Origin of the sequence: Microcoleus sp. D3_18_C2 (assembly GCF_036702395.1) — a bacterium.
Lineage (GTDB): Bacteria > Cyanobacteriota > Cyanobacteriia > Cyanobacteriales > Microcoleaceae > Microcoleus.
Window position 1 is genome coordinate 1 of record NZ_JAUBTG010000037.1, and the last position, 57,671, is coordinate 57,671.

Below are 57,671 nucleotides of genomic sequence, written 5' to 3' on the forward strand. Positions count from 1 at the left end.
TGCAAGTGCTCGTCAACCGCGCATCAATCTTCCTTAGTTACTCACGATTGCAGACTTCCACTTCCTTGTCAACACAGAAAGTGTAAAGTTTTATATCCCAAAAGTTGCCCCTAGAATCAACATCCTAACAGCATCAAAGCGGGCGTAAATGCTCCAAAATCTTGCCGTCTAAATACACAGCATTAATTACCCTTTCCGACGTATCACACCATTTAGCAACAACCGCACTCGGTACACCCTTGCCAACCTGTTCGCTAATAAAAGTATCCCGGCAAGAGTAGGGGGTAGTTGTCTTAGAACCCTGTTCATGTTGCCTGGTTTTTTCAGTAATCGGGTCAACCAATTTATGCCATACCTGTTTACTGAAATTGTTGTAATTAATCGCCCCGCCCTTAATAGGTGATGGAAATACCAACCTATCCTTGTCAGTCAGATTTTGTGGCTTGATACCTTTCAACAACCGAACCAGTTCTTGATTGCAAGGAAATTTACGTCGCTTATTGTTTTTACTGCCGTCAACCCTTGTCTCCTTACCGCTTGGGTGCTGTATACTCCCATTGAACACAATGTGAGAAAAGTCAGTAGCAATGTCAGACCACCTCAACCCAACAGCTTCAGATGGACGGCATCCAGTCAGCAGCCAGAACTGCACCATCGGGTAGTAAAAACAAAACTTTTGCCCCGTTTCTCCCCTCCCATTCCAAGTCCCTCTGTGATTCTTAAAAGCCTCCAATACCAGCTCTTTTTCTTCTGCCGTAAATGCGTTCGGTTCCGGGTCGCTTTCCCAGTTATGTTTAGGCAATTCTGCTGCTAGCCCCTCGAACGGGGATACAGTCAAGCTCTTGACAATCTTGAACTTAATTCCCTATTTAACCGCTGCATTTAGGTGAGTCAAAATCCTTTTGGTCATGCTGTTGGTCGTATCCTCCAATAGCCAAGCGCGTACCTGCAAAGCGCAGTCCTCTGATAGAGGCTGGTAGGGGCAACGGTCAACATAGCTTTGAATGCCTGTTACCAAGTAGTTAAAAGTTGTGGCCTTGAGTGCTGGTTTCTTGAATTCCAAGTATTTAGCAAACAGCTTAGTCAGTGTCAGTTCAGGCTTAGGCTTGACCGTCTCAATAACAGTCAGGTGAGTCTGTGACTTGTACTTTTTGAGTGTGGGGTCAAACCGCTCAAACTTGATATCAGATTCAATCAACTGTGCCTTAGCTTCTGCTAGTTCCCAGTTTTCAGGGGTATCTGCCAGATTTAGGTAAAAGTGTTTGCGTTCGCCGCCATAAAGATGTCTGGGTAGTTGCAACCTTAGTCTGCCACTGCGAGTCTGGATAACAACCGATCCTTTTTTTGCCCGATCGGGAGAGTCAACCATAATTTTGTCTCCAACTTCAATGCAACCAAGATACTACTTTTGGAGACAAATTGGAGACAAAATTAGAGACAAAGTATTTGTTAAACACACAACGCCTTACTACATAAGGGGCTTAGCGCTTACCCCCTAGCGCCTTCCAAGCTAACTATGCGGGTTCGATTCCCGCTGCCCGCTTGCGTCCATAAGAACCTCAAACCAACGATAAATCAACGGTTTGAGGTTTTTTATTGCTCAGAATACGGCTAAGTCAGGGGTCTAATTGACTAGAAATTGACTACGATTTGACTACAATCTGCCTCGTTTGAATACAAATTGAATACAATCCATACCTAGACCAGGTTTGAGCCGTACTCTTCCGCCAGAAGCCCCAGAATAGCGTCGATATCAGCCAAGTCCGCCCTCGACTTTTTGCGCTGCGCTTTCAACTGATTGAGCAAGTCGGCCTGCTTTGGAAATAGGGATGAGCGTGCACAAAGAGGTAAGAAAATTGCAAAATGGGCGTTAGAGTTGCTGGAGAGTTCCTGGTTTGTAGTAAAAGTAGTAACTGAGATATTGCACTATTTTTATGAACAGGCAAGATGCCTGTTCCACAAAGAGTGAATTTTCTTGTGGGGAGTAGGGGTTGGGCCGGAGAACCCGCCCCTGAAAGGCTTATTGAAAATGGTGCAATATAGAAGTTACTACCAATTTTTTTACCACCTAAAATTTCAATCCTCAAAAATATCTAACTGTTGGCCATCAGACTCTTTTTTACCATCTTTTTTAACACCTTTCCGCAGCCCGATCGCAATTTTGCTATGTTTCTCAATCTGCTTCATCACCTGTCTCGCCCTGTCAATCACCGACGGCGGTAAACCAGCTAATCGGCCCGCTTCAATTCCGTAAGATTTGTCAGCACCTCCCGGCTGGACTTGGTGCAAAAACACGATTTGATCCGGCAATTCTTTCACTGTCACTTGATAATTTGCGACATTATCTAAAATAGAAGCTAACTCATTTAACTCGTGATAGTGAGTCGCAAAAATTGTCCGCGCCCGAATCTCAGTTGCTAAATATTCTGCCACAGACCAAGCAATCGAAAGTCCGTCAAAGGTTGCCGTTCCTCTGCCAATTTCATCTAACAAAACCAATGATTGCGGCGTCGCGTGATTGAGAATATTTGCAGTTTCGTTCATTTCCACCATAAACGTAGATTGACCGGTTGCCAAATCATCGACTGCGCCGACGCGGGTAAAAATCCGATCGCAAATTCCCAAACTCGCAGCTTTCGCCGGCACAAAACTGCCCATCTGCGCCATTAACTGGATCAAACCCACCTGCCGCAAGTAGCAGCTTTTCCCGCTAGCATTCGGCCCGGTTAAAATAATTAAATCTGGGCGCTTTAGCGATTCTTCCCGACCCAAAAAAGCCGAATTAGGTACAAAAAATCCCGGCGGCAAAGACTTTTCCACCACAGGATGACAACCTTCAATAATTTTAATTTCCCGACTTTCTGTCATAGTCGGGCGGCAGTAATTCTGGTAAACTGCTACTTCTGCTAAACCGCACAAAACATCGGCCGCCGCCACGGCGCGGGAAACGTTGCGAATAATTTCGGCGTGTTCTCCTACCTCCGATCGCACTTTAGCAAAAATATCGTATTCCAATTGATTTAAATCTTCCCGCGCTGTCAGAATTCGCACTTCCCTTTCTTTTAATTCTTCAGTGCTATAGCGTTCTTCATTGGTGAGAGTTTGCTTGCGGGTGTAGTCCTTCGGCACTTGGTCTACTTTCGATTTGGTAATGCTGATGTAATAGCCGAAAGCTTTATTGTAGCCTACTTTTAGATTAGAAATTCCGGTGCGTTTTCTCTCAGTTGCTTCTAAATTGGCAATCCATTCTTGGTCGGCTGATGCAGTGTGGCGCATTTCATCTAGCATGGGATTGATTCCCGATCTAATCAAACCTCCTTCTTTTAAATGAATCGGCGGTTCATCAACTAAATGAGCGTGAATTTTACTTGCTAATTCTTCTAAAAGTGGCGGTACATTTTGCAGCGCTTTCAAATAGGGCGATCGCCCTTGGGCTGCGATCGAGGCTAATTGCGGCAGTTTCGAGAGAGAATCAGCTAAAGCGACCAAATCCCGCGCGCTAGCTGTTCCAGAACCCGCGCGGCCTGTCAGTCTTTCGATGTCGTAAATTTGGCGCAGCAACTGCTGCAAATCTTGGCGCAGGGCGTTATTTTCTACTAATTCTTGAATCGTGTCATGTCGGGCGCTAATGCCTTTAATGTTGAGCAAAGGTTGCAGCACCCAGCGGCGCAAAGCGCGGCCTCCCATTGCGGTGCTGGTTTTGTCTATAGCCCACAGCAGCGAACCATGAAAAACCCCATCTCTCACTGTTTGAGTAATTTCGAGATTGCGGCGGGTTTGGTAGTCGAGTATGAGAAAATCGGTGAGAGTGTAAGTGTGCAATCTTTGCAAAGAAACTGCTTTTTCCTTTTGAGTTTCTTCGATATATTGCAGCAAACCGCCGGCGGCGCGAACTGCGAGGGAAAGGTGGCCGCATCCCATGCCTTCGAGCGATCGCACTTTGAACTTTTGTAGGATTCTCTGTTTTGCTTCGGACAAAGTAAACGGAATTTGCGATCGCAAAGAATAGCAAAACGAATTCGGCAAACAATCGGGCAAATGCTCGGATTTCTCTCCGGGCCTCAACATAGTCACCAAATCCGGCGCATTAGTCGGCACCAAGACTTCCGAAGGCTGCAAGCGCAGCAATTCGAGGGTTAATTGTTCTAAAGTGTCGGCTTGGGTAGTGACGAATTCTCCCGTAGAAATATCAGTATAAGCCAATCCCCAATGTTCCCCCGCTATCACAATTGCGGCTAAAAAATTATTTTGTCTGGGTTTGAGCATTCCGTCATCAGTCAAAGTTCCGGGAGTGAGAATGCGGGTAATTTCTCGCTTGACTTGACGACCTTCTTTAGCAGCAATCGAGGCATCTTCTACTTGGTCGCAAACTACTACAGCATAGCCTTTTTCTACTAACATTGAGGTGTAGCGGTCGAGGGCGTGGTGCGGCACTCCTGTCATCGGCACTCTGCCAATTTCCTTGCCGCTTTCTTTACTCGTACAAACAAGTTCTAATTCCCGCGAAATTGTAACTGCATCTTGGAAAAAACACTCAAAAAAATCTCCGACTCGAAACAATAAAAGTGCGTGGGGATACTGTTCTTTCACTTCCACATACCGCTGCATCATCGGCGTCAGCTTGGTGAATTCTAGTAAGCGGTGGTCGGCATTGCGGATGTTGGGTTGATGGGGGTCTGTTGGGGTAGATGCAGTGTAAGGCATAAAAGGCGATCGATAAATTTTAATCTTTAACAACTTTAGCGCAAGCTCGGCTTTTAGCTATAACTAATATACAATATTTGACGATTATTCCTCCTTAAGCAGGGTGCGTGATTGTCAATATTGGTGAAGAGTGTTGAGCTATACAAAAGTCACGCACCCTACTTAATAATCGATAAACTTGCTTTTAGTTGAGAATTTTTATGTCGCTACTTATCTAATGTGAGTCCAAGCAGCCGCTACAGTGAGACTTAGGGCGGATATTTTATCTATTGTGAGAGGATAGGGATCGGCGAGTCACAAAAACAACCTCATCCATCTCGTTATTAACTGTTATAGCAGATGTTGAAAGCCTTTCAAGTTCGCTCAGGGTAAAAAGAAAGAAGAAGCAATCTTCCGCAATGATTTCAGCAATTAGGAACGTCTTAACCGTCGAGCGTGCTTGCTATAAAGGTTGGGCGTTAACACAATAAAGTCAAAATTTCCGCATTTTTGGGGCATAAACTTTACATTTTTGTTATTTAAAACAGCCGAAAGATAGATTTTTAAATTATACCTCGGATAGAGAGATAAAATATTTTATATGCTTACAATTAAAAACATCGAAGCGAGTAATTTATCGGCTTAGTAAAGGTAAGATTTAGAATCAAAAATCTGCTAGCTAGTAGTTAAATAGAGGAAAAAAAATAATGAAAGCTCTTTGCTGGCACGGAGCAAATGATGTGCGAGTTGATAATGTACCAGACCCAACAATTATCAATCCGCGCGATGCGATAGTTAAAATCACGTCTACAGCAATCTGCGGCTCGGATTTGCACCTCTACAATGGCTTCATCCCGACAATGCAATCGGGCGATATCATGGGGCACGAATTCATGGGGGAAGTAGTCGAACTCGGCAGCCAAGTCAAGAACTTAAAAAAGGGCGATCGCGTCGTCATTCCTTTTACTATTTCTTGCGGCAGTTGCTTCTTTTGCAACCGCGATTTGTGGTCGCTGTGCGACAACTCCAACCCCAATGCAGGGCTGGCTGAAAAAATGTTCGGTCATTCGCCGGCGGGACTGTTTGGCTACTCGCATTTAACGGGCGGCTATGCAGGAGGTCAAGCAGAATACGCGCGGGTTCCGTTTGCAGATGTCGGCCCTTTAAAAATTCCCGACGGACTTTCGGACGAACAAGTATTGTTCCTCACGGATATCTTTCCGACGGGTTACATGGCGGCAGAAAACTGCGACATTCAGCCGGGGGATACGGTAGCAGTTTGGGGATGCGGGCCGGTCGGACAATTTGCGATCAGAAGCGCGTTTATGCTGGGGGCCGATCGAGTAATTGCGATCGACCGCGTACCGGAACGCTTGCAAATGGCGGCCGCAGCTAAAGCAGAAATCATCAACTACGAAGAAATGGACGCCGGGGAAGCCGTCACCGAAATGACGGGCGGACGCGGGCCCGACTCTTGCATCGACGCGGTGGGAATGGAAGCCCACGGCACCGGTCTCGACGCTTTGTACGACAAAGCCAAGCAAGCCGTGCGGTTGGAAAGCGATCGACCTACAGCCCTGCGACAAGTTATCCTCGCCTGTCGCAAGGGAGGTACAGTGTCAATTCCCGGCGTTTACGGCGGCTTCGTTGACAAAGTGCCCCTAGGTGCAGCTTTCAACAAAGGCTTGACCATGAAAATGGGACAGACGCACGTTCACCGCTATTTGCGGCCTTTGCTCGATCGCGTTCAAAAAGGCGAAATTGACCCGTCATTCGTAATTACGCACCGAATGAAATTGGATGAAGCGCCCCACGCCTACGAGATTTTCAAACAAAAAAAAGACAACTGCATCAAAGTTGTCCTCAAACCCTAACTCGCATTTACCCTTCAAGGAGAAACTATGCTTTTACAAGAAAAAGAATCAGGCGACTTGATTGAAATCCTCGATGTAGATGCTTTAATCAGCCCTACAAAACAAGAAGTGTCGGGAAAAAATCAAGCTGGTCAAGAAGAGCAAGAGAAAGCAACTTTTCCAAAAAGTAATTTAGTCTTTCCTTCCGGTGAAAATCTGCCGCGCTGCTGGACTGAGGAAAATTATCAAACTCATTGATATCAAGGGAAACCCCAAACCTAATATCCAGAACCCCGACTTCTTAAAGAAGTCGGGGTTCTAACAGTTTGAGGTAAAAAGGGAGATTAATTGTTAACGATCCACTCGACTTGATGGGCTTCTGTGATGTCTGGAATATCCAGCCGCGCAGCTAATTTGCGAATGACTGCTTGCGGTAGTGTTGCTGTGCGCGATCGATTCCGCTGCAATATTTCTTCTAGAGGTACTTCTAGATAAACAATCCGAATGCGCGCTTGATAATCGGCAAAAAAATTAATTAATTGCTGGCGCATTTGTTTAGTTGTATTCGTGGCGTTCCACACAAAAGAGCGCCCGTCATTCATGTATTCGCGGGCTCTTTTTTTCGCGGCTGTGACCACATTTCCAGGGGTTTCGTCGGGAGGGACATTCATCTCTTTTCGCAGTGCATCCAGCGAGATTACTGGCAAATCTGGGAGATTTTTACGAATCCAATAATCTTTACCGCTTCCTGGCAATCCCGACATCAAAATTACTTCGCATTTAGTGTCGTCAAATGCTTCGTAATCCGGGTGGCCGTTCTCTTTGCGGAAATAGATAAATCGGCTGTGTGCTGAGGGGAATTGTCGGGGAGAATCCAAACAATTATTTTCTTGACAAAACTCCCGAAATAGTTCTATTTTATCGAGCAATTCTTGTCTGTCGCTACACTGTCGGCCGCGCACGTCTGCTTCGGCTAAAAGTGCGAGGAAATCGCAGCGGACAACTTGACTAACTTTAATTACCGACTGCTGCGGGTTGGGTTTGTCGATTAGCCAGATGGGTAAACTGCCGAATTGGACGATCGCCACCACGGTTTCCCGAATCTCAAACTGCACAGGCGGCTCGAATTGAGATAAAATTTGTCTAACCATTCTCGCACCTTGGCGGGCGTGACCTTTTGAGCTAATTCTGCCATCGGCTTCGATTTTTGTAAAGGTTGGTTTGGCGACATCGTGCAGCAAAGCGGCCGCAAAAAGTATCGATCGTTCTTGCACGGGTAATTGACGCCAATTTGGGGAAGATATTAATGCTTCGCAGACCATTCTGGTATGAATTAAAACGTCTCCTTCGGCGTGATAAATCGGGTCTTGCTGACATCCTTTTAAGTTTTGAATCCAATCGAAATGATTTTGAATGCTGTCCCAGTCCAGAAACCAATCGGGCGGTTGGGGACAAAAGGGAAAAGTCCAAGTGACCGAGGGCGATAACAGTCCATTCATAAATTCACCTGCGGGTTAACTAAAATTAAATAAATTCACATCGGGACGCAGAATATTCGGTATAATTGGGCGATTTAGCCAATGTCCTTCTGCATTTTTTATAGCAGTCAAAAAGCTGGCACGCACGTATTTGTAACGCGCCTTGACTATGCCATCTTCTTCAACTTTAATGTACAGCCCCTCCATGCGATCGCTCTTGTCAGTCTCTTTAAAACATCGTTCTTCATCTAATCCCAATTCCCGACAGGACAAACGCAACCGATCCAAATGTCCCGGTTGAATAAAATTAGATTTTTCCACAAACTGCATCATTTGCTTGGGAGATTTTACAACTCCAGAAAACAGCACGGGAACGGAGGCTAACGGCAGTCCGCTTAACAACTTGCGGCGGGATTCTGTACTCAGAAATTGACTGGTTTCTAAGTCCAGCACATCGTATTCCATAAAATAGTGCGGCAAAAAATCATAAAAAACAGTGTGTTTCGCATACAGCCATTCGCCGTAAAGAATGTAGCGATTTCCCAGCACTTCTCCCAGGGTTCCGCTGAGACTGAAAGCCCACTGCTTGAATAAGTTAAAATGTTTTTCCCTCGGCCCGCCGGTGAGATAGTGGCCGCGACTTTGCAGCAGCATTTGTCCGTCTGGTGCGAAGCTGATGCCTGTATTTGCGCCGTCTACCTTTTCTTCTATAATTAGAGGGCGATCGAGCAAAGCGCTAAATGGCACGCTGTCGAGGTCTTCATCACCCGGTTGGAAACGCGAACCTTCGATGTGATAAGTTCTAGGATATTTAACAATTTTGAGCATCAGCCAATCCATTTTAGATTTGAGAGGCGACCCATCCATTTTAGATTTGAGATTTGAGACTTGAGAGGCGACCGAATCTATTTAACCATTATAATGGAATAATCACAAAGGAGCGTGTAAGTTGAAAAGTCAAAGTTTCCAGAGCATATCATCAGCATTCGCTGGGATTCTATTAGTAGGCGCGCTACTCCTGGGATTAAACTCTTTTGTCGTCATCAATCCAGGTGAAGCAGGGGTGGTTAGCGTTTTAGGAAAAGCCACAGATGGAGCATTGTTAGAGGGGTTTCACCTCAGACCCCCGCTGATCTCCAAGGTAGATGTGTACGATGTAACAGTGCAAAAATTTGAAGTTCCCGCCCAGAGTGCTACTAAAGACCTTCAGGATTTAAATGCTAGTTTTGCAATAAACTTTCGCCTCGATCCTGCGAGAATAGTTGATGTCCGAAGGACTCAAGGAACCTTGGAGAATATAGTCTCAAAAATAATTGCTCCTCAGACGCAAGAAGCCTTTAAAACAGCGGCTGCACTGAGAACCGCCGAACAATCGATTACTCAAAGAAGTGAACTGAAGCGAGACTTTGATACTGCGCTGAAGGAAAGGCTATCCAAGTATGATGTAATCGTACTCGATACGAGCGTTGTTAATATTCGATTCTCCACAGATTTTGCGAAAGCGGTTGAGGAGAAACAGGTTGCTGAACAGCGGGCGCAAAGGGCTGTTTATGTGGCTCAGGAAGCAGAGCAGCAGGCTCAAGCTGACATTAACCGCGCTCAAGGTAGGGCGGAAGCTCAAAGACTTTTGGCGGAAACTTTGAAGGCTCAGGGCGGCGATTTAGTGCTGCAAAAAGAGGCGATCGAAGCTTGGAGAAGCGGCGGCGCTCAGATGCCAAAAGTGCTGGTTATGGGCGCAGGTTCGAGTCGGGTTCCTTTCATTTTTAATATGAACGATATTCAGGAAGAACCCGATCGCCCGCCAGTGACCAACAATTAAAATATGGCTGAGGGTAACAAGCCCGGTGTCTCCGAAAATATTGGCTTTGCTAACCACAAATCTCGGAATAAACCGGGTTTCCTCAGAAAGCGCACATAAGTCTTATGAGAGTTGCCGGAATATGCTACACTTCTGAAAGCCACAATATAACGACAGTTTGAAACCTGTCGTTATAAAAGCGAAGTCCGCAATTAACACGCAGGCAACACACTCATTTTAGGAAGCAAGGAAAAATCATGACCCGCGCTATTATGGAAACCGACAAAGGCACAATCAATTTGGAATTGTTCGATGCGGATGCGCCTAACACAGTGAAGAATTTTGTTGACTTGGCGGAAAAAGGTTTTTACGATGGATTGGCTTTTCACCGAGTCATTCCTAACTTTATGATTCAAGGTGGCTGTCCAAAAGGCAATGGAACGGGCGGCCCCGGCTACAAAATCAAGTGCGAAATCAACTCGAACAAACATGAGGCAGGAACTTTATCGATGGCTCACGCAGGTAAAGATACGGGTGGTAGCCAATTCTTTATTTGCCATTCTCCCCAGTCTCATCTAGATGGAGTGCACACAACTTTTGGCAAAACTGAGGATATGTCAGTCGTCAATGCTATCCGCCAAGGTGACAAGATTATTTCGCTCAAAATTGAGCATTAATTTCCTCTAATTAGTGGCGTTTGTAGTAAGGACTTTAGTCCTTATTGCAAACAAAACGTGTGAAAGTTAAGAGTTTTAAAATCTACAATTTATGACCAATAATTTCTTGATGGTACCCGCCACGTGATTTATCCGTGGAATCAATCCAAAATCCAAAATCATTGCATCCTCAAGCCCCCAGATTTATCCGTGGTGTCAATCTAAAATCTAAAATCTAAAATCTAAAATCGAATGACTGTTATCAATGATAATACTGTGGTGACTGAGTTAACTGAACTATATTTAAAATACGAAAAAGCTCTTTGTACGAATGATATTGAAACTCTCGATAATTTGTTCTGGGATGCGCCGGAAGTCGTGCGGTTTGGGGTGACTGAGAACCTGTACGGGAGTGATGAGGTGAGGGCTTTTCGCAAAGGACGATCGCCTGTAAATGTCGATCGAGAAATGTTCAACCTCAAAGTCGTGACATTCGATGCAGACACGGCGGCTGTGACGCTGGAATTTCGCCGTGTAATGGATGGAGTGGTGCGGCTGGGGCGGCAGAGTCAGATGTGGCGCAAGTTTCCTCAAGGGTGGAAGATTGTTTCCGCTCACGTTTCTTTTTTGCCGCTGTAAATGTTAAGTCATTTCCCTTGAATTGCCCGTAATGAAATTCTGTCGATCGGGCTGGGCGGGTTTATAGATATTATGGATGTGAATTACAGATTGTTTGTGAAACCCGCCCCTACAAGTATTGTGGTTAATTTACCTGACAGGATATTAAAGCTAAGAAAACAATATATTCAAATGTAAAATTACTATTTTAATTTGATTATTGTTGAGCCATGTAATTCGGCATAGATTCTTTTTTTCCTTTACTATTAGTACCTCTTCTTTTTGGTCACTCCCATTCGCTAATACAGTTCATATTTGAGCAAAGTACACGGAATCGAGCCATTATAAACAGGAATTCGCCGCGATGTCCTGAGTCCCACCTTTTTACCCAACTCCTTATTCCCAGTCAAAATAAAGGCATTCCAACCTTTAAAACGATGCTTGAAAATATCCCCCAACATCTTGTACAAATCTCCTAATTCGCTGGCATCTCCCAGGCGCTCTCCGTAGGGAGGATTGCAAATCAGAACGCCTCTGTCTGCGGGTGCTTCCAACTGAGATAACTCGGTTTGAGCAAACTGAATCTTACCGGAAATACCAGCTTGCTGCGCGTTCGTGCGAGCTTGAGTTAACATATCGAAATCGCGATCGCACCCTGCAATCACCTCTTTAAGTTCCGGTAACTCACTATTTTCCGCTTCCGCCCACAATTCATCCCACAAAGGTTCGTCAAAATCCCGCCAACTCATAAATCCAAACTTTTCTCTAAACAATCCCGGTGCAATATTCAATCCCTTTAAAGTCGCTTCCAAAGGCAAAGTTCCAGAACCGCACATCGGGTCTAAAAACGGCAAATCAGGCGTCCATTCTGCCATCTCCAACAAAGCCGCAGCTAGGGTTTCTTTGAGGGGAGCAAGCCCCATCGCCGGTCGATATCCCCGGCGGTGCAAACTGCCGCCAGAACTGTCTAAACTTAAAATAGCTCTATCTTGATGAATGTGAATGTTAATTTGCAAATCGGGATGCTCTACATCGACATTAGAACGCTTGTTAAATTGAAGGCGCTGTTGGTCGGCGATCGCATTTTTGACCTGCAAAGCTGTAAAGTGAGTGTGGTTCAACTTTTCGTTGCCGCCGGTGCAGTTTACTGCTAAAGTATTTTCGGGGTATAAGTATTCGTCCCAAGGGATTTTCTGCACTTCGCGGTAGAGCATATCCGAGTTGTAACACCGGAATTCGGCGATCGGCATTAGCACTCGAAAAATTGTTCTCGACCAAAGATTGACGCGGTACAATAAAGCCCGATCGCCCGCAAAGTAAACCCCTGTAAAATCTGGCTTGACATCCTGGGCCCCTAAACGTTCTAATTCTTGGGCGGCAATTGTTTCTAAACCGCGCGCAACTGTAGCAAAATATTGATTCATTGATAATTGGTAATTGGGAATTGGGAATTGTTACTAACAACAGACTCCAGACTGATGACTATAATAGCTGGTTTTAATCCTAACTATCAAAATAAATACTCTACCTTTACGATAAATCACTCGCATTAATCTGGGTGGGGGCGGGTTTGAGAGATTGTTCTTTGTTGGCTGTGATTGTTTGTGAAACCCGCCCCTACAGATTGTTAAAAATGTGTGAGTCACAAACTGTCGGTGGGGGCGGGTTTGAGAGATTGTTCTTTGTTGGCTGTGATTGTTTGTGAAACCCGCCCCTACAGATTGTTAGAAATGTGCGAGTCACAAACTGTCAGTAATACTGGTGAAATTAAAAGCTTTCACGCGCACTCCGGGTACGACACTACCGCCGTAACGCTTCACCGTACTAACTGCATCCACATCGCGCAACATATCAGGTAAAACTTGATTGAAACGCAGGTTTTTAATCGGGTAAGCAATTTTGCCATCCTCAATCAAAAAAGTACCGTCGCGAGTCATTCCCGTTACTTCCAATGTTTTCGGATTAACGTAGCGCACGTACCAAGCTCGACTGACGAAAATTCCTCGCTCGGTTTGAGCAATTAAATCGGCTAAACTTTGGTCGGAACCTGTCATCACGATCGGGTAATAAGCACCTTTTGCCTCTTTGCCTTTTTGTTCGGCCCAGTAGCGGGAATAAGACAAACTTTGAGGGACGCCATCTTTGATGATTTCCAAATAGTTATTGCTCAATCCGTCGCCGAAAAAAGTATTCGATCGCAACAAAGGATGAGCCGGATCGCGCTGCACTTGCACTAACGGGCTAAAAAGTTGTTCCCCCGCGCGGTTTCCCGCTGGTTTTCCCTCTGCATCGGCGATCGACATAAACGATCGCCCCTCATCCGCCGCCCTCGCATCCAGCCCCCAAATTACCCACGGTAGCAAGCCCGCAAAAGCAGCGCCGTCAAAGATTACCGGATAAATGCCGGGAGTGACTTCGCGGGGGTTGCGGGAGGATTTCGCCCGATCGAGCACTTGTTCTGCTAATTGGGCGATCGGCAATTCGTTGATACTCCAAGCAGTGCTCTTCGCCCAACTAGAACCGTCTTCAACGCGAGCAGTAAAGCTGAAATCCGCATCTGTAGACTGGTTGCAGGCGCGGAGTCCGGTTGACGAGGCGATCGCGTACAGCGACGCCTCAGTGCTCAAAGTACCCGAACCATGAGCGCCCCCCTGGGAGGATCTGGCGCACGCTTGCTGCACCATTTCGGCCCGCGCTAGAGGCGATACAGTTGCCGTTGCTGCGTCGAATGCGGGCGATCGCAAATCGTAGGTTTGAGGCGGCAGCAGCGGCATCCATTCGGGGTCTGCCGGCGCAATTCGGGCCAATTCTTCCGATCGCTTGACTGCAGAGGCGATCGCATCTTCATCAAATTCTGTAACAGCAGCAGAGGCGCTTTTGTTACCGAAATAGCTAGTAATGTTCAGGCTAAATACAGTTTTGCTGATATTTTGGCTGATTTGATTTTCCGAAAATCGGGAAAGAGATTCCTCGCCAGTAGAGAGACTGACAAATACTTCCTCTGCTTTGGATAGTTTGACTGCTTTTTCTACTACAGATAAGGCTTGGTCTTCACTTAAAATTGCGGGCGATGTTGTTACGAGCATAAGCTAAAGTCCCGGAATATTTGTTGTATTTGAAAATAGGTTTAGCCGCAATACTACGGTTAACTCGCCTGTACTAAAGAGCGTACTGCTAACACTTCATCTGCTCCCAGAGGTTCCACATCTGAAGGAGAAACAGCCACAACTAAAATCGATTCTCCTAAAGCATTAAATATTTCTAGAACGCAGCCATCATCTTCGCCTTCCCTTGGATGAGGTACCCGAGCGACTAGCATGGCTACATCACCTTTTTTGAGCTGATATAGCGGCATATCCCGACACAATGCTACACGCTGGTAAAGTTCAAGTTTCACGTCGAGACTCCTTTTTGGGTTTGAGAGTAAGCTGTCGGGCATCTAAGTTGTCAGTCCGGGACGCAATTGTCATAATTAGTAAGGTGCGTCGCTGCGATATTTTAGATTTTTTTGAGGATTTTTGATGGCGACGCACCCTACAGATCCTTTAGAATTCTCACATTAAAAACCTACAATCTAATTAAGAATTTCCCCCAATTTGAATATCTCTCACTCGCACCGGCACACAAGCGTGAGTCATTTGAGCTATCTGCATCGGTTCACCTTTGCCGCACATATTCGTACCGCATTGAACCAGCTCCGAAGCTGGCCCGATCGCATCTATTTGATTCCAGAAATCAGTAGTCATCGCCTGATAAGTTACATCCTTCAACATACCGACAACTTTACCTTTTTCCACCTTCCAAAAAGCATCGCCACCGAATTGAAAATTGCGCCGCTGCTGGTCGATCGAATAACTACCCATACCGTCGATTAAAATCCCGTCTTCCGTATCCGCAATCATCTGTGCCAAAGTAGCAGTATGGCTGCCGCCATCCGGGCCCGGCTCCAATCCCAAATTGGGAATTCTCACCATCGGCACGCTCGACCAACTGTCAGCGTAAGCAGAACCGTTGCTGCTGGGACGTCCGAGGCGGTAAGCCGTCTCTCTGTCAGTGAGATAATCAACTAAAATTCCATCCTTGACAACGTACCACTCTTGTGATTTTACGCCCTCATCATCGTAACCCATTGTACCGCGGCCACCCGGTTGAGTGCGATCGCACTTAAAATTAACCCAAGGTGCAGCGTATTGCAGTTTATTTAACTTATCAGTAGTAGCAAAGCTCGTGCCAGCAAAATTAGATTCGTAACCGTAAACCCGGTCTAATTCAGTTGGATGTCCTACCGATTCGTGGATTGTCAAATACAAATTTGTCGGCTTAAGAATCAGGGATTTGCAAATACCAGCCGGGACTTTTGGAGCGCGGACTTTCTCAATAGCTTCGGCGGCAACTCTTTCGACTTGACTCAACAAATCATCGGGATTAATATGTTCGTAACCGATATTCATCGGCGGGCGTTCGTAACTGCGACTTTGGGCATCGCCGCCCGCAATTGCCGTACAGGCAAAACCCGGATAGCTGCGGTAAATTGTTTGTTCGATTAGAGAGCCTTCTGTAGAAGCAAAAACCTTGTCTTCGCGGCTTGACTGCAAAAAAGAAGAAGCTTTTTTGATGCCTTGTGCGCCGTGTGCTAGCAGCCGCTCGTTGATAGTTAGCAGCAGTTCGGCTTTGTCAGCAACGGGTACAGAAAAAGGGTCAATGGCGATGGGAGTAATGTAGGTATCGACATATTTTTCGACAGGCACTAACCGCACCGGTTCCTTCTGAGTTAAGCGGCTGCCTTTCGCGATTTCTACAGCCAAAGCGACTATTCTTGCAACCTCTGCGGGTGTTTTGCTGTGACTGGCGGCAAACCCCCAAGCGCCGTCTAGAAGCACGCGCACGCCAAAACCGGAACTTACATTATCTGACAGTTGACTTAAAGATCGATCGCGCGCGTAAAGATTCTGCCTTCGGTAACTGCAAAAACGTACATCACCGTACTCGCAACCTGTTTTCCGAATCAAATCTACAGCCAAATTTGCTAACTCGTTAGCAGAGATTTTTGCAGTTAATTGCACCATAGTTATTCGTCATTCGTCGTTAGTTGTCAATTATTATAACATATTGGAATAAACCGCGAAGATGCGTTCGGCGAAGCCGTTCCCGAAGGGTAGAGCGCGAAGGAAGGAAATAGAGAGGTCTTTCTCATATCGTTTACGGTTTTTTCGGAATGATTAAACCGCAGAGGCCGCAGAGACCGCAGAGGAAGAAAAGAGAGAGATAAATAATTCCGATGACAACGAATTTGATGTCATTTCTAAGTAGAGTTTTTACCTGAAAACATCTTCTTCTTTCTCTTCCTTCTTCGCGCCGCTTCGCTAACGCGCCGCTTCGCTAACGCGTCTTCGCGGTTCGTTTAATCTCACTCCATCTCCTGCAAAACCCCTGTCAAAATTTCCACAATTTTATCGATATGTTCTTTCTCAATAATCAGCGGCGGCGACAAAGCAATAATATCACCAGTCGTGCGAATTAGCAACCCTTTTTCATAGCACTGCAAGAAACAATCAAACGCCCGTTTTCCCGGTTTCCCAGCAATAGATTCCAACTCAATCCCCGCCACCAGTCCCAGATTGCGGACATCAATTACGTGCCGCACTCCCTTCAAAGAATGCACCGCATCTTCCCAGTAACCAGCCATCTTATCTGCTCGTTCAAATAACCTTTCTTCCTCATAAATATCCAGCGTCGCCAAAGCAGCCGCACAAGCCAGAGGATGACCAGAATAAGTATAACCGTGAAAAAGCTCGATCGCATTTTCAGGAGCATTCATAAAAGCATCATAAATGCCTTGTTTCACAAACACCGCCCCCATCGGCACCGTACCGTTAGTTATCCCTTTCGCCGCCGTCACAATATCGGGAACCACCCCAAAATATTCCGTAGCAAAACTAGAGCCTAGCCGCCCGAATCCGGTAATTACCTCATCAAAAATCAGCAGAATTCCGTATTTGTCGCAAATCGCCCGCAGCCTCTCCAAATAACCTTTCGGGGGAATCAAAACCCCTGTAGAACCAGCCACCGGTTCGACAATTACTGCTGCAATATTAGACGCATCGTGCAAAGCGACAATCCGCTCCAATTCATCCGCCAAATGCGCTCCCCATTCCGGTTGTTTGCGGCTGAAAGCATTGTGTTCGAGACTGTGAGTGTGAGGCAAATGATCGACTCCCGTGAGCAAACTGCCAAAAAACTTGCGGTTTGTACCGATACCCCCGACAGAAATTCCCCCAAAACCAACGCCGTGATAGCCACGTTCCCTCCCGATCAATCTTTGGCGAGTTCCTTCACCTTTCACCCGGTGATAAGCAATCGCAATTTTTAAAGCAGTTTCTACAGATTCCGAACCCGAATTAGTAAAGAAAACGCGATCGAAATTGCCCGGAATCATCTTTACCAAACGTTCCGCCAATTCAAAAGCACCTGGATGTCCCATCTGAAAAGCCGGAGAGTAATCCAAACGCAAAACCTGCTGTTTAACTGCTTCGGCAATTGTCTCGCGGGCGTGTCCTGCATTCACGCACCACAGCCCCGCAGTACCATCTAAAATTGAGCGGTTATCATCGCTTGTAAAGTGCATATCTTTGGCAGAAACCAACATTCGCGGATTCGCTTTAAACTGTCGGTTGGCGGTGAACGGCATCCAGTAAGCGTCCATATTTGTCATGTTTTTTTATCCTTTTATATTGATGCTTCTGCATCCAAACTATAACTTGCTACCGATTGCCGATCGCCAGACGCTTATTATAATTTTACAAAACACCTCTCTCCCTCTTTCTATCTTTTCTATCTCCTCTGCGCCCTCTGCGCCCTCTGCGGTTAGTAAAAAAAATATCATTCACAAATGAAATAAAATCACTGCCGCAATCCTAAATCTTGGCGATGGCTTTCCTAGCGGCAGAGATATCAGATTAAAAACCCGGTTCATTAATTAACATAAAAAAAACCGGGTTTTTAAGGAACCTAAAAACTTGATGTTTAATGACAAAAACTAGCTAATTAACGATCGCCCCCACAGACTCAGGCTGCAACAAACCCGTCAGCATTTTCACAGGCCTTTCTTCGTAGGGCCACGCGAAAGCATGGCGGAAAGCTGCTTCTTGACACGCTTGCAATTGCCGAAAATCAATGATATCCAAAGTTAACAAATTCTCGTACTCGAAAGGCAAGCGCACGTTGTGCAATCCCGCGTTGTCGGTGCAAATGGCAATATCGACGCCAGCTTCAAAACATCGATCGAACACAATCTTCAATTCGCGCATATCTTGCAACGTCCCCGTTTTGAGATAGGTAGTTGGGCAAACCTCCAAGCATTGACCCCTGCGCGCGACTTCTGGCAGCAATTCGGGATATTTTAACGGAATTTGAATCCCGTGGCCGATACGCATCAGATAGGGCAGAAGTTCGGGATAACAGCCAGAGGTAGTTTCGTAGAGGTGGCCGGTAGTTTTGATGCCGATCGACCTCGCGTACTGGTACAATCCGACAAACTCCTCCAAACGATCGCCTATACAATCATCGCCGCCAGCTATATCGATCGCACAAACATATTCTCCCATCCCGGCCGCCAAATCTACGATCGCCCGATTCACCTCATAGGGTAAACGCGAGTGCATACACAAAATTTGGCTAGTAACAATCGGACAATCGCTAATTTGACTTGCCTTGCCCACAACTTGTACAATTTCTGCCATCAAATCAATGCGTTCTGACTGATTCAAATGTTCTGGAGTCCGCAAATAAGGCGTATAGCGCAACTCCAAATAAGCCAGATTTTCAAACACGTAAGCGCCCCGCATCAACCGATAGATGAAATAAGGCAACGTCTCAACAGTTTGAACGCTTTCTACCAGCGTGTGCAGTTCCAAATACTCATTGAGAGTATTGCGCGGACGAGTGTAAAACTCCTCAAATTCCGAGTATTTCGGAAATCGATTAACCATCTCAGCATTGTGGCGATCGAAATACCGCCACAGCACCCTAGGAACGACGGAACCACCCAGATGGCGGTGCAACTCAGCGTGTAAACTCATGGCAACAAAGCCTCTATTTTCTCAATCTTAACAAAAATTAATTAGTCAGTAGTCATTAGTCAGTAGTCAGTAGTCATTAGTCATTGGTTATTTGTTAGTTCCAATGCCTAATGCCCAATAGACATCTCCCATAATTCTTGTGGAACAGGCATCTTGCCTGTTCAAAATAGGCTTTTTGGGAGATGCCCCATGCCCCATGCCCCATGCCCCATGCCCCATGCCCCATGCCCCATGCCCCATGCCCGTATCTAAAATCCCAAATCTAAAATCTAAAATCTAAAATTGATTGACATTTCGGACGCATTCATACATAATCGGAGATTGTGTCAACCTGAACAGAACGCGAGAAACCCTTGGCTAACGTAGTTGTAATCGGCGCCCAGTGGGGCGATGAAGGAAAAGGCAAAATTACCGATTTGCTCAGCAAATCCGCAGATATCGTTGTCCGCTACCAAGGGGGCGTCAACGCGGGTCACACCGTGGTAGTCAACGGTCAGACTTTCAAGCTGCACTTAATTCCGTCTGGGATTCTCTACCCTGATAAAGAGTGTATTATCGGCTGCGGCACGGTCATCGACCCTAAAGTTTTAATTGCAGAGTTAGATCAGCTAGAGGCACTGAATATTTCGACAACCTCGCTGATGATTTCGGAGACGGCTCACGTCACGATGCCCTATCATCGATTAATTGATGTAGCATCGGAAACGCAGCGGGGAAATTATAAAATCGGGACGACGGGACGCGGCATTGGCCCTACTTACGCCGACAAGTCGGAACGCACTGGCATTCGGATGCTAGATTTAATGGACTTGGACGGGTTGCAAGAACAATTGGAATGGACGATTAATTGTAAAAATGTCCTTCTCGAAAAACTCTACAATTTGCCGCCTTTAAATCCGCAAGACGTAATTGATGAATATCGAGTTTATGCGGAACGTTTGCGCCCGCACGTAGTAGATAGTTCCCTGAAGATTTATGAGGGACTTCACAAGCGGAAAAATATTCTGTTTGAAGGCGCGCAAGGCACTTTATTAGACTTAGACCACGGCACTTATCCTTACGTTACTTCGAGCAATCCCATCGCTGGCGGTGCTTGTGTGGGAACCGGAGTCGGCCCAACAGCGATCGATCGCGTAATTGGCGTAGCAAAAGCTTATACAACCCGCGTCGGAGAAGGCCCATTCCCTACTGAAATGGTAGATGGAATAGGAGCAATTTTGGGCGATCGAGGTGCAGAATTCGGCACGACAACCGGTCGCAAACGCCGCTGCGGTTGGTTCGACGCAGTAATCGGCCGCTACGCAGTCCGCATCAACGGCCTTGACTGTCTGGCAATTACCAAACTAGATGTTTTGGATGAATTAGAAGAAATAAAAGTTTGCGTTGCTTACGAAATTGACGGCGAAAAATGTGTTGATTTCCCGAAAAGTTCCCGGATATTTGCTCGGTGCCAACCTATTTACGAAACCCTTCCCGGTTGGAAACAGTCTACGGAAGAGTGCCGGAATTTGGAAGATTTACCGCCGCAAGCTTTGAATTATCTGAAGTTTTTGGCAGATTTGATGGAAGTGCCGATCGCGATCGTTTCTCTCGGTGCGAGCCGCGACCAAACTATTATTGTAGAAGACCCGATTCACGGCCCGAAACGCGCTTTGCTTTCTGCAGACGGTACGCCAGTAGCAGCACAATCATAACAGGTTTAGTTATAATAGACAAAAAGGGTCTATCTCATGTGTGACGAGGCTCCAATGACCGATGAAGATCGTCTGATATACCAACTAACCCTTCATCGAGATTTGGTTGGCTGGGTAATCGGAAAGTTAGCTGAAGATGGCATTGCATCCCAGAGAACTACTGGCAACGATCCGAAAGGAGACATTTTGATTGTCGCTCCCAATGAGGCCTCGCAAGTAAAAGAAATAATTCGGGATCTTCATAATCAATACACGAGAGAAAATATCAAAGATTCACAGTCAACCTTAGAGGAAAGAAAAACAAACTTACCGCATATAGAAATCAAAACCACATACCTTTCAGGAAAAGCAGTTAATGAAATTATTGATACTGCTACTGTCATTGCAGTTGTAAGTGCCGATAGAATTTCTGAACCGGGCAAGGCAAAATTTATAAAAGCAGGTATAGCTTATGCCGAAAATATTCCTTTGGACGAGTTTCTAGATGTTTAGTAGCAGGAGTAATCCCAATGTTTGACATCAGTTTTTATTCAGCAAATGGAGAACCGTCCGATAGTGTAAGAATAACAGCAGCTACTTACGAATGGTTAGCAAAATCAGCATTTTCAAAAATAGGTGGCGAATCAGTCGAAACCCAAATTTACCTAGATGAAGAAAATGTAATTCTGCCTCTAGTTGAATTAAATCAAGATATTCGCCAGCAGTTCAAGAAAATTTTCAGCGAAGCAATCATCAGTGAAAGCGATGCAGTTCTTACTAAGCTGGGTGATTCCCCTTCAAAAGAAGAGTATCAATCAGGAACGTACCGTCTCAGAAAAATGCTGGAATTGCTCAAGTGTGTGGAAAACGAAAATTATCAATACCTTCAGCGAATTTAATCGGAACTTACGCAACTGGTTCAATTCGTAGGGTGCGTCAGTTGATAAGACCTAAATTTTTTGTCATAAACTCAATACTGACGCACCATACAAGCTAGTTAAAGTGTGACCGTTGACCTGAGTCTGATTAATGTTCGATCGCAATATCACAATTCTGGTAAAATGTAAAAACAATTAGCAGAAAGTCAGAAAATGGAACTCGCAGTAGAATGTCAAAAGCGGGCAGAAGGCAGTAAACCTAACGCCCTGCGCCGCTCTGGATTGATTCCCGCCGTCCTCTACGGGCACAAAGGCTCTGAATCCATTTCCCTTACCATCAAAGCCAAAACAGTTGAACACCTGCTCAAAAAGCACGTAGTCAACAATACCCTAATTGACCTCAGCATTCCCGACCTCTCTTGGAGCGGAAAAACCTTGCTCCGGGAAGTTCAAGTTCATCCTTGGAAGGGCTATCCTTACCACCTGAGCTTTTTCTCCGTGGCAACTCAAGACAGCCTGGAAGTTGAAGTGTCGCTGAATTTTGTCGGCGAACCAGTCGGCGTCAAGTTAGAAGGCGGCATTTTGGATACCGTACTGACGCAACTCGCAGTTAAGTGCAAACCAGACAGCATTCCTGAAGCAATTGAAGTAGATATTTCTCATTTAAAGGTTGGGGATGCGCTGCATATTCACGAGTTAGTTTTGCCTGCGGGAGTGGTAGCTCTCGGCGAACCAGATCAGGTGGTTGTTAGCGTGCTGGGAATTCAAGCAGGTTCTGAAGCAGAAGACGCAGAAGAAGACGCAGCCGCAGCAGCTTAATTAGTAATTGCTAATAGTTGTTAACTAATTAATTGTTGAAAAAAAAGGGCGATCGCTTTCTCCCAAAAGGGCGATCGTTTTTTGCTAAAAAGGCTATTCTAATTTGGGTTCGATCGCACTTACTCTACTGGGCCTTGAATCTGCTGTCGCACCCATTGACTAAAATCAATCTGTGCGGCAACTTCATCGATGAAAGCCACTTCTAGAAACTGGTATAAATCCGTTTTTTCAATAATGGGAAAAGTCGGAGATCGATCGCGCTCAACATAAGCCCCATCGACTAATTGCAGAATCCGCCATACCCGCCCGTTAAACCGCCAAAATTCCGGCACGCCTATACTGGCATAGAGTGTATTTTTATTGATATCGGTATGGGTAATATCTACTTCCACGACTAAATCCGGGGCGGGATCGACATTCAAATTAACCAGGCGATCCGCCACTAAGGCATAATTCTGGATGTAATACCCATTGTCAGGCTCGGCGCTCTTGAGGAGGTCTTCGCGATCGAGCGTAGTCGATCCCATCGTCTTGATTTTCATGCCCATCTCCACCACAAGGACTCTAATAAAGAGTTCAATCAAGCGAGCAGAGCGTTCGTGTTCTTCGAGGGGCATGGTGATTTCTAATACTCCGTTATCGTAGCTAAAACGGGCGCGGGTGCGCTCCATCAGCAAACTTTGAATTTGCTTGAAGGCTTGCCAATCGATATCGCGAAAGGTGAGGCGCTTTTCACCGACAAGTTGAGGTGGTGGCTCTAACAACATCAAAATTACCGCAATTTAAGCGAAAGTTGACAAAACATTTGCTGTTAATTATTTTAATATATTTCTTCAATAAGTCTTGTGGTGCAGGCATCCTGCCTGGGATCGATTTTGGTGCGTGAGGAACTATTGCCGCTGGAACTTCGTCTGCTGCACTATCGACTTTCTCAAGTTTCTAGAGGTACAAACCAAACCTCGAAAATCCTGACATCCGCCGAATCAGGCATCCCTCATGGGGGGTGAAAACCTGTATCTGCGGTGCAAGCACTAGAATGCCGGGAAAAAACCGAGGCGGAGGTGGTCGATCGCTTTTTTGCCGGAGTTGCGCGCTCGCGATCGTATTCTGCTATTGTTGAAGCTTTGCATCACATTCTCGACAGCTTTGGTAAAACGGCAATTGTTGGCGTCAAACCGCTGTATAATTGTGAAACATTTTGAATCCTATAATTTACTTGCTACTTGTGGAGCCGCCGCCCCTATGCCATCAACAGTCAGTACAGAATCAACAGCGGTTCAATTTAACCAACAGGGAGAAACATACTTATCCCAAGGAAAAATAGAAGAAGCCATCGCCTCCTGCGAGCAAGCTTTGAAGATTCACCCCAATTTTGCACCGGCTTACAAGACTTTGGGCAACGCGCTGCAAGCTCAAGGCAGGATGGAAGAGGCACGGCACTGGTACGCTAAAGCGATTGAAATAGAACCGAATTTTGCGGAAGTATACGCGAATTTGGGCAGCCTGGGCGCGCAGCAGCAAAAATGGCAGGAGGCGATCGGATTTTATCAAAAGGCGCTCGCGATTAAGCCGAATTTCGCGGGAGTGTACCGGAATTTAGCAAAAGTATTCGGACAAATTGGCAAACCGGAAGAAGCCCAGCAGTGCTGGTATCAAGCATTTAGTTTGGAACCGGAAAAAGTAGCGCCGGGGGAACACTTGAATATGGGCGACGCTTTTTTTCGGCAGGAAAAATTCCCCGAAGCGATCGCCTGTTACGATCGCGCCATAAAATTAAATCCTAATGTGGCGACGGCTTACCAAAATTTGGGCGAAGCGCTCAAAAAACAAGGCAAGTTAGAGGAAGCGACAGCATATTATCGCAAAGCTATTGAACTGAACGCAGCTAATGCGAGAAACGGCAGCGAGGGAAAGGAAACTTTGGCGGGTGCAAATGGAACAAACGGTGCAGTTAAGCAACAGCCCGCAGCAACCGCAGTTAAGCCACCAGTGCAGCAGGCAGTTCAGCAGGCAGTTAATCCGCCAGTTCAGCAGGCAGTTAATTCTACAATTAATATAGAAGATCCAGAAGCATACAAAATACTAGCAGAAGGCTATTTTGCTCAGGGCAAATTGGAACAGGCGATCGCAGCTTGCAAGAAGGCGCTGCAAATTAAGCCGGAAGCGCCGCTTTACAAAATGCTGGGCAACGCGCTGCAAGCTGGCGGAAAAATTGATGAAGCTAAAAGTTGCTATGTCAAAGCAATAGAAATCAACCCAAATTTTGCCGAAGCTTACGCTAACTACGGCAGCATTTGCGCGCAGCAAGAACAGTGGCAGCAAGCGGTTTCTGCTTACGAAAAGGCGATCGCCCTGAAACCGGATTTTGCAGGTGCTTTCCGCAATTTTGCGAAACTGTTGACGCAGTTAGGCAAGCCGGAGGCTGCTGCTGAGGCTTGGTATCGAGCATTTGCGATCGACCCGAAGTCTGGCACCGCTGAGGAACACGAGAATTTAGCCAAAACTTTGATCGAGCAAGGTAAGGTAGATAAGGGAATTGACTGTTACCGGCGCGCGGTTGAGTTGAACCCAAATGCTGGCGCAGCTTATCACGAATTGGGCGAAATTCTTAAGGGTCAAGAACAGTGGGAAGCGGCGGTAGATGCTTACAGCAATGCTATTAGAAACAATCCCGATCTTTCTTGGTCGCACAACAATTTAGCTGAGTCGCTGGTTAAGTTGGAACGGTGGGAGGAAGCTGTAAATGCTTACCGCAAGGCGATCGAATTAAATCCTGATTTTAGCTGGTCTCACAACAATTTAGCAGATGTATTGCTGAAGTTGGAACGGTGGGAAGAAGCTGTAGAGTCTTACCGGAAAGCAACAGAATTAAATCCAGATTTCAGTTGGTCGCACAACTATTTAGCAGACGCGCTGATTAAACTGGGAAGGTGGGATGAGGCAATTTCGGCTTACCAAAGGTCGATCGAACTCAATCCCGACCATTTTTGGGCGCACAACAATTTAGCAGAAGCGCTGGTGAATTTGGAACGGTGGGATGAGGCAGTTGTTGCCTACCGGCGTGCTAATGAAGTTAATCCGAATTTCTTCTGGTCGCAGAGCAAATTAGGCGACGTGTTGCTAGAAATGGAAAGGTGGGAGGAGGCGATCGATGTTTACCGACGCGCGGCCGAGTTGAATCCTGATTTTCCGTGGACTTATTACAACATGGGAACGGCTTTTGAGAACCTGGAACGGTGGGATGAGTCGATCGCCGCTTACCGCCGCGCTGCGGAGATTCAGGCGGATTTGCCGTGGCTTTCGCAAAAGTTGGCTGATGCTTTGAGGATGCGATCGCAGTGGGATTTGCAGGAGGCGATGCGTTTGTACCGGCGGGCGATTCAGGGGAATCCTGATGACGTGCAGTTGTATCACAAGGCGCTGGAGATTGCGCCGAATGATGCTGACCTTTATGTTGAGTTGGCTAATGCTTTGGTGCGGAAGAATTGGCCGGATGGGGCGATCGTCTTTTATCAGATGGCGTTGCAGATTCGGCCTGAATCTCCGGAAATCCGCCAGCAGTTAGATCGGGTATTGGCCACAAAAGAGCCAATTAAAAACCAGTCGCCCGTGGAGGTATTGAGTACGCCTAAAAGCCATGAACCAGTGAGTACAGGCGGTATGATCGTTAGTGAGCGCGTAGAAGATAGACATGTTGAGAAGGACGTGCGTCTTATTGCTTTTTATCTGCCTCAGTTCCATCCGATCCCAGAAAATGATTTGTGGTGGGGTAAAGGTTTTACAGAGTGGACTAAAGTTACAAAAGCTCAACCTTTATATCAAGGGCATTATCAACCTCATCTTCCAGCAGATCTAGGATTCTATGATTTACGCCTGTCGGAAGCCAGAGAAGCACAGGCAGCACTAGCAAAAGAGTATGGGATTTTTGGCTTTTGCTATTATTATTATTGGTTCGCCGGCAAGCGCCTGCTTCACCGCCCTCTAGATGGAATCTTGGAAACAAAGAAACCGGATTTTCCATTCTGCGTTTGTTGGGCGAATGAAAACTGGACAAGACGCTGGGATGGAGCCGAACACGATATTTTGATCGCGCAAGACCATGCTCCAGACCAAAATAAAGCTTTTGCCGAAAGTTTAATTCACATTTTGCTTGATGAGCGATATATTCGCATCAATGGCGAACCCTTACTCATTGTCTATCGCAGTGATATTTTGCCAGATCCTATCCGCCTAACAGAGCAGTGGAGAGAGGTTTTCAGAAGAAATGGTGTCGGAGAAGTTCACCTTTGCCTCGCAATTACTTGTTTTTCTGGTTATGTAGACCCAGTTAGTGTCGGCTTTGATTCTTCGTTGCAGTTTCCACCGCACGGAGTCCCGGCTCGGGAAATTCCCCCCTCAGAACTTGTTGGAATGCGAGGTGATTTTACCGGAAAAATGTATGACTATCAAGACGCTGCTATCAATATGGTGTCGTCAAAGCTTCCAGATTTTAAAATGTTTCCCGGAGCAATGACTGCATGGGACAATACTGCTCGCAGAGGAAGTTCAGCTCATGCTTATATTAATTCTAGCCCCGACGCTTACGAGTTTTGGCTGCGCGGTTCGATCGAGAAAACCAAACAAAGGTATTCAGGCGATGAACGACTGGTCTTTATTAATGCTTGGAATGAATGGGCCGAGGGCGCTCATCTAGAACCCGATCAGAAATACGGACACAGCTATCTTTTAGCAACTCGCAACGCTCTTGCTGGTACGCACAGTTGGCAAACAACTATCAAATTGTTGCGTTGTCTTCCCCCAGAATATCTACATCCATCGCTGGAAGAGTTGGAGAAGAGAATCGCAGCCAAAGACCGATCGCTCGAAGCCATGTACAACCTTCTTAAACAGACAACAGTACACGAACTTTTCGATCCCAAAGCAGAAATATGGACGTGGCTGTAGATCCAGACAAGCTGGACATGGCTAAATTTTGGCAAACTGTAAAACTATTGCTGGTACTCACTGGTGCAAAACAATCACCTTAATATTTCTGGATTGCCTCTAGTCTCGATCGTTATTCCCTGTTACAAACACAAAGATTTTATCAAGAGGTGTCTGGATTCAGTTGCTGCTCAAACCTATGAAAATTTAGAGGTGGTAATTATTGATGACTGTTCTCCCGACGGTTCATCAGATGAAATAGCACGTTTAATTCAAAGTGTTAGTTGGGAGTCTAGGTTTCCCAACCGCACACAATTTTATCCATTCACCCAGAATCAGGGTGCTCATGCTGCTATTAATTACGGCATAACGCAAGCAAAGGGAAATATTATTGCAATATTAAATTCGGATGATACATATCATCCGCAGCGCATCCAATTGATTGTTAAGGAAATGCAGGCTAAAGGGTGCGAATTTGCATTTAGTCGGGTGCAGTATATTGATGCCGATGACAGGATTGTCACCGAATCTCATCCTCAAGCTCGCAGTTATTTCGCCGCTCAAGAAACAATCAGGCAGTTTCCCTCAGTGGGATTTGCGTGTTTCACATACAATGTAAGTATATCAACAGGAAATTTTGTTTTCACTAAAGAGCTTTTTAACCGCGTCGGTCACTTTAGTAATTATCTGTACTGTCACGATTGGGACTTTCTCCTTCGGTCGATCGTACATACGGAACCGCTGTTTTTAGAGCAAGACCTGTATTACTATCGCTTTCACGGGAAAAACTCTTTTGAATCTTTAGGATCGATTGGCTCTCAAGAAACCCACAAAATTCTTACGGCTTTTATCGCGCAGATACGCAATAGTTTGCCGCCAAATCGCTTGGCTCCTTCTCCATTCAATTGGCCTGACTTATTTGAATTATTCATTCATTGGTATGGCTACGATAAATTAAACACCTCTGGGTGAGTAGTTGGCTAATATGCCCACAGTGTCCGACACTGTGAGCATATTAGTATCAGCGATCACCCAGATGTTTTTGCATAACTATCAGTGATTGCGGGATGACCGTTGGATCGTAGGTGAAATCGCAGAAATCAAGATATTTAGTCCACTCTCGCTCAATATACTTCTGGGGAATTACAGCTTCTCCGTAGAAAGATGCGTCGCGAGGGCCTCCGCCCCCTGTGGGACTATATAAAAACTTACCGCTGTCGTAGTCGGCAAAAGCAGCCTCAGTGTCCACAAATGAGTGAGCTAAGGCATGATGCCAATTATTAGAACTATTGCTCTGGTTTCGGAGCGTGCGACAAAGTTCTATAAAACTGCGCGCCTGAGTAGTGGCGACGAGGATACCTCCTGGTTTTAGTATCCTTGAGAACTCTTCAATCCACTGAATGTGAACCGATTCCGCCAAGTGAGAGAAGACGGAGTAGGCGTAAACAATGTCGAAACTGCCCTCAGAAAATTCCAAAGGAGGCAGCGGTTTGATGGCGCTGTAGTGTCCGTGTCCGACTGTTTTGAGACAGAGGTCAGTCATCTCTGAATCGACATCAATGCCATAGAGATTGTCTGCGGTGACATCTTTTAGGAAAAAACGAATTATCCGCCCCCATCCACAGCCAAAATCTAGAACTCGACTATCCCGCCCTAATTTCCGCCCCAATTTCCCTGCATACCGTTTGATTTCAGAATAGAAATTAAACGCTTCATTAAGAGCCTGTGACCCCGACATTCCAACAAACTGACGCTGAAGTTCTTCGGGCGGAAATCCCGGCATTTCAATGCCGTCTACGATACCGTGATCGAGGCTTTTAAGCAGTACCTCCAACCATTCGCTATCGCTCATGCCAGACGTATAAGTTAAGATCGCAGCGTTAGTGCTTCCCGATGCAACAACCTCCGGTTTTGAAGGAGCGATTGTTACCAGCGGATGTCTGATAGACGCTTCGGATAAATTCGTCGTCGATACCACCTGTAACTGCTGCCCTGTCTGGTAATCTTGAGACTCGAAGCGTTGAGATTGCTCTTGAACTTGATGTCGCAAAGACTGGTATTGCTCCAAATCTGCCTGAATCTGCTGCAATCGAGCCTGAGAAAGCTTTATCTCTGCCTGAATCTGCTTTAAACGTGGCAGATTCTGCCGAAATCTCACCCCTGCTATCGGCACACTGTTTCCATCTGAGAAGACAGCTTCAATAAGTAACTCAGCTTCCTCTGGCAGTTCGCTCACTCCTACTTCTGTCGAAAAGCCACAGCTTTCTGAACGGGCTACATTGGAATAAATTTTAGCTACATCCGGGCGAGGATTATTAGCAGCCAGTTTTTGGATGAGTGTGCCACTGCTGATTACTTTAACGGCAACTACTGGGCACTTTTTACCCAATACCCAACCATAAACAAAAATCTTGTCTGTCTCACTCTGTAACTGCTTCCGTGGGCTGTCTATATTAAAGCCCCACAGCAATTCGGAATCTTCTACGGATAACAGGACAACATCCAGAATTTCAATTGAAGCTGATTCAGTCATTTTATTTCTCGCTTGTAACTTCGTTAGGAGCTAGGAATTAATCCTTGATTTTAATTGAAAAGTGCGACTTTTTTAGAGATCACAGACTGCTTTCGCTCAAGCCCCACCTGAATCTGTTGCAGCTTCTGCTGCGATAACTTCAAATCTAGCTCGTACTGTTCCCAGGAATTAGATAGATTTTTACGCTTAGCTCTCAGATACAAGGCTGTTTGATAAAGTTCTAGATCGGATCGGTTCATAGCTATTAGCTTATTCAGCAGCTTTTTGTCCTCCAATGCTTCTTTTAAATGCTCTAGATAGTTAGGATACTTGTTTTTATTAAAAACCTCCATTTTAAAATCCGCCCAACCTAGCATCTGGTTCAGTTCGGCTAAATCATCTTGAAAAAATTCTTGAACACCAACAAAGTAGAAATCAGTTAAATCCACATCACGGCAATAGAAATCAGCTAAAGGACTGACGAAGTTTCTAGCCCTCATTTCTGCAAATTCCAACAGACCGATGTTTTTTCAACCATATACTTATGTTCTTCACTAAAAAAAACATTTTTTTCGGGCTGAGACTTCCAAAAAAAATAACCTGAAATGAATTGAATAATTGGATTTCTCAGCCAAATTATTCTTTTTGCTGACGAGAAGTATCCCTTGTATTTTCTTGCAGCAAAATGACCATGAATCACCTTAACTTGCGGTTGAACAAACAATTTCGCCAGACTACTTTCTAAATTTTCCCCTTGATAGTCAGAAAAAACTTGCAGCTCGCCGTAAACCTGTTTTAAAGCTCTCCCAAACGTTCCTCCCGCTGTTTTGTGTACGTGGACTGAGATGATTTCAATTTGAGAATCCAATGATAAATTCTTCATTATAACATTGCAAATGGGGTTCTGGTTTCTGGCTGCTGGACAGGTGTTTTATTAATTAGCAACAACAGATCTAAGAGCAGTTATACTCCGTATAAGCCGTATCCACTCCGCTGAGTTAGTCAGGGAGTAGGTATTAAATTCACAACCTTTTTCTGACGATAACTTCGTAAAAGTTTCTAGCCAGTTTACCACTGTTTCGGTGCGCGATAAAGGCGTACATTTCAAAGATTGCTGCAAGCACTGAGCCATAGCAGTCATATCACCTTTGCCGTAAGCATACCAGGCATCCCACAACAGGAGTCTATACTGGACATGGGTCTGTGGTTCGGTCTGACTCGCTAGAGCTTGCTGAAATCCTTCCCGATCTAATACTGACTGAGCTTGACGCAGTTGAGAGTAAGATTGTTCCAATACTGCCTGAGTCTGATGCAGTTGAGAATGAGATTGTTCCAATACTGCCTGAGTCTGATGGAGTTGAGAGCAAGTCTGTGCTAGTTCGGCTTTAGCTTGAGCCAGTTGAGAGTGAAATTGTTCTAGTTCCGCCTGAGTCTGGTGCAGTTGTGACTGAGATTGTTCCAATTCTGTCTGAGTCTGTACTCGTTGAGCTTCAGCTTGAGCTAGTTGAGAATGAGATTGTTCCAATTCTGTCTGAGTCTGGTGCAGTTGTGACTGAGATTGTTCCAACACTGCCTCAGTCTCATGGAGTTGTGACTGAGATTGTTCCCATAGCCCGTGAGTCTCATGCAGTTGTGACTGAGATTGTTCCAACACTGCCTCAGTCTCATGCAGTTGTGACTGAGATTGTTCCAACACTCCCTGAGTCTCATGCAGTTGTGACTGAGATTGTTCCAATTCTGCCTCAGTATCGTGCAGTTGGGATTGAGATTGTTCCAACACTCCCTGAGTCTCATGCAGTTGTGACTGAGATTGTTCCAACACTCCCTGAGTCTCATGCAGTTGTGACTGAGATTGTTCCAACACTGCTTCAGTCTGGTGCAGTTGAGACTGAGATTGTTCCAACACTCCCTGAGTCTCATGCAGTTGTGACTGAGATTGTTCCAATTCTGCCTCAGTCTGGTGCAGTTGAGACTGAGATTGTTCCAACACTGCCTCAGTCTGGTGCAGTTGGGATTGAGATTGTTCTAACACTGCCTCAGTCTGGTGCAGTTGGGATTGAGATTGTTCTAACACTGCCTCAGTCTCGTGCAGTTGAGACTGGCATTGCATTAAACTTACCTCAGTCTGATGCAGTTGAGACTGAAAATTTGATAAGAAAGCCTGAAGTTGATAAACCTCAGATTGTAATTCTGAGCATCTGATATCCTTCAACTCTAAATTAGAATTCCATTGATTTAATTGAGCTTGCGTCTCCTTTTCAAGTTCTATTAAAACATCATCCCGATCGTCAATAAAAATTGAATCTAACTGTTTTTGTGTATTATTTATTTCATCCGAACATACGGCCACAAAATAGATGGGTTCCTGTAAAGAACAAAATTCTCTTGTGAGTTCATCTTTTTTGCTTGTGTAAGAGCTAATAGTTGAGGGAAGATTATTGGGTGACAATGGAAAGACAAAAGAGCCTATTGCTAGCCTCTGCCCATATAGCTTAACGTTTTTGAAATAACGACTTAGTAAACTTACGAATTGATATTCGTAGGGTTCTTTTACATGAAATTGATTATTAGGATTAGCGGAGGCTGATTGGGGATTTTCGGAATAAGTCAAACGATTAGGGGCGGAAATCACTAAAACCCCTCCCGGCTTCAAGACTCGTTTAATTTCTCGCATCATTTCATCATGCTTGTCGTGATGCTCAAGGGTTTCAAAAGATGTTACTATATCAAGAGATTCACTAGAAAGAGGAATAGCATCGCAAGAGCCGACAACAAACTCTAAATTGGCAATATCTCCGTATTTATTACGAGAGAAGTTGACACATTCTCTGTCAATATCTACACCGATAACCGAGTTGGCAACTTGAGATAAATAAGCACTTCCATATCCCTCTCCCGATGCTATATCAAGAACTGATTTGCCTTGAACAAACTCTAGTGCTAAAGCATAGCGATGTAAATGCTCATACCGGATACGACCCTGTACTGTAGGAACGTATCTTTCTCCTGTAAATCCCATTTCCATCATCGGATATACCTCTTTAAACTTTTAGTTCTAGCTAATTCATTGATTTTACGCCAACCAGTGCTTGAGCGGCGGGATATTCTAAGGAATAAATTCTGCATTCGTCGAATCCTGCTTGCACAAGCTGTTTCCAAGCATCTGCTCCATATTCAGTATAAACTAAAAGATCGGATTTGTTTGACCCACTCTCACCATGATAGCTAGGGAGTAAGCCTTCCCTTGTTCTGGTTAGTCTGCCTACTACTATAGGTATGGTAAAACAGCAAAAACCACCGGGCTTCAATACTCGCAGGCACTCCGACAAGGCTTGAATCGGATGGCGCACGTGTTCTAATGTATCTGAATGTACCACTAGATCATAGGACATATCGGGGAAAGATAAGCACATTAAGTCAACTTGCGGATAGGATGCCAAAGTATGATTAGGGTTCAGAGATAAGTATTGCGTTAAACTACCTGCTTCATTAATCTCAAGTATTTTCAACTGCTGAATCCTAGGAAGCTTAACAAAGTATTTAAATAAACCACCATAATTAAAGCACTTCATAATTGCTTTAGCCAGAGCCATAGACCGTAAGTTAGCATGACACTTAATACAGTGTAGACCTTGCTGGCGATTGATATATTCAACTTCGTAGCTTGAGAGACCCCACTCATTAATCAGTGAATCCCATAAAACAGAGGAATGTGTCATTTCCCCAGAGCCACAACAACTGCATATCTTTACTGGCTGTAGTAAGGTCATCTGGGTTCTTAAAACTTAATATTCTTGAATGTACGAGTATGTCCAGGTATTTTTATTTAATACCTACCAAAATAGCTCTATCTACTTTGTTATATTGAAATTCTTGAACTTGATTGTTGGGGTAAAGTTGAATAACACTTTTAAATCCAAGTTTTCTAAGGATTTTAATAACAGCAGATAGGTTAGGTATTAAGCTAAAAACATTGCCAGTAGAAGCTAATGGATTTGTTTCTTGCTGTTCATCGTAAACCACAAAGTATTCTTCTCCTTCTAAGTATTTTCCGGGAACTCCCCATCCAAAAGATATTGCTTTTTGTTGACTTTGACATAATTGTGTTTCCACAATCAAAAACTTTGAAGTCAGGTCTGCTGATTTTCTGAGCAACCCAATTGGATTTTCAACATGATAAATAATTCCCAATAAAAAAACTAATTCATAAGTATCACGAGTCTCAAATTCAAAGATATCAGCTTCTCTAAACTCGCAATTTTGGTACTGTAAAGCACGCTGGATAAACAAAGCCTTTTCTATATTTTCTTTTCTAACATCTAAGCCTAAAGCAAACTTACAGCCGTGTTTTAATGCTTCAAAGGCAAAATATCCTTCATTGCAGGCAATATCTAAAACAGAAGCAGATTTGTAATCAAAGGAAACACTGTCTAAAAATGAAAATATCATTGAATGTCTAACTTTATGGACTTGGTTTATAACATCTGTATAGACAGGGGTTTTTATCCCATTACCCAAATCAAATTCATACATCCACTGACCATACTTCGTCAGTTCATTTTCTAGCAAATTTATACCTCCCGCTAATTGCCATTTCTCAAAACGCCGTCGCTGTCGCGCCAACTTTATCATCGCCTTACCCGCATTTCCCCGACCCACAGCAATCTCCGTCGGTCGATAAAGACTCCCATTGATCGCGCTATGTTCCCACCAATGTAGCCCAGAACAAGCAAACGCCTGGGCTACAAAATGGGATACACTATAGTGTACCCTAGTCATGATCGCGCTTTTGCGTCGGTGGCAATGGTATAAAACCGTTAGTGTCACGACTATACCAGACGTCAAGCCACTTGACAAGGTGTTAGCAAAATTATATTATAAGCAGGTTGGTGCTGGAGTAATTACCCGATTAAGTATGGCATTATATTATATAACGAAAAAGTAATTTAGCAAAATGAACGAGCAAAACGCTGTGACCGAATTCGACAAGGGCAATCAACTTCTCCAAGAGGGAGAACTAGAAGATGCGATCGCAGCTTATTGCCGTGCCATTGAGTTAAATCCCGCCAACTCATGGTTTCACCAGCAGTTAGGGGAAGCTCTAGCCAAACTGGGACGATGGGAGGAAGCAGTCACAGCTTTTCGCTGCGCTATAGAACTCAAGCCGGATTTTTCTTGGTCTTACCACCATTTAGGAGATTCCCTCGCTCAACAGCAAAAATGGGAAGAATCGGCTGTAGCCTTCCGCAAAGCGATTGAACTCAATCCCGCACATTTTGGGACTTTTGTGGGCCTAGGTAATACTTTAGCAAAACTGGGTCAATTTGATGAAGCGATCGCCGCTTACCGCCGTGCAAGTGAACTGAACCCTGATGCTGATTGGATTCATCATGCCTTGGCAAATGCACTGGAAGAGCGAACTCAGTTGGATTTAGCAGAAGCGCTCGCCTCCTACCGCCACATGATAGAACTCAATCCAGACAACGTGGAAGGCTATCACCATCTTTTGCAGATCCAACCAGATAACTTAGGAGCCTGGTTGCAGTTGGCCCAAGCTTTTGTAAGACAGGAACAGATGGAGGAAGCGATCGCAGCTTACCGTCGCGCGCTCGAACTCAACCCAAAATCTTTTTTATTGCACCAGCAGTTGGGGAAAGTTCTGGCAAATCAGGGGGATGTAGCAGAAGCGATAGTCTCCTACCGCCACATGATAGAACTCAATCCAGACAACGTGGAAGGCTATCACAATCTTTTGCAGATCCAACCAGATAACTTAGAAGCCTGGTTGCAGTTGGCCCAAGCTTTTGTAAGACAGGAACAGATCGAGGAAGCGATCGCAGCTTACCGCTGTGCTGTCGATCGGAACCCAAGCTCTGGGAAAGTTTATCACCAGTTGGGTTCTCTTCTCGCTCGTGAGGAAAAATGGGAAGAGGCGATTGTTGTTTACCAGCAGGCAGTTGAATTTTCCCAAGATTTGCCACAGACTTACTACTTGTTAGGAGAATCACAGGCAAAACTTGGCGATCGAGAAGAAGCAAGTCGTTGTTACCGCCGCACCGCAGAACTGTTAGAAGGAGAAGGGAAGATTGACGAAGCGATCGCCGCTTATCAGCAGGTAGTTCTTCAGCAGCCAAGTGTAGCGGACTACTTGAATTTGGGGATGCTTTTATGTCAAAAATACCGCCTAGAGGAATCATTAAAATGCTACCAAAAAGCCTTAGATATTCAACCCGAAGAACGAGATAGTTGCTTTAATTTAGCCAAGCTCTTAATTCAGGAAGGTTTCCTTAATGAGGTGATGGCTTGCTACCATCAAGTATCTAACAGCGATTCCAGCCATGCGGGTGTTTACCATCAGTTAAGTATAAATTTGGCTAAACAAGGTTTGATAAATGAAGCTTTAGTTTGTTTCCAACAGACTCCGCAAAGACACCCTAGTGCTGGTGAAGTTTGCGAGTATATATGGAAGGGATTGAATCAATTAGGCCCACTGGATGAGACCAGTGTTTATTGTCAAACGGAAATTCAACTAGCGACAGCAGAAACCCACTTTAGAGAAACCAGCCAATGTACTGTGTTCGCGATCGACTTTTTAGCCGACTCCGCTAAGATATTTCTTGAAAAATCTGGGTTTTCCATCTCCAACCTAGAATTAATGAGCCGGGATGATATAAATTTGGAAGAAATATACATTAACAATTTTCATCAAAATCAGAGGGGCCATCTCGCCAGAAAAGTTGAAAAAAAACTTTGGGAAGGATTAGGACATCCCGATGTTACACAAGGTCTTGATTTTCAACAGAGCATGGTAGAAACCGGTTATATTTATTCAATTTGCCCTATTAGCGGAAGAATTGTTAGATCGAATCAATCATTTAATTTTGGCGATACTAATATTGTTTATCGTTTTATAGGAGTCAATGTTTTCTATTTAATCGTTGGCGGATGGGGGGGCAGCAAGCGTTCTATTTATTTTCCCCATTTGGAGATAATCTTGATCCGGGGAAAGGATTGGTGGGCTTTACAAACGAGTCAAAACACTATAAACACCTTGAAAAGCTGTGTTGCTAGTTATTGGGTGTTGTTTAAATCTTATATTAATAGCCAACAAAAAAAAGAAACTGTAGCTTTGTCTGGATTTATCGCTAATATTGGACATTTTTTTTGGAATGATATGTCTGGCCTTCAAAACCTATATGAAAACGGAATACTGGAAAAAATAGATAAGTTTTCAGTAGGACTTTATGAGTATTTCAGTATTGCTAATATTTTCCCGGAAATCCCTCTAGAAAAATTTATTCATCCTGCTAAAACTGGCATCGATATTTTCAAAACTATCATGTCAAATAATTATTTTTGCATCAGACCGACTGATTTAGTGGTCACAGAAAAGTTAGCAAACCGACTTATTCAGGCTTCTTTGAAAAGATGTTCTTCAGCTTTCTTGCAAGAGCTCGAAAGAGTAAGACAACATTTCCCGATTATATGGGTTGGCTGTCGCTATCGTAGTAGAATATGGGTATCCCAAGTAGAGGGAACAGCAAATCTTATTAAGAGTTTGTACTCTGAATTTCCCAATTTAGCAGTTGTCTTTGGAGGCTGGTCTCCCAAAGAAAGTGAAGAAGCGACCCCCGAGGAAATTTCTCATTTAAAAGCACCTATTAAAACTTTTGTTGAGGAGGTTTTAGATATTCTTCCTACCTACATTCAAACTTACAATGCTTTCGGTCGTCCCAATTATGAAAATATTTTGTTATGTAACGCCATAGACTTATATATTGCTACATTAGGTAGCGAAACTTGTTATCTATCCATGATTTCCAACAAGCCAGGTATAATTCATGCCAATACAGGTTTTCCTGGGTATGTGGTGGAACCTCTATATGTAGAAGCAAGAGAAAACTGTATACCACCTGTAGTGATTGACAGCAAATACATTGTCGATCAGGATAAGTCCAATCACATGACTCGCAACTATGATTGCGACTGGCAAGTGATTTACAATGAAGCTATTAAAATTATATATAACTCCATTATAAGTCAAGCCGAAGGCCACAGGAGATAAGCTTCTCGACAAAGAGGTAGATAAAGTTTACTCCGATGAGTAACTATCTCAGATCCAAGGAGAAATGCACGACTAATTTCTTTGTTGTTTAAAACATTATCAATAGCTACAACTCCAGAGCAATATGCAACTGTTTTTATAGCTGTTAAGCAGGTGTCATAGCTATCCAAGCTGTCAAGAAAAGCGAAGCAAAATTCCAAATTTTTTATTAAGTGGATAACCTCTTCAGTTAATGCGCCTAAGCATATAATTGACACCACATCGGCGTAGGGTTCAATATCAGCTAATAAGGTTTCTTCTAAATTAGGGGAAATATTTTTGGTCTCAGCTTTTTCTGCTAAACCCACAATAAATAATCGCCGATTATATTTTTGGGCAACTTGGGCTAGTTTTTTTGTAGCCTCTGTTCTCGGAAAACCAAGCTGAATCAAATCACCACTCCATTCCTGAGTACAGTATTGAGCGATTCGGAAAATTCTTTCACTTTGGTAAACAGTGCCGAACTCCGGTTTCTCTTTAGTGGTTTCTCCTAGGATATTTAATAATATATTTACTCGGGCACCATAGCAAGAATTTAGAGAGGGCTTTTCTAATAAATAGTAATCACTGCGAAGAGCAAACTTAATACGTTTAGCTAAGTCTGAGAACTTAACCCCTTCATAATTGATTAGCCTTGATGATGCCAACTCCAAGACAGCATTATCTCGATATCTTAGTAAAAGCTCTCGATCTATTTCGTGGACAACTTCAATTGAAGAGATTCTATTTTTCCAAAAAAGAGGTAAATCTTCTAGACAATATCTAGAATCTACACCATATACAGCATCATGTGCATAGTAATCTTTTATTTTAGGATTAAAATGAACATAACCTGGCTTTCTTTCGTCGGCACAATACAATATTTTAATGTCATTTTCAAAGAAACCCTCAGGAACGTATAATGGCGGACATAAATTTAAACCAATATTTACATGAGTATAAGCATCAAAATGTCTGAATAATTCCCGATATGGCACGATAGTAGTAGTAGGTACTCTCCTCACCCCTGGCACCCAATCAGGTTGGACAAGATGAGTATCTCCATAATCTACTTCACACCATAGATATTTCAGCCAGTTCTTATTAACAATATATATGCTATCATTAACGCTCCACTCTTTAATTACACAGTATTGTTCGGTATCTTCTATGATTATTCCGTTATGAGGATCGGGGGGGAAAATATTATAACTCGGTTTAGCACTATAAGCTAAAAACTCTGGCCAATGAGAAAGTGCACAACCCACATAAGGATGGTCTTGGGACAAAGATGTAAGTTTAACTCCCAACTTATAAATTAAATCAGTATCATAGTCAATAAAAACGTGATTGTCCTTACAACAAAATAAAACTAAATCATCATCTTCAAAACTAAAGACTTCTTCCATAGCTTCTCGCCATTCAGACTGATGAGTTAGGGGGAATTCATAAACTGTAGGATTTTTAAATAAAGAGTTAATCCATGATTTTATTTCTTCACGACGGCTTTGATAGCTAACATCCAAACCATAGTAAATAATTACATGACTCCATTCTATAACTGAGTAACTTGCTAAAGTGTATTTAAACACAGTGAGTCTGTCATAGGAATCACCATAATGACCTCGATGGTATTTGACTCGATTATCTGTAATAAAAACATTGAGAAATAAGATCACTTGAGTTGCTCCTCTTTATATACACCTAAAACAGTTAGTTAGCCAAATACACGGTCAGAGTTAAAATTGTTTAATTTTTACAATCACGATTAAGTGCCTGCTGTCTCAACTCCATCCAAAAACAACAATCGCCTCCCCGATCGCTAAAGAAGCTGTAGCCGCAGGCGAAGGAGCATTACAAACATGAATTGCTTTCTCACCTCTGACTAACAAAAAATCATCCACTAATCCACCATCTTTTGTCAAGGCTTGGGCTCTAACGCCTGCATGGGTGGGAACCAAATCATCAGCTTGCACTTCAGGAATCAACTTTTGTAGACTCCTCACAAAAGCAGCTTTACTGAAAGAGCGAACCATTTCTTCCAGACCAACTCCCGCATATTTAGCGGCTAATTTCCAGAAACCAGGGTAGGTGAAAACTTCAGCTAAGTCGCGCAGATTGATGTCCGTTTTCTGGTAGCCTTCTCGCTTAAGGCTGAGGACAGCGTTAGGGCCTGCATGGATGCTACCGTCAATCATGCGCGTAAAGTGAACTCCCAAAAAAGGAAAATTGGGATTGGGGACTGGATAAATCAAGTGCTTGACCAGGTAACGCTTTTCTGGTCTCAATTCATAATACTCTCCCCGGAAAGGTACGATCTGAACTTGCGGGTCAACTCGACCGAGTTTGGCCACGCGATCGCTAAACAGTCCGGCACAATTAACTATAAACTTAGCTGGGAAGGAACCTTGACTCGTTTCGAGTACATAACCCTGCGAAGTAGGCACGATTGCGATTACTTTAGTAGATAGCCGAAGTTCACCACCCCTACTCGCAACCAGTTCTGCATACTTTTGGCAAACTTGCCTATAATTCACAATTCCTGTACTTGCAACTCGGATACCTCCTAAACAACTGATATGAGGTTCAATTTCCTTAACTTCTTCAGTAGTAACTTTCTGAATATTCAACCCATTAGCTAAACCCCGTTCGTAAAGGTTCTCTAAAAGAGGCAATTCTTCCGAACTTGTTGCTACAATCACCTTTCCGCAGATTTCATAATCAATCCCATGCTTTTGACAGAATTCACTCAGTAAATGATTTCCCTCCCGGCACAATTTCGCTTTTAAACTACCCGGTTTGTAGTAAATGCCGGAGTGAATCACCCCACTATTATTTCCAGTTTGGTGTGCCGCCCAAGTTGACTCTTTTTCTATCACTAAAATTCGGGCATCGGGATTGCGATGACCTAAAGCCATTGCTGTCGATAATCCGACAATTCCGCCACCAATCACGGCGAAATCATATTGCTCGGTACTAGAAAAATCAGAAGATACCATAACGATAATTATTTAAAAATATTGACAGGTTTAAACCTATCACTACCCGATCCAACTCCGGCTGCACAGACTACAAGTTTTAGGGTCAATTACCTCATCTCCCCAAAGAAGATGAGGTAATTGAGCAAACTATAGCGGTTCTCAGATAAATGAGGTATACAGAAACCCTGTATTGTCAAGCTTTCCAGGGCAAAATTCGTACCTCACCTTTTTGAGAAAGGCTATATCTAAACAGTCACTAATAGTTTCCGTTCTAGTTTGTGAGAAGCCATCTCCCGAATATGTGCAGCCGTTTCTGGCCCAAACTTCTGAGTAATCATCTCCAGATACTTCGGACTACTAAAATATATCTGGAAGGCATTATCTCGGAAGCGCAAAACTTCAGATGCAGGCAAATACTTAGTAGGTAGCGGTAAGGTATCTACAGAATGCTGAGAATAGCCACTCCAACTTTCCGGCAACTGCCACCCTTCCTTAAGAGCCATATTGTACAATTGGGAACCCGGATAAGCCATCGTCGAGTAAAAATTAGCAAACTCGCAATTGAGATCGAGAGCTAAATCTAGCGTCTCCTGCATCGTCTCCAAGTCATCTTCTGGCAAGCCAAAAATGTAATTACCAATTACATTTATGCCAGCCTCCCTAACTTTTTTAATGGTTTTGTAAATATCCTCTTGACCAACACCTTTCTGTACGTCGTCCCGCACGCGATCGCTCGCAGCTTCAATCCCAAAAGCCAGCCAATTAAAACCAGCCCGTTTCAGCTTGTCCAGCATCTCATCCCTGACGGTATCTACCCGCGCGTAAGCCCAGATATTAAGGTCGTAACCCCGCTCAATAATCAAGTCACAGATACCCAAAACGTGCTTGGGATTAAGCACGAACATTTCATCCGCAAACTTGATATTCCGGACCCCATATTTATTCACCAGAATCTCAATTTGGGAAATGACGTGTTCTGGACTCCAAAAGCGATAACTATTGGTAATGTCCCTATATCCCAACTCTTTCTCACCAGTCTTAAACGGTGCTTGGATGCAGCAGAAACTACAATGGAAAGGACAGCCCAAAGTTGTGTAAATAGCCGCGTAAGGTTCGCGGACGAGACCGTCAAAACAGTGCCAATTGTGCGCCCGATACTTCTCCATCGGCAGCAAATCCCAGGCAATTCCGGGCATTTTTTCTTCTACATCCATCAGCAGGGGTGCGGGAGGATTTGCTTTAACTTCCTTGCCTTCCCAATACAACAAACCGCGCACTTTGCTGTAATCTGGCGCGTCTGATTTTAGGGCTGCCAGCAGTTCCAGCATTGTATAAAGCCCTTCCCCGGCTGCAACAAAATCAGTTTCTTCCTCCCGCAGCGATCGCTCCGGCAAAGCTGCGACGTGACCACCAACTAAAAGTACCTTTAAATCCGGTGAAATATGCTTGATTGCGGTGCAAACTGCACTAGCTCCCGGCATTACTTGGGTAGATGCTGAGGGTTGTTGGCCGTATACAACTACAGCCGTCAAAACAGGGTTTAACTCAGCTATTTTCTCTGCCGTTTCCTGCGGACTTAACTCCTCGGCAGTAGCATCGATAATATTAACTGAAAAGCCGTGATTCCGAACGAAAGTTGCCATTAAGCCAGCCCAAACAGGCGGCTCGACGGCAGCTAGGGTAGAGCTGAGAGACTGGTAGATTTTGGCTCGATTCCCAGGGTTGACGAGTACCAAATCCAACTTATTTTCGATAGTCATTATTGCCTCCAATTTTTGCTTTACTAAGACTACTGTTTGTTTAAAAGAGAACACAATTCCATAATTTTCTCTTTTTCCAATCCCGGATAATTGCCAATGTAAAAGCCGTAAAAATGGACGTGATCTACTTTAGTAAAGTTAGCCAAATCAGCCTCACCAAAAAGCTTTTTCAAATAAGGCTGGCGCAACTGATTGCCTCCCCCCGCTGTCCCCCTGCGGAACTCAACGCCTTGTTCGCGAAGTGCCTGCATCACCTTGTCGCGGAGCGCGGTGTCTGGCTGTTTCAATATCAGCGTAAAGGCGTAATTACAACTACCTTCGGTTTCAAAATCAGTCTCGTACTTGTCAGGGTCTAAGTTTTGCAGGAACAGTAACAAGTTCTCAGTTCTAATTTTATTGTTGTCATCCAGCCGCTTGAGTTGCGATCGCCCAATCACCGCATTAATTTCTGTACTCCTGACATTATAGGCAGGAAAAGCAAAAATAAAGTCGGGATTGAGGTCAGGATGCTTATCATAATATGACTGTTTCAACTCATCGGAAGTTGACTCCCGTACCATGCCGTGAGAGCGGAACATCCGCAGCATTTGGTACAGGTTGCTGTCATTGGTACAAATCATGCCCCCTTCTATTGTACTCATGTGATGAGCGTAATAAAAAGAGAAATTAGACATCAGCCCAAACGCTCCCAATTTCCGCCCCTGAAAAGTTGCCCCGTAGGACTCGCAGACATCTTCAATCAGGGGAATGTTCCGCGCCTCTAACTCATCTAACAAGCTTTGATTTAGGGCATTGTAACCGAGGACGTGGGTTAAAAAGACGGCTTTCGTCTGCGGGGTAATTTTCTCAATTACCTGGTCAATATCCATGCCCAGCGTGCGGGGGTTGATGTCAACAAATACAGGCTTTAAACCCGCTTGAATTACTGAGGCGATATCGGATACCCACGTCAGTGTCGGTACGATGACTTCCCCTACGCCGTAAGTCTCTCGCAGGGCGCACATTGTCACCTGGTTAGCTGAGGAACCAGAATTGACAAATACGCTATACTTGACTCCGAGCCATTCTGACCATTCTTTTTCAAAGGCTTGCACCTGCTTAGATTGGGTTAAAATCGGGTCATCTTGCTGGAGAAAGGCGATCGCCGCATCTAAATCAGCCCTTGTGATGTTATTTTGCATCAAAGGCATTTTCAGGTTTTTGTCAGACATCATTGGTGTTTTCTGCATCGTTAAAAAGGCCCCTTAAATTCAATATCTTTCAAATCTGCCCGCTCTACAGGCAACCAATCATTATTGCCTTTTACTAACTCGTAAGCCGCACCAGCAATCGTGCGACCATTAGGATAGAAATGCGCCTCCAAACTAGGAGTTGTCGGACAAGTAACGGGGGCAAACCCCATGCGACGCACCCGCACATCGCACACCCCTTGCAACCGTTCCGTTACCTGGGCAATAATTTCAGCACTCGCCCCGCAAGCTGTCCAATCACTATCTACGACGCAAAGTTTGCCAGTTTTACGGACTGATTCAGCAATAGTATCAATATCCAAAGGACTTAACCAAATCGGGTCAATTACCTCAGCACTAATACCCACTTCTTCCAAATAGCGTTGGGCCCGCAGGCACTCAATTTGCATATAAGAAATGCCAACTAAGGTGATATCTTTGCCGACAGCAGTGATCCGGGCTTTTCCCGGAAGTACCGTATAAGCCGACTCCGGCACCGGCCCTTTTTGGAAGTGCAGGATGCGGTGTTCAACATAGATCACTGGGTTGCCGTCGCGGATGGCGGCAATTAAACAGCCTTTAGCATCATAGGGCGTTGTTGGTGCCACGACTTTGAGACCGGGAACGTGCATAAAAAAGGAGTAAAGTCCTTGAGAATGCTGTGCTCCCTGCCCCCAGCTTTTGCCAATCATCGCCCGCACTACCAGTGGTACAGATACTTGTCCCCCGTACATATAGTGCATCTTGGCGGCCATGTTAACTAACTGGTTCATGGACAACATTAAGAAGTCCATGCGGATGTGAACGTGAATGGGTTTCAAACCGGCTAAAGCCATGCCGATCGCCGCACCAGTCATGGCATCTTCTGACAACGGTGTGCCAAATACTCGTTCGTGTCCGTACTTTGCCGGCAACCCTTTCACTGTTCCCTGAATTGCTTTCGGATCGTCTACATCTAATCCAAATAAAATTACAGAAGCATCGCGATCCATTTCTAAGTCTGTTGCTTCTCGCACTGCTTCTACATAGCTAATTTCGCGATCGCCAATGGTGACTGTTTCTGTTACAGATAGCGGCTTGACTTCTGATTCAGCTACAGCATCACTGGCGACCTTTTCCTTGAAAACATCCTTGTATAATTCAGGGATTTCTGGGAAAGGACTAGCTTCAGCAAACTCAAAGGCAGCTTTAATTTCTACTTCTATTTCCGCTTCTATTTTCTGGCGTTCTTCTGGTTCAACCAGTTCTGCTAAACGCTTTACTTGGTCATTTTTAATCCAAGGTTCTGCCTCTTCTTTCGTGCGGTAGCCTAAGTGATAATCTTCATTCGGCCCGACGTGCTCTTTCCAGCGGTAGGTCATGCACTCAAAGAAAAATGGGCCCGGTTCGCCGTTTCGCAAAGCTTTAGCAGCAGCGCCAATTTTTTCATAGATAGTCAGAGTGTCATTGCCTTCTATTTTTTCTGCCGGGATGCCGTAACTGCGGGCGCGATCGCAGATATTGTCCAACTTCTGCCGTTCACGCTGGTGCGTATGAATTGCATAGCCATTATTTTCGCATACAAAAATCATCGGCAATTTTTTGAGAGCCGCCCAGTTCATGCTTTCAGCAAACACACCTTCATCTACTGCGCCGTCGCCGAAAATACTGACAACAATAGAGTCTTGTGGCTGATGTTTTAGTGCGTAAGCATAGCCGATGGCGTTCGCGATTGTTGTCCCGACAACCGCTGACGATCCCATCACATTTGCCGCCAGGTCTATCATGTGCATAGAGCCGCCTTTGCCCTTCGCACAACCTGTTGCTTTTCCGTACAATTCAGCAATCATTTTATTTAAGTCGCCGCCCTTAGCTAGATACAGGGCGTGGCTTCGGTAAGTGCCAAAAACTACATCATCCGGTTGCAAAGCTTCGCAAATGCCAACGGATACCGCCTCTTGACCAATAGAAAGATGAACGGGACTTTTGATTTTATCCGTTGGATAAACTTTGGCAACTTCTTCTTCTACTCGGCGGATGCGGTACAGCGATCTGTAAAACTGACTGTACATGAGATACTCCATAATTTTACAGGCGGTATTTTGTTAAGGATTCCAGCCTACAAGTGTTTGCAGGATGCGTGCTAGAAATGTCAGGCAAACTTGTTCGCGCGCTACCAACGACGACAGTTGAACAATGTTTGATTCGTTGGGAAATTTTTCAATCCGTTTGGGAAAGAGCGATTCCCCAAAAGCGTGATCGAACATAAATAATATTTCTTCCCAGCGAAACACTTCTTTTCGAGATGAAGTGATAGCTAATAAGTGATTCCGGTGGTTTTGAAGCGCCTGAGCCACTAGGTAGCAAGCTTGACAGTTATCTATTACTGCGATCGAATCTGTCGGAATCCCGCGCGAGAACAAAGTCTCTAAAGCCGGAGCCAAAGGTCGAGCAAATACCAGATAATTACCTTGGAGCGGTGCTTGCTCTGCGGTGTATAGCGTCGCCTCCGGGTTTATTTTGAGGCAACCCCGGATCAAATTTGCAAACGGTTCGTCTCCTACCAGCGTCCAGTTCGTATAATCTGTTTCCCACAGCCGAACAAGTCCGCGCCCCATCTCCTGAAAGGTTTGATAGCAGTCTTTTGCTTCCAGACTGACTGTTTCTGGTCGACTAATTGTTCCGTAAAGAATTCGGTCTTTGTGAACGGGTGCTTCCAAAATTCCGAGGCGCAAGAGCGTTGTTGCCATAACTTGCACCCCGAAATGAATCAAGCCGCCTCGCTCCTGGGAATCAAAATCGTGGAACAATACTTGGGCACCCGGTTTAAGAAAAGGAACCCAGGATTTAAAATCTTCAAAGACGTGCTGGAGAGCGTGGCTGCCATCTATAAACAGCAAGTCGATCGGTTTATTAACTGTTTCTTGCCAACTTTGAGCACCTTCTACTGAGGGTTGAGCATGAATGGTAACGTTTGTATTTTTTAATCGTTCATAAGCTTCTGCGGAGGGAGCAATATCGTAGTGAATTTTAGCTCCCCTGGTGCCGGCAATCGCTTGGAAGATAGTAGCCGAACCACCTTGAGCAGTACCAATTTCAACAATTATGCCGTTGTCGGGAACTAAAGCCGCCCGCTCTGCAAGAGTTTCTTGTTCAGTATCCCAAAGCTGTGAAAAACTGGATAACTGCAATTTTAGCTGTTCAATTACACTCATTTTGTTGATGTTTCCCTATTGAACTCCAGTCGCAATGCTGGCTTGACAATTACTTAAAAACCAATCGTAAGTCAGCGATACAGCAGCATAAAAAGACGTTTTCGGCTGCCATCCCATTGAACTCAGTTTACTAGAATCAAGAGCTTTCAGCGGCATTCCGTCTGGCTTGCTAGTATCAAACCGCAAAAGCCCTCGATAACCAACTGCGTCTTTAATCAACTCAGCGAGTTCTTTGATAGATAAATCCAGCCCACCGCCTATATTAATCGGCTTTTTTTCGTCATATTTGTCCATAATAAAAAGACAAGCATCTGCTAAATCGTCCGCTAAAATAAACTCCCGCCGAGGAGTACCAGTTCCCCAAATCTCTACAAATTCTGCATCTGCAATTTTTGCTTCGTGCATTTTGCGGATCAGCGCTGGTATGACATGAGACTCCTCCAAACTGAAGTCATCCCCAATGCCAAAAGCATTGGCTGGTATCCCGCTAATGAAATTTGCACCGTATTGCTGGCAATAGGCTTGACATAGCTTAATGCCTGCAATCTTCGCCACAGCATAAGCTTCGTTAGTAGGTTCCAAAGTACCTGTCATTAGGGACTCTACCTGCATTGGCTGCGGGCTGTGTTTTGGATAACTACATGAAGAAGCTAGGTAGAGCAGTTTCTTGACACCGCAGCGATGGGCACTGTCGATGACATTGCACACTACCAACAAATTGTCAAGCATCAAGTCAGCGGGATATTTTTGGTTGGCGCTGATGCCTCCCGATTTCCCCGCTGCCAGAAACACATAGTCTGGCTTGTTGCTAGCGAAAAAGTCGCTCACCTGTTCCCTGTCGGTAAGATCCGGCTCTGCTGGGGGAAGGCCTGCCAGGTGCTTGTAGCCCTGTTGTTCTAGTTGCCGTAACAGGGCGGCTCCGATCAGAGTTTGCCCCCCTGCCACATAGATGTTGGCGTTTTTGTCCACGGCGTCTCTCCTACGGCGAAGTTTGAGTTAATTCTCGAAAAGCGTCTACTGTTTGGTTGGCGCGAAGTTTCTCTAGGGCTGAGTAATCTTCTTGGGGGTCAAAAAAGATAATTTGACTCCCAGAAAATTCAAATTTGAACGGTACGTGGAGCAACTTGTTGAGCTTTTCTCTGACTTCTGGCTGGCGATCGGGAGGGACAAACAGCAACAAGAAGCCACCGCCGCCAGCTCCAGTCAACTTGCCACCGGCGGCACCGGCAGAGCGAGCCATTTCGTAAAGTTCGTCTACCTGGGGATTGGAAACTTTTTCACTCAAAGAACGTTTTGCCTGCCACGTTTCGTGGAGCAGTTCCCCAAAGCTAGTTAAGTCGCGATCGCTTTTTAAAACCCCAATGCTCTCTTCTACTAAATCTTTCATAATCCTTAACTGCCGCCTTTTGGCATCTAGGTCGCTGACATAACTATCGGCAACGTCTGAAGCCGTACGCTTAATGCCCGTGTAAAACAGCATCAGGTGAGAGTTTAGTTCCGTGATGCGCTCTGGACTCAGCGTCATGGGCCTGACAGAAATTTCACCGTTCGGCAGAAAATTAACGTGATTGAGACCGCCATAGGCAGCCAGCACTTGATCTTGAGACCCAACTGTTTCTTTTAAAATTTCCTGCTCTACGTGAATGCTTTCTTTTGTTAGCTGTTGCTTGCTGGGCATTTGACCTTGCAGAGCATACAATGCGTGCAGCAAGCCCACAGTAAATGCGGAGCTTGACCCCATGCCACTCCGGGCTGGCAAATCGCCATCATGAAGAATAGAAATTCCTCGGTCTAGTTTCAAGTAGCCTAGGACGGCTCGAACTGCTGGATGCTCTATCTCATCAATAGTTTGACAAGTTTCAACTTTCGACCATAGTACCTGAATTCTATGTTCAAAGAATGGTGGGAGATAGCGACAGGTCAGATAGCAGTATTTGTTAATAGAAGCTGCGATGACAGCACCTCCGTGTTGGCGATACCAGGCTGGATAGTCTGTGCCACCACCAAAGAAAGAAATCCGATATGGCGTTCTGCTAATAATCATGTTGTCTCAGTTTTAACGGATCATCCCTGTCAGCCCTTGGAGGAAATCGTGAAGCGGCGTCCGAGCAGGCGGTACAATGTCTGGTGGCAAAGCATCGGGGTTGAAAAACTGCAATGCTTCGCTTTCACTACTTGGTTCGAGTTCGCCAGATATTATTTTTGCCTCTAGTATGATATCGACTAGCTGAACAACGTCGCCGTTATCCAAAAAGGTGACTATACGGAATTCGTCTGGTTCGGAATAAACGCCTAATAGCTGCGTAATTTCAATATCAAGTCCGGTTTCCTCTTTCACCTCTCGCACTGCTGCTTCCCTGACAGATTCTCCCGCCTCAATTCTGCCTCCAGGCAGCCCCCACAGACCGCAGTCGCTCCGTTTTTCAAGCAATATCCAGCCACGAGAGTCTCGGACGATCGCGGCGGCACCCACTCTGACGCGAGTATTTGCATCGGCTGCCTTCTGAGCATACATTTTTTCTGCGATGGGGTTCACGCAGTTGCTCCCCGCTCACTAAAGAGATGAGATTCGACTAAGCTACACAAGATGTGTTCCACTGCCAAATGTCCTTCTTGGATGTACGCGGTGTTGGTGCTGGGTACGGCAATGGTTACGTCTGCGATCGCAGCTAGTTTACCACCGGTACCAGTAAGGGCGATCGCCGCTATTCCCATTTTTTTAGCGGCGGCGATGGCGAGCACCACGTTGGGTGAACTACCGCTGGTGCTGATGCCGATCAATACGTCTCCGGGTTTTCCCAGGGTTTGTAATTGACGCTCAAAAACGCTTTCAAAACTGCTGTCATTGGCAAAGGCGGTTAAAAATGAGGTATCGGTTGTGAGTGCGATCGCAGGCAATCCGGGGCGCTGAAAGTCTTTACTCAGCCAGTTGACAAATTCAGCCGCTAAGTGCTGACAGTCCGCTGCGCTGCCACCGTTGCCACACAGCATTAATTTCCCACCAGTACGAAACGCTTCTGCAATTAGCTCAGCAGCATCGAGAATTGAATCCATACAGGCTGAGGCAATTTGGCGCTTAATGTCAGCACTTTCTTGCAAGTGCAGCGTGACAGCTTGCTCAAAGCGCAATCGGCTTGTTTGTTCTAAATCGGTAGCGGTTCTACTGCCAGGGGTTAACTCCTCGTTTGCGATCGCGCCACGCTTTTGCATTTTCTCACCCAATAGTTCAAAGTCTAGCTGCATTATTAACTATTTTCCTTGTTTCTAGAGCTATTAAGCGCTCAATAATCCGCGCCGCTTCGAGCAAATCATCTACCACGTAGTCAGGGGAAAGAGTTTGGCTAGCTGCCACCTCAGCACCGTAACCCGTTCGCACTAGGAAGGTTATTGCTCCTACCCTCTGCCCCAACTCGATATCGCAAGGCTTGTCACCGATGACAAAGGTATCTTGGGGGTTGAACCCGTATTTTTCTGCTGCCTGTTCTACTAAACCCGTTCGCGGTTTGCGACACTGACAGTCGTCTAGGGGAGTATGCGGGCAAAAGTAAATATCTTCTAGGTAGACACCTGCATGGGCTAGAAGTTCCCGCAGTCGTTGGTGAATTTTACCGAGACGAACCTCATCAAAGAAGCCTCTACCAATGCCAGATTGATTTGTGACTGCAACCAAACCCAGCCCCATTTCCTGCATCAGGCGCAAACCCTCAGCCGCCCGCGGCAGCAGTTCTACCCGGCACGGGTCAGATAGATAGTGGCACTCCTTAATAATTGTGCCGTCACGGTCTAGCAAAACAAAACGCCGCTGCATAGTCTTACATCGGAAGTTCAAATCTGTATTCATTTGACTTGTTCGCCCAAAAGCAAGTCTTGGTATTCTTTCATTTTTGAATGATCTCTTGCGGTCAAACTGTGATAATAATCGTTGAGAATCATCCTTCTTTTTTCGGGAACTAAACAATCCGCACTTTGATCTCGCTGATATATTAACTGAAGGTGATGATAATTATTTGCCACCAATGTTGACTGTTCGCAACTGACTACTTGCCATTTATCATCAAGATTAACATCAGCGGGTGACTGATACCCCAATGGGTCTAAACCGTGACAACTGTAAACAAAAAAGTAGCCGCCATCGCCTATGCTTTTCTCGACCCATTGCACATAGCTATCTACTACCTCGACAGTCATTTCTTGAAAACTAGCCAAGGCCAACACGACATTTGGCTTGATATCTAAACAATTTATTGCATTGCATTCTACGAGAGTAATATCTGCATCTTCAATGGCTACTCCTGTTCCTAAATCAGATTGGGCATCTTGACCTTTTAATAAATGCCCGATCCGAATATCGGGGAGAGCTTGTTTTAAAAAATGGTATTGCAATAATATACTTTCGGGAATGTCTACTATCACTACCTTGGATTTGGGGAATAACACTTTCCAGATATAGGATAGTAAACCGTATCCTCCTCCGATTTCTACTATGACATCCGGCTCTTTCTTGATATTGGCAAGCAACTTAAATGCAAAATAAGCCTGTCGCAGAAAATTTCCCGAAACATTTTGACTGCCGAGAGCAAACTTCTTAGGAGGGTTGCCAGCATCTGGTTCTGGGATCTGAATAATTTTTTGATAAATTGATTCTCCCTGATATAGCTCGTAAGAGAGAGGGAGAGAATCGTCAGTTGTCCTTCCATAAAATCCATAGGTCAGCCCAGATGTGGGATTAGCTAAATTATCTAAGCGTTCAACAGATATATCCTGCATAGACTTGATCTCCAAGTATTTTCTCCATTCCGAAGAGACCATTTCATTTTTGTTTGAAGAAGCTACTTGGATTCTCTTTAAAAGGAATTCTTCATCGCCAGCATTCAAAATTCTGTAGCTTGGGTTCATAATCTAGCTCCTTAAGTTAGTCAACAGTCAATTTAATTTGATTTCATTCCCCGAAAAAAGTTCTCTGCTACAGCATATGATTCAGGCGTACCAATGTCTAGAAATCGACCTTGATTGCCGTAGCCGTAAAGCCCTCGCTCCATCCAAGCGGGAAACATCTCTCGCTCCAAGGATACAGGAATGCCTTCGGGAATAGTTAAAAGCAGGGAGCGATCGAGCAAGTAGATGCCAGCATTAATCCAGCCAGACCCCTCAGTAGCGCCCTTTTCTTCAAACTTCAGCACTCGCCCGTCCGCGTCCACTTGCACTCGACCGTAACGCCTAGTGTCGGACACTTGGGTGAGCAGTAGCGCTACCTCTGCGCCTTTGCCGGCCCGCCACGCCCAAAACTCGCCCAAATTCGCATCACAAAAAGAGTCTCCGTTCATCACCAACACAGAACTAGACTGAATCAGTGGCAGCGCCAAGCGCAAGGCTCCGGCAGTGTCTAGTTGGGAGGTTTCTTGAGAATATAAGAGGCGCATACTGCCACAGGCATCACCGAAGGCAATTTTTACCTGTTCGCCCATGTAGCCTGTACACAAGACAGCTTTTTTGATGCCCGATCGGGCTAACTGTTGCAAGAGGTATGCTAAGAAGGGGCGATCTTGAACTTCAGCTAGGACTTTAGGGCGGTCACGAACGACCGATCGCAGCCTCGTTCCCAATCCGCCCGCAAGAATAACTGCCGTACAAGCTTGGGGGTCAGACAAACTGAAACTTTTCTTAGATTCAGACATTTTTAAAAGCCGACCTTCCGAGCATTTGGTATCCTTTGAGCAGTTCTTTGATGCCATCATCTATGGATCGTTTAGCTTCAAAGCCAGCCTCTCGCAACCGCTGGTTGGAAACGATGTAATTTCGCTTGTCAGGGTCGCTACCTATAGGTGCAAAGTGAATGTAGAAGTTGGGCACGTACTCCTTGACTTTTAGCGCTAATTCAGCTTTTGATAAGTTAGCTGCATCCAGCCCGACGTTGTAGGGTTTTCCTACCATCCGATCGGAGTTTTTAATGCAGTGAATCATGCAGTCTGCTACATCTCGAATGTGTATGTAATTGCGCTTGAAGTCTTTTTCAAAAATTACCAGGTAGCCGTCCGTAATGGCGGTGTAAACAAAGTGGTTTACCAGCAAATCCAGTCGCATTCGGGGGGCCATGCCGAATACTGTAGCTAAGCGGAGGGTGACGACGTTGGGGGTTTCCAACAGTTCTAATTCGGCCTGAACTTTGGTTTGACCGTACAGAGAAATTGGATCTAGTGGCGTATCTTCGGTACAGTAGGTGTCGCCGCTCTTAGTGCCGTAACCGCTGTTAGTATTGGGGTAAATAACTAGCTGTTGCGGGCTGCGAAGGCGGTTGATGAGCTGTATGGCCTCCAGATTAGTTGATTTGGTTAGGCTGAGGTCGCGTTTGCAAGCTGAGGCTCCGACAACTGCGGCTAGAGGTATAATGACATCTGCATTTTTAATCGAGCGCTGCATCAATTCTTCATCCCGTACATCGCCGAGGATAAAATCAAAGGCGGGGTTGGCACAAAGATGGAAGAGGGTATTTTGATTGTAGATAAGGTTGTCGATTGCGGTGACTCGGTATCCAGCGTTGAGTAGATGCTCACACAAAACTGAACCTAAATAGCCAGCGCCTCCAGTAACAAGTACATTCACAGTCATTTTTTTGTTTACTCCAACACCTGTCAAGTCATCATAAAGCGTCCGGTTCATAAAATCAACACCTGTGATCAGCTAAACGAGAAAGCTTGTTCGCGTCCCACCCCGTTTCATTGACTTAAAGCCTAATTTATTTATCAGAGGATGAACAATACTTTAGTGAAACTAACTCTCTCAACTAGGTTCTTTTTTACAGTATTTAGAGCTTAACAGACCGCTCGCTCATCTTCCCAGCTTCCTCCCTTATGCCCACACCTTCCAAGGAGCCTCCCCATTATCCCACAATTCGTTCAAATACTTATACTCCCGGTAAGTATCCATCACGAAAAAGAAACCGTCGTGACGGTATGCCATCAACTTCCCTTCCTCAGCCAAACGCTGCAGTGGTTCTTGTTCTAAAACACAGTCATCTCCCCCCAAATAATCAAAAATGCGACGGTTGAGTACCATATATCCCGCACTTGCCACCCCATCTAACAGAGGTTTTTCGATAAATTTCTTGACGATCCCCTCACCGTCTAGTTGTAAAATTCCGTAGCGAGAAACTGGTTGCACCGCAGTTATAGTTGCTAACCTGTTGTGCATTTAAATTGAATGTCAAAAAATAATCTAAGTCTTGTGGGGAGTAGGGGTTGGGCGTCTCGCCCGCCCTGAATATGCAATTTAAATGCGTGACAGCTTAGCTTCCTGTGAGAATTGTGAAAATCAACTAGCTGATTAATATCTACATCAGCTAGGCCATCTCCATATGTTACCATAAAATTATCGCTGTCGATATATTTTTCGATACGCTTGACGCGCCCTCCAGTCATGCTTTCCCAGGCAGTTTCCGCCAGGCTTACTTGAAAATATTGCTCCTGGTGTTCTTCGTGATAGGTAATCTGATTTTGGCGGCCCAGGCTAATAGTAAAATCATTATTCATCGCTTCATAATTCAGGAAATACTCCTTAATCATGTTGCCTTTGTAGCCCAAGCATACAATAAAGTTCAGGAATCCGTAGTGGGCATAGGTCTTCATAATGTGCGAGAGAATCGGTCGCCCGCCCACATCAACTAGGGGCTTGGGACGAAATTCTATTTCTTCTCGGAGACGTGTCCCCAAACCGCCGGCTAGTATAACTACTTGCATTTTTTCACCGTTGTAAACCTCATCAACTCTCTAGTTACAACAGTGGAATCCTGGGAAGCGAACAGGCTCAATAAACTCGCTTTCAAATATGCGATCGAGCAAATAACCCAATTTAGGTATATCAGCCGGAATCCCGTCCTTCATCTTTCGATAATCCCGATCGCAACTAATCACCCCTCGGTTAGTATAAGCGATCCACTGACCCCGATATTTCTTCAACTCCCGGCGATTAGCTTTATACCACTCCTTAGCTGTTGCATATTCTCCTTCCATATTTTCACCTCATAATTTTCCCTCAACTCATCCTCGCATCTACCATCATCCGCACCACATCATGCATCTTATACTTCGCCTCCCAGCCCAATTTTTCTTTGGCCTTACCCGGATTTCCCCTCCCAACTGCAATCTCCGTCGGTCTGTAAAGACTCGCATCCGTTACCAAATGTTCCTGCCAATCCAAACCCGCAGCAATAAACGCTGTCTGCACAAACTCCTCCAAAGGATAACTTACACCCGTCGCAATTACATAATCGTCCGGTTCTTCCTGCTGCAACATCAAATACATCGCCTCCACATATTCCGGCGCCCAACCCCAGTCCCGCTGCACTGAAATATTTCCCAAATGCAGTTTTTCCGAACTACCCGCAGCAATTCGGCACACAACAGATACAATTTTTTGGGTGACGAACCTCTCCGGCCGCAGGGGCGACTCGTGATTGAAGAGAATACCAGAACACGCAAACAAATTGTACGCTTCTCGATAATTTGCTACTTCCCAAAATGCCGTTGCTTTCGCTACCGCGTAAGGACTTCTGGGGCGAAAAGGGGTATTTTCATCGGCTGGATTGCCTCCGGTATCCCCAAAACATTCGCTGGAACTGGCGTTGTAAAGTTTGATTTTGCCGCCTGTAAACCGAATTGCTTCTAACAGATTCAATGTGCCTGTGGCAATGCTTTCGAGGGTTTCTACGGGTTGTTCAAAAGACAGACCGACGGAACTTTGGCCTGCTAGATTGTACACTTCGTCGGGCTCAATTTTCGCTAGTACCTGCAAGACGCTGCGAAAATCGTTGAGAGACATGGATTCTAGTTTTACTCTGTCTCGGATGCCCAAACGGGCCAGGTTCCCGAAACTAGACATTTGGGCGTCCCTGGATGTGCCACAAACTTCATAACCTCGATCGAGCAAAAGTTTCGCTAAATAAGCTCCGTCCTGACCTGAGATACCACAAATCAGTGCTTTTTTCATATAAACTATTTACTTTGATGATTCGGCGGTTGAAACCGATCCTACACAAACAAAATCTGCCTCCGCAGACTAAGAAGTAGGTTGGGTTTGCTATCGTTCAACCCAACTTACATATTTTGGATTTTACTTAAGCTGACTGTCGGCCACTCCCTAGTCCGCCAGGGAATGAATTCCCTGTCTAATAGCTAAAGTCCTCTTAAGAGGACTAATGAGTTTAAAAGTCTTCTTCTGACTTTTTTTAAGAAGACTAATAAGTTTAAAAGTCTTCTTCTCAGTCCTCTTAAGAGGACTTTAGCTTTGAGGCAGGGGTTTCAACCCCTGCCGGACGGCTGGACTGCCGGAAAGAAGTCAGGGATCTAACCTTCCCAACGTTCGGCGACCAATTCAGCCAAGTCAACCACCCGCTGACTGTAGCCCCACTCATTGTCGTACCAAGCCAAAACCTTCACCATGTCGCCATCCATCACCAGCGTCAAGCTGGAATCCAGAATCGAAGAAGCATCACTTCCGCGATAGTCGCATGAAACTAAAGGCAAATCGTTGTACTCCAAAATCCCTTTCATGGAGCCTTCGGCGGCTTCTTTGAAAACTTGATTTACTTGCTCGGTAAAAGTCTTTTTCTCTACCTGAGCCACAAAATCAACTACCGACACATTAGGAGTCGGGACGCGCATGGCGATACCATTTAACTTGCCCTTCAATTCTGGAATCACCAAAGCCACAGCTTGTGCTGCTCCGGTAGAAGTCGGCACAATATTCATTGCTGCCGCCCGGGCCCGCCGCAAGTCGCGGTGGCTAGCATCCAGCAAGCGCTGGTCGCCAGTATAGCTGTGGGTAGTGGTCATCATGCCTTTGACGATGCCAAAATTTTCGTGCAGCACTTTCAGTACAGGAGCCAGACAGTTGGTAGTACAGCTAGCATTGCTGATGACTGTGTAGTCACTGTGCTTGTAGTTGTGGTGGTTGACTCCCATCACATAAGTGCCAACTTCAGAACCCTTGCCGGGAGCGGTAATTAGCACTTTTTTAGCGCCGGCAGTGATATGCTTCGATGCACCAGCTTGGTCAACGAAGACGCCGGTTGATTCAATAATCAGATCAATACCCCAATCTTTCCAAGGCAAGTTTAGCGGGTTGCGATCGCTCACGCATTTAACTGTCTTCCCATTTAGGGTAATGGAATTTTCATCCGCACTGATGTCCACATTCTTCAACGTTCCCATCATGGAATCGTATCTGAGCAAGTGAGCATTACTTCTGGGATCGGAAGTGTCATTAATAGCTACCAACTCTAGCTGGCTGTTTTCTCTGCCCAGCCAGCAGCGCGCAAAACTGCGCCCGATACGTCCAAAACCATTGATCGCGACTCGAATCACTTTAGTACCTCCTAACGATGGCAGCCCCTAGCTCAGGCTTAAATTTTGGAAAAATTTAAGAATTGACTTTTGACATTCTCACCGGACTAAAGCCACG

50 protein-coding genes are annotated in these 57,671 nt (G+C 45.1%); 13 read left to right on the plus strand and 37 right to left on the minus strand.

Annotation, left to right across the window (positions count from 1 at the left end; all coding sequences use genetic code 11):
• Positions 1 to 133 precede the first annotated feature (133 nt).
• From QUA88_RS20015 to mutS, 3 genes are all read right to left on the minus strand, one after another.
• Positions 134 to 838 (minus strand): tyrosine-type recombinase/integrase, encoded by a 705-nt coding sequence (locus QUA88_RS20015; RefSeq protein WP_333057077.1) that lies wholly within the window; start codon positions 836 to 838, stop codon positions 134 to 136.
• Positions 839 to 865: 27 nt separating this feature from the next.
• Complete coding sequence (locus QUA88_RS20020) at positions 866 to 1,369, minus strand: Arm DNA-binding domain-containing protein (protein ID WP_333057079.1); 504 nt, start codon at positions 1,367 to 1,369, stop codon at positions 866 to 868.
• A 707-nt stretch (positions 1,370 to 2,076) separates the two neighbouring features.
• On the minus strand, positions 2,077 to 4,704 hold the full coding sequence (gene mutS / locus QUA88_RS20025) for a DNA mismatch repair protein MutS (RefSeq protein WP_333263353.1): 2,628 nt from the start codon (positions 4,702 to 4,704) through the stop codon (positions 2,077 to 2,079).
• 686 nt (positions 4,705 to 5,390) lie between these two features.
• On the opposite strand from mutS, the gene QUA88_RS20030 reads away from it, so the two are divergent.
• Both QUA88_RS20030 and QUA88_RS20035 read left to right on the plus strand, forming a co-directional pair.
• Positions 5,391 to 6,557, plus strand: coding sequence for a zinc-dependent alcohol dehydrogenase (locus QUA88_RS20030; protein WP_333228007.1), 1,167 nt, complete (start codon positions 5,391 to 5,393; stop codon positions 6,555 to 6,557).
• Between the two features lie 27 nt (positions 6,558 to 6,584).
• Complete coding sequence (locus QUA88_RS20035) at positions 6,585 to 6,794, plus strand: acetyltransferase (protein WP_333057082.1); 210 nt, start codon at positions 6,585 to 6,587, stop codon at positions 6,792 to 6,794.
• 86 nt (positions 6,795 to 6,880) lie between these two features.
• Here the strand turns inward: QUA88_RS20035 and QUA88_RS20040 are convergent, their stop codons facing one another.
• Both QUA88_RS20040 and QUA88_RS20045 read right to left on the minus strand, forming a co-directional pair.
• A complete protein-coding gene (locus QUA88_RS20040; RefSeq protein ID WP_333273365.1) occupies positions 6,881 to 8,035 on the minus strand; it encodes an AAA family ATPase in 1,155 nt (384 codons plus the stop codon).
• Positions 8,036 to 8,050: 15 nt separating this feature from the next.
• The gene (locus QUA88_RS20045; protein WP_333208719.1) at positions 8,051 to 8,842 is read right to left on the minus strand and encodes an RNA ligase family protein; all 792 of its coding nucleotides are present in this window, start codon (positions 8,840 to 8,842) and stop codon (positions 8,051 to 8,053) included.
• 121 nt (positions 8,843 to 8,963) lie between these two features.
• Between QUA88_RS20045 and QUA88_RS20050 the strand changes: the two genes are divergently transcribed.
• The 3 genes from QUA88_RS20050 (at position 8,964) to hpxZ (ending at position 11,107) form a co-directional block, all read left to right on the plus strand.
• A complete protein-coding gene (locus QUA88_RS20050; RefSeq protein WP_333057085.1) occupies positions 8,964 to 9,833 on the plus strand; it encodes a prohibitin family protein in 870 nt (289 codons plus the stop codon).
• A gap of 236 nt (positions 9,834 to 10,069) precedes the next feature.
• On the plus strand, positions 10,070 to 10,489 hold the full coding sequence (locus tag QUA88_RS20055; RefSeq protein ID WP_333144881.1) for a peptidylprolyl isomerase: 420 nt from the start codon (positions 10,070 to 10,072) through the stop codon (positions 10,487 to 10,489).
• A 231-nt stretch (positions 10,490 to 10,720) separates the two neighbouring features.
• Positions 10,721 to 11,107 (plus strand): oxalurate catabolism protein HpxZ, encoded by a 387-nt coding sequence (hpxZ, locus tag QUA88_RS20060; protein ID WP_333057088.1) that lies wholly within the window; start codon positions 10,721 to 10,723, stop codon positions 11,105 to 11,107.
• A gap of 278 nt (positions 11,108 to 11,385) precedes the next feature.
• Here the strand turns inward: hpxZ and QUA88_RS20065 are convergent, their stop codons facing one another.
• The 6 genes from QUA88_RS20065 to QUA88_RS20090 all read right to left on the minus strand — a co-directional run bounded on the left by QUA88_RS20065 (position 11,386) and on the right by QUA88_RS20090 (position 19,164).
• Positions 11,386 to 12,510 (minus strand): THUMP domain-containing protein, encoded by a 1,125-nt coding sequence (locus QUA88_RS20065; RefSeq protein ID WP_333273368.1) that lies wholly within the window; start codon positions 12,508 to 12,510, stop codon positions 11,386 to 11,388.
• Positions 12,511 to 12,825: 315 nt separating this feature from the next.
• Entirely contained in the window at positions 12,826 to 14,172 is a 1,347-nt protein-coding gene (locus QUA88_RS20070) for a TldD/PmbA family protein (protein WP_333273371.1), read from the minus strand.
• Between the two features lie 59 nt (positions 14,173 to 14,231).
• Positions 14,232 to 14,483, minus strand: coding sequence for a DUF4926 domain-containing protein (locus tag QUA88_RS20075; RefSeq protein ID WP_333057095.1), 252 nt, complete (start codon positions 14,481 to 14,483; stop codon positions 14,232 to 14,234).
• 181 nt (positions 14,484 to 14,664) lie between these two features.
• Entirely contained in the window at positions 14,665 to 16,152 is a 1,488-nt protein-coding gene (locus tag QUA88_RS20080; RefSeq protein WP_333273374.1) for a TldD/PmbA family protein, read from the minus strand.
• Between the two features lie 341 nt (positions 16,153 to 16,493).
• A complete protein-coding gene (locus QUA88_RS20085; RefSeq protein ID WP_333273377.1) occupies positions 16,494 to 17,798 on the minus strand; it encodes an aspartate aminotransferase family protein in 1,305 nt (434 codons plus the stop codon).
• A 328-nt stretch (positions 17,799 to 18,126) separates the two neighbouring features.
• The gene (locus QUA88_RS20090) at positions 18,127 to 19,164 is read right to left on the minus strand and encodes an adenosine deaminase (protein ID WP_333273379.1); all 1,038 of its coding nucleotides are present in this window, start codon (positions 19,162 to 19,164) and stop codon (positions 18,127 to 18,129) included.
• A 353-nt stretch (positions 19,165 to 19,517) separates the two neighbouring features.
• Here QUA88_RS20090 and QUA88_RS20095 point away from each other — a divergent pair, with 353 nt between their 5' ends.
• From QUA88_RS20095 to QUA88_RS20110, 4 genes are all read left to right on the plus strand, one after another.
• A complete protein-coding gene (locus QUA88_RS20095) occupies positions 19,518 to 20,858 on the plus strand; it encodes an adenylosuccinate synthase (RefSeq protein ID WP_333057103.1) in 1,341 nt (446 codons plus the stop codon).
• 54 nt (positions 20,859 to 20,912) lie between these two features.
• A complete protein-coding gene (locus tag QUA88_RS20100; protein WP_333057106.1) occupies positions 20,913 to 21,350 on the plus strand; it encodes a hypothetical protein in 438 nt (145 codons plus the stop codon).
• A 17-nt stretch (positions 21,351 to 21,367) separates the two neighbouring features.
• The gene (locus QUA88_RS20105; protein ID WP_333057107.1) at positions 21,368 to 21,736 is read left to right on the plus strand and encodes a hypothetical protein; all 369 of its coding nucleotides are present in this window, start codon (positions 21,368 to 21,370) and stop codon (positions 21,734 to 21,736) included.
• Between the two features lie 192 nt (positions 21,737 to 21,928).
• The gene (locus tag QUA88_RS20110; RefSeq protein WP_333057110.1) at positions 21,929 to 22,534 is read left to right on the plus strand and encodes a 50S ribosomal protein L25/general stress protein Ctc; all 606 of its coding nucleotides are present in this window, start codon (positions 21,929 to 21,931) and stop codon (positions 22,532 to 22,534) included.
• 119 nt (positions 22,535 to 22,653) lie between these two features.
• Here the strand turns inward: QUA88_RS20110 and QUA88_RS20115 are convergent, their stop codons facing one another.
• A complete protein-coding gene (locus QUA88_RS20115) occupies positions 22,654 to 23,301 on the minus strand; it encodes a Uma2 family endonuclease (protein ID WP_333057111.1) in 648 nt (215 codons plus the stop codon).
• Between the two features lie 255 nt (positions 23,302 to 23,556).
• Between QUA88_RS20115 and QUA88_RS20120 the strand changes: the two genes are divergently transcribed.
• The 3 genes from QUA88_RS20120 (at position 23,557) to QUA88_RS20130 (ending at position 28,429) form a co-directional block, all read left to right on the plus strand.
• Positions 23,557 to 23,736, plus strand: a complete 180-nt coding sequence (locus tag QUA88_RS20120) for a hypothetical protein (protein ID WP_333057112.1) — start codon at positions 23,557 to 23,559, stop codon at positions 23,734 to 23,736.
• On the plus strand, positions 23,723 to 27,478 hold the full coding sequence (locus QUA88_RS20125; protein ID WP_333273384.1) for a glycoside hydrolase family 99-like domain-containing protein: 3,756 nt from the start codon (positions 23,723 to 23,725) through the stop codon (positions 27,476 to 27,478). The genes QUA88_RS20120 and QUA88_RS20125 overlap by 14 nt, the downstream gene beginning before the upstream one ends.
• 63 nt (positions 27,479 to 27,541) lie before the next feature.
• Positions 27,542 to 28,429, plus strand: a complete 888-nt coding sequence (locus QUA88_RS20130) for a glycosyltransferase (protein WP_333273388.1) — start codon at positions 27,542 to 27,544, stop codon at positions 28,427 to 28,429.
• A gap of 49 nt (positions 28,430 to 28,478) precedes the next feature.
• Here the strand turns inward: QUA88_RS20130 and QUA88_RS20135 are convergent, their stop codons facing one another.
• The 6 genes from QUA88_RS20135 to QUA88_RS20160 all read right to left on the minus strand — a co-directional run bounded on the left by QUA88_RS20135 (position 28,479) and on the right by QUA88_RS20160 (position 34,748).
• Positions 28,479 to 29,990, minus strand: a complete 1,512-nt coding sequence (locus QUA88_RS20135; RefSeq protein ID WP_333273391.1) for a methyltransferase domain-containing protein — start codon at positions 29,988 to 29,990, stop codon at positions 28,479 to 28,481.
• A gap of 50 nt (positions 29,991 to 30,040) precedes the next feature.
• On the minus strand, positions 30,041 to 30,484 hold the full coding sequence (locus tag QUA88_RS20140; RefSeq protein WP_333273394.1) for a hypothetical protein: 444 nt from the start codon (positions 30,482 to 30,484) through the stop codon (positions 30,041 to 30,043).
• Positions 30,466 to 30,852 (minus strand): sulfotransferase family 2 domain-containing protein, encoded by a 387-nt coding sequence (locus tag QUA88_RS20145; protein ID WP_333273397.1) that lies wholly within the window; start codon positions 30,850 to 30,852, stop codon positions 30,466 to 30,468. The genes QUA88_RS20140 and QUA88_RS20145 overlap by 19 nt, the downstream gene beginning before the upstream one ends.
• A 51-nt stretch (positions 30,853 to 30,903) precedes the next feature.
• Positions 30,904 to 32,997, minus strand: a complete 2,094-nt coding sequence (locus QUA88_RS20150; RefSeq protein ID WP_333273400.1) for a methyltransferase domain-containing protein — start codon at positions 32,995 to 32,997, stop codon at positions 30,904 to 30,906.
• 31 nt (positions 32,998 to 33,028) lie between these two features.
• Complete coding sequence (locus QUA88_RS20155) at positions 33,029 to 33,562, minus strand: class I SAM-dependent methyltransferase (protein WP_333273403.1); 534 nt, start codon at positions 33,560 to 33,562, stop codon at positions 33,029 to 33,031.
• 229 nt (positions 33,563 to 33,791) lie between these two features.
• Positions 33,792 to 34,748 (minus strand): methyltransferase domain-containing protein, encoded by a 957-nt coding sequence (locus QUA88_RS20160; protein ID WP_333273407.1) that lies wholly within the window; start codon positions 34,746 to 34,748, stop codon positions 33,792 to 33,794.
• 175 nt (positions 34,749 to 34,923) lie between these two features.
• Between QUA88_RS20160 and QUA88_RS20165 the strand changes: the two genes are divergently transcribed.
• Entirely contained in the window at positions 34,924 to 38,034 is a 3,111-nt protein-coding gene (locus QUA88_RS20165) for a tetratricopeptide repeat protein (protein WP_333273410.1), read from the plus strand.
• Here the strand turns inward: QUA88_RS20165 and QUA88_RS20170 are convergent.
• The 19 genes from QUA88_RS20170 to QUA88_RS20260 all read right to left on the minus strand — a co-directional run bounded on the left by QUA88_RS20170 (position 38,010) and on the right by QUA88_RS20260 (position 57,574).
• Positions 38,010 to 39,731 (minus strand): hypothetical protein, encoded by a 1,722-nt coding sequence (locus QUA88_RS20170; RefSeq protein ID WP_333273413.1) that lies wholly within the window; start codon positions 39,729 to 39,731, stop codon positions 38,010 to 38,012. The genes QUA88_RS20165 and QUA88_RS20170 overlap by 25 nt on opposite strands.
• Positions 39,732 to 39,836: 105 nt before the next feature.
• Entirely contained in the window at positions 39,837 to 41,051 is a 1,215-nt protein-coding gene (gene lhgO, locus QUA88_RS20175; RefSeq protein WP_333273416.1) for an L-2-hydroxyglutarate oxidase, read from the minus strand.
• 227 nt (positions 41,052 to 41,278) lie between these two features.
• On the minus strand, positions 41,279 to 42,793 hold the full coding sequence (locus QUA88_RS20180; RefSeq protein ID WP_333273419.1) for a B12-binding domain-containing radical SAM protein: 1,515 nt from the start codon (positions 42,791 to 42,793) through the stop codon (positions 41,279 to 41,281).
• 29 nt (positions 42,794 to 42,822) lie between these two features.
• Positions 42,823 to 44,022 carry a DegT/DnrJ/EryC1/StrS aminotransferase family protein gene (locus QUA88_RS20185; protein ID WP_333273422.1) on the minus strand — a complete coding sequence of 400 codons (1,200 nt, stop codon included), beginning with the start codon at positions 44,020 to 44,022 and terminating at the stop codon, positions 42,823 to 42,825.
• Between the two features lie 2 nt (positions 44,023 to 44,024).
• Positions 44,025 to 46,073 (minus strand): thiamine pyrophosphate-dependent enzyme, encoded by a 2,049-nt coding sequence (locus QUA88_RS20190; RefSeq protein WP_333273424.1) that lies wholly within the window; start codon positions 46,071 to 46,073, stop codon positions 44,025 to 44,027.
• A gap of 33 nt (positions 46,074 to 46,106) precedes the next feature.
• Positions 46,107 to 47,216: a class I SAM-dependent methyltransferase gene (locus tag QUA88_RS20195; protein WP_333273427.1), complete on the minus strand. Its 1,110-nt coding sequence runs from the start codon at positions 47,214 to 47,216 to the stop codon at positions 46,107 to 46,109.
• Between the two features lie 15 nt (positions 47,217 to 47,231).
• Complete coding sequence (locus QUA88_RS20200; RefSeq protein ID WP_333273430.1) at positions 47,232 to 48,185, minus strand: GDP-L-fucose synthase; 954 nt, start codon at positions 48,183 to 48,185, stop codon at positions 47,232 to 47,234.
• Between the two features lie 10 nt (positions 48,186 to 48,195).
• On the minus strand, positions 48,196 to 49,260 hold the full coding sequence (locus tag QUA88_RS20205) for a GHMP family kinase ATP-binding protein (protein WP_333273432.1): 1,065 nt from the start codon (positions 49,258 to 49,260) through the stop codon (positions 48,196 to 48,198).
• Between the two features lie 12 nt (positions 49,261 to 49,272).
• On the minus strand, positions 49,273 to 49,752 hold the full coding sequence (locus QUA88_RS20210; RefSeq protein ID WP_333273434.1) for an NUDIX domain-containing protein: 480 nt from the start codon (positions 49,750 to 49,752) through the stop codon (positions 49,273 to 49,275).
• Positions 49,749 to 50,459: a D-sedoheptulose 7-phosphate isomerase gene (locus QUA88_RS20215; RefSeq protein ID WP_333273436.1), complete on the minus strand. Its 711-nt coding sequence runs from the start codon at positions 50,457 to 50,459 to the stop codon at positions 49,749 to 49,751. The genes QUA88_RS20210 and QUA88_RS20215 overlap by 4 nt, the downstream gene beginning before the upstream one ends.
• Complete coding sequence (locus QUA88_RS20220) at positions 50,443 to 51,057, minus strand: HAD family hydrolase (protein ID WP_333273438.1); 615 nt, start codon at positions 51,055 to 51,057, stop codon at positions 50,443 to 50,445. The genes QUA88_RS20215 and QUA88_RS20220 overlap by 17 nt, the downstream gene beginning before the upstream one ends.
• Positions 51,054 to 52,112 (minus strand): putative sugar O-methyltransferase, encoded by a 1,059-nt coding sequence (locus tag QUA88_RS20225; protein ID WP_333273441.1) that lies wholly within the window; start codon positions 52,110 to 52,112, stop codon positions 51,054 to 51,056. The genes QUA88_RS20220 and QUA88_RS20225 overlap by 4 nt, the downstream gene beginning before the upstream one ends.
• A gap of 32 nt (positions 52,113 to 52,144) precedes the next feature.
• The gene (locus QUA88_RS20230) at positions 52,145 to 52,891 is read right to left on the minus strand and encodes a nucleotidyltransferase family protein (protein WP_333273444.1); all 747 of its coding nucleotides are present in this window, start codon (positions 52,889 to 52,891) and stop codon (positions 52,145 to 52,147) included.
• On the minus strand, positions 52,884 to 53,873 hold the full coding sequence (locus QUA88_RS20235) for an NAD(P)-dependent oxidoreductase (protein ID WP_333273447.1): 990 nt from the start codon (positions 53,871 to 53,873) through the stop codon (positions 52,884 to 52,886). Before QUA88_RS20235 ends, QUA88_RS20230 begins: the two co-directional genes overlap by 8 nt.
• 189 nt (positions 53,874 to 54,062) lie before the next feature.
• Positions 54,063 to 54,404 (minus strand): sugar phosphate nucleotidyltransferase, encoded by a 342-nt coding sequence (locus QUA88_RS20240; RefSeq protein WP_333273450.1) that lies wholly within the window; start codon positions 54,402 to 54,404, stop codon positions 54,063 to 54,065.
• On the minus strand, positions 54,389 to 54,949 hold the full coding sequence (locus tag QUA88_RS20245) for a sugar phosphate nucleotidyltransferase (protein ID WP_333273453.1): 561 nt from the start codon (positions 54,947 to 54,949) through the stop codon (positions 54,389 to 54,391). Before QUA88_RS20245 ends, QUA88_RS20240 begins: the two co-directional genes overlap by 16 nt.
• Positions 54,950 to 54,979: 30 nt before the next feature.
• Positions 54,980 to 55,222 (minus strand): DUF5678 domain-containing protein, encoded by a 243-nt coding sequence (locus QUA88_RS20250; protein WP_333273456.1) that lies wholly within the window; start codon positions 55,220 to 55,222, stop codon positions 54,980 to 54,982.
• Between the two features lie 22 nt (positions 55,223 to 55,244).
• Entirely contained in the window at positions 55,245 to 56,198 is a 954-nt protein-coding gene (locus tag QUA88_RS20255) for a GDP-mannose 4,6-dehydratase (RefSeq protein ID WP_333273459.1), read from the minus strand.
• Between the two features lie 356 nt (positions 56,199 to 56,554).
• Entirely contained in the window at positions 56,555 to 57,574 is a 1,020-nt protein-coding gene (locus QUA88_RS20260; RefSeq protein WP_333057138.1) for a type I glyceraldehyde-3-phosphate dehydrogenase, read from the minus strand.
• Positions 57,575 to 57,671 lie beyond the last annotated feature (97 nt).

Coding starts and splice junctions, on each gene's coding strand:
- QUA88_RS20230 (WP_333273444.1), bottom strand. CDS start 52,891: ATGTCTGAATCTAAGAAAAGTTTCAGTTTGTCTGACCCCCAAGCTTGT.
- QUA88_RS20115 (WP_333057111.1), bottom strand. CDS start 23,301: ATGTTGTTAGAGCCACCACCTCAACTTGTCGGTGAAAAGCGCCTCACC.
- QUA88_RS20180 (WP_333273419.1), bottom strand. CDS start 42,793: ATGACTATCGAAAATAAGTTGGATTTGGTACTCGTCAACCCTGGGAAT.
- QUA88_RS20190 (WP_333273424.1), bottom strand. CDS start 46,073: ATGTACAGTCAGTTTTACAGATCGCTGTACCGCATCCGCCGAGTAGAA.
- QUA88_RS20040 (WP_333273365.1), bottom strand. CDS start 8,035: ATGAATGGACTGTTATCGCCCTCGGTCACTTGGACTTTTCCCTTTTGT.
- QUA88_RS20070 (WP_333273371.1), bottom strand. CDS start 14,172: ATGCTCGTAACAACATCGCCCGCAATTTTAAGTGAAGACCAAGCCTTA.
- QUA88_RS20185 (WP_333273422.1), bottom strand. CDS start 44,022: ATGCAGAAAACACCAATGATGTCTGACAAAAACCTGAAAATGCCTTTG.
- QUA88_RS20055 (WP_333144881.1), top strand. CDS start 10,070: ATGACCCGCGCTATTATGGAAACCGACAAAGGCACAATCAATTTGGAA.
- QUA88_RS20150 (WP_333273400.1), bottom strand. CDS start 32,997: ATGATGGAAATGGGATTTACAGGAGAAAGATACGTTCCTACAGTACAG.
- QUA88_RS20105 (WP_333057107.1), top strand. CDS start 21,368: ATGTTTGACATCAGTTTTTATTCAGCAAATGGAGAACCGTCCGATAGT.
- QUA88_RS20090 (WP_333273379.1), bottom strand. CDS start 19,164: ATGAGTTTACACGCTGAGTTGCACCGCCATCTGGGTGGTTCCGTCGTT.
- QUA88_RS20030 (WP_333228007.1), top strand. CDS start 5,391: ATGAAAGCTCTTTGCTGGCACGGAGCAAATGATGTGCGAGTTGATAAT.
- QUA88_RS20065 (WP_333273368.1), bottom strand. CDS start 12,510: ATGAATCAATATTTTGCTACAGTTGCGCGCGGTTTAGAAACAATTGCC.
- mutS (WP_333263353.1), bottom strand. CDS start 4,704: ATGCCTTACACTGCATCTACCCCAACAGACCCCCATCAACCCAACATC.
- QUA88_RS20195 (WP_333273427.1), bottom strand. CDS start 47,216: ATGAGTGTAATTGAACAGCTAAAATTGCAGTTATCCAGTTTTTCACAG.
- QUA88_RS20085 (WP_333273377.1), bottom strand. CDS start 17,798: ATGACAAATATGGACGCTTACTGGATGCCGTTCACCGCCAACCGACAG.
- QUA88_RS20035 (WP_333057082.1), top strand. CDS start 6,585: ATGCTTTTACAAGAAAAAGAATCAGGCGACTTGATTGAAATCCTCGAT.
- QUA88_RS20155 (WP_333273403.1), bottom strand. CDS start 33,562: ATGGCTCTGGCTAAAGCAATTATGAAGTGCTTTAATTATGGTGGTTTA.
- QUA88_RS20145 (WP_333273397.1), bottom strand. CDS start 30,852: ATGAAGAATTTATCATTGGATTCTCAAATTGAAATCATCTCAGTCCAC.
- QUA88_RS20205 (WP_333273432.1), bottom strand. CDS start 49,260: ATGATTATTAGCAGAACGCCATATCGGATTTCTTTCTTTGGTGGTGGC.
- QUA88_RS20220 (WP_333273438.1), bottom strand. CDS start 51,057: ATGAATACAGATTTGAACTTCCGATGTAAGACTATGCAGCGGCGTTTT.
- QUA88_RS20160 (WP_333273407.1), bottom strand. CDS start 34,748: ATGACTAGGGTACACTATAGTGTATCCCATTTTGTAGCCCAGGCGTTT.
- QUA88_RS20100 (WP_333057106.1), top strand. CDS start 20,913: ATGACCGATGAAGATCGTCTGATATACCAACTAACCCTTCATCGAGAT.
- hpxZ (WP_333057088.1), top strand. CDS start 10,721: ATGACTGTTATCAATGATAATACTGTGGTGACTGAGTTAACTGAACTA.
- lhgO (WP_333273416.1), bottom strand. CDS start 41,051: ATGGTATCTTCTGATTTTTCTAGTACCGAGCAATATGATTTCGCCGTG.
- QUA88_RS20255 (WP_333273459.1), bottom strand. CDS start 56,198: ATGAAAAAAGCACTGATTTGTGGTATCTCAGGTCAGGACGGAGCTTAT.
- QUA88_RS20165 (WP_333273410.1), top strand. CDS start 34,924: ATGAACGAGCAAAACGCTGTGACCGAATTCGACAAGGGCAATCAACTT.
- QUA88_RS20215 (WP_333273436.1), bottom strand. CDS start 50,459: ATGCAGCTAGACTTTGAACTATTGGGTGAGAAAATGCAAAAGCGTGGC.
- QUA88_RS20020 (WP_333057079.1), bottom strand. CDS start 1,369: ATGGTTGACTCTCCCGATCGGGCAAAAAAAGGATCGGTTGTTATCCAG.
- QUA88_RS20235 (WP_333273447.1), bottom strand. CDS start 53,873: ATGAACCGGACGCTTTATGATGACTTGACAGGTGTTGGAGTAAACAAA.
- QUA88_RS20250 (WP_333273456.1), bottom strand. CDS start 55,222: ATGGAAGGAGAATATGCAACAGCTAAGGAGTGGTATAAAGCTAATCGC.
- QUA88_RS20240 (WP_333273450.1), bottom strand. CDS start 54,404: ATGCACAACAGGTTAGCAACTATAACTGCGGTGCAACCAGTTTCTCGC.
- QUA88_RS20135 (WP_333273391.1), bottom strand. CDS start 29,990: ATGACTGAATCAGCTTCAATTGAAATTCTGGATGTTGTCCTGTTATCC.
- QUA88_RS20225 (WP_333273441.1), bottom strand. CDS start 52,112: ATGAACCCAAGCTACAGAATTTTGAATGCTGGCGATGAAGAATTCCTT.
- QUA88_RS20110 (WP_333057110.1), top strand. CDS start 21,929: ATGGAACTCGCAGTAGAATGTCAAAAGCGGGCAGAAGGCAGTAAACCT.
- QUA88_RS20080 (WP_333273374.1), bottom strand. CDS start 16,152: ATGGTGCAATTAACTGCAAAAATCTCTGCTAACGAGTTAGCAAATTTG.
- QUA88_RS20245 (WP_333273453.1), bottom strand. CDS start 54,949: ATGCAAGTAGTTATACTAGCCGGCGGTTTGGGGACACGTCTCCGAGAA.
- QUA88_RS20045 (WP_333208719.1), bottom strand. CDS start 8,842: ATGCTCAAAATTGTTAAATATCCTAGAACTTATCACATCGAAGGTTCG.